At 40.4% G+C, this 57671-nt stretch carries 42 protein-coding genes (2 of these 42 cut by a window edge); 38 read left to right on the top strand and 4 right to left on the bottom strand.

All coding sequences use genetic code 11. The features are described from left to right. The 15 genes from EL165_RS05835 to EL165_RS05765 all read left to right on the top strand — a co-directional run. Positions 1 to 1019 carry the final stretch of a glycoside hydrolase family 31 protein gene (locus EL165_RS05835; RefSeq protein WP_002978720.1) on the top strand. It extends 1429 nt beyond the left edge of the window, so only the last 1019 of its 2448 coding nucleotides appear in the window; its start codon lies beyond the left edge, outside the window; it ends in the stop codon at positions 1017 to 1019. Positions 1020 to 1088: 69 nt separating this feature from the next. Beyond that, the gene (locus EL165_RS05830; RefSeq protein WP_002978722.1) at positions 1089 to 3113 is read left to right on the top strand and encodes an NPCBM/NEW2 domain-containing protein; all 2025 of its coding nucleotides are present in this window, start codon (positions 1089 to 1091) and stop codon (positions 3111 to 3113) included. 9 nt (positions 3114 to 3122) lie between these two features. After that, positions 3123 to 4529, top strand: a complete 1407-nt coding sequence (locus tag EL165_RS05825; RefSeq protein ID WP_002978724.1) for a glycoside hydrolase family 43 protein — start codon at positions 3123 to 3125, stop codon at positions 4527 to 4529. A 6-nt stretch (positions 4530 to 4535) separates the two neighbouring features. Next, the gene (locus tag EL165_RS05820) at positions 4536 to 5912 is read left to right on the top strand and encodes a glycoside hydrolase family 43 protein (RefSeq protein ID WP_002978726.1); all 1377 of its coding nucleotides are present in this window, start codon (positions 4536 to 4538) and stop codon (positions 5910 to 5912) included. A gap of 2 nt (positions 5913 to 5914) precedes the next feature. Continuing rightward, positions 5915 to 7852: a glycoside hydrolase family 97 protein gene (locus tag EL165_RS05815; RefSeq protein ID WP_002978727.1), complete on the top strand. Its 1938-nt coding sequence runs from the start codon at positions 5915 to 5917 to the stop codon at positions 7850 to 7852. 27 nt (positions 7853 to 7879) lie between these two features. Next, the gene (locus tag EL165_RS05810) at positions 7880 to 9100 is read left to right on the top strand and encodes an SGNH/GDSL hydrolase family protein (RefSeq protein WP_002978728.1); all 1221 of its coding nucleotides are present in this window, start codon (positions 7880 to 7882) and stop codon (positions 9098 to 9100) included. 16 nt (positions 9101 to 9116) lie between these two features. Then, positions 9117 to 11639, top strand: coding sequence for a glycosyl hydrolase 115 family protein (locus EL165_RS05805; protein WP_002978729.1), 2523 nt, complete (start codon positions 9117 to 9119; stop codon positions 11637 to 11639). 269 nt (positions 11640 to 11908) lie between these two features. Then, positions 11909 to 14647, top strand: a complete 2739-nt coding sequence (locus EL165_RS05800; RefSeq protein ID WP_002978730.1) for a T9SS type A sorting domain-containing protein — start codon at positions 11909 to 11911, stop codon at positions 14645 to 14647. A gap of 296 nt (positions 14648 to 14943) precedes the next feature. Further along, positions 14944 to 17577 (top strand): beta-glucosidase, encoded by a 2634-nt coding sequence (locus EL165_RS05795; RefSeq protein WP_041461729.1) that lies wholly within the window; start codon positions 14944 to 14946, stop codon positions 17575 to 17577. A gap of 54 nt (positions 17578 to 17631) precedes the next feature. Beyond that, the gene (locus EL165_RS05790; protein WP_002978732.1) at positions 17632 to 19620 is read left to right on the top strand and encodes an alpha-L-arabinofuranosidase C-terminal domain-containing protein; all 1989 of its coding nucleotides are present in this window, start codon (positions 17632 to 17634) and stop codon (positions 19618 to 19620) included. A gap of 128 nt (positions 19621 to 19748) precedes the next feature. Continuing rightward, entirely contained in the window at positions 19749 to 21449 is a 1701-nt protein-coding gene (locus EL165_RS05785; protein WP_002978733.1) for a ribulokinase, read from the top strand. A gap of 27 nt (positions 21450 to 21476) precedes the next feature. Beyond that, positions 21477 to 22187, top strand: a complete 711-nt coding sequence (locus EL165_RS05780) for an L-ribulose-5-phosphate 4-epimerase (protein WP_002978734.1) — start codon at positions 21477 to 21479, stop codon at positions 22185 to 22187. Positions 22188 to 22226: 39 nt separating this feature from the next. After that, positions 22227 to 23723, top strand: a complete 1497-nt coding sequence (gene araA / locus EL165_RS05775; RefSeq protein ID WP_002978735.1) for an L-arabinose isomerase — start codon at positions 22227 to 22229, stop codon at positions 23721 to 23723. 27 nt (positions 23724 to 23750) lie between these two features. Then, the gene (locus EL165_RS05770; protein ID WP_002978736.1) at positions 23751 to 24908 is read left to right on the top strand and encodes an aldose epimerase family protein; all 1158 of its coding nucleotides are present in this window, start codon (positions 23751 to 23753) and stop codon (positions 24906 to 24908) included. A gap of 3 nt (positions 24909 to 24911) precedes the next feature. Then, positions 24912 to 26639 (top strand): sodium:solute symporter family transporter, encoded by a 1728-nt coding sequence (locus EL165_RS05765; RefSeq protein ID WP_002978737.1) that lies wholly within the window; start codon positions 24912 to 24914, stop codon positions 26637 to 26639. A gap of 234 nt (positions 26640 to 26873) precedes the next feature. Here the strand turns inward: EL165_RS05765 and EL165_RS05760 are convergent, their stop codons facing one another. Continuing rightward, positions 26874 to 27560, bottom strand: coding sequence for an NUDIX hydrolase (locus EL165_RS05760; protein ID WP_002978738.1), 687 nt, complete (start codon positions 27558 to 27560; stop codon positions 26874 to 26876). Positions 27561 to 28073: 513 nt separating this feature from the next. Here EL165_RS05760 and EL165_RS05755 point away from each other — a divergent pair. Genes EL165_RS05755 through EL165_RS05730 form a run of 6 tightly spaced genes read left to right on the top strand, consistent with a single transcriptional unit; the run spans position 28074 to position 38033 of the window. After that, entirely contained in the window at positions 28074 to 30449 is a 2376-nt protein-coding gene (locus tag EL165_RS05755) for a glycoside hydrolase family 127 protein (protein WP_002978740.1), read from the top strand. 27 nt (positions 30450 to 30476) lie between these two features. Then, a complete protein-coding gene (locus EL165_RS05750; protein ID WP_002978741.1) occupies positions 30477 to 32381 on the top strand; it encodes a sialate O-acetylesterase in 1905 nt (634 codons plus the stop codon). Positions 32382 to 32410: 29 nt separating this feature from the next. Continuing rightward, on the top strand, positions 32411 to 33856 hold the full coding sequence (locus EL165_RS05745) for an MFS transporter (protein ID WP_002978742.1): 1446 nt from the start codon (positions 32411 to 32413) through the stop codon (positions 33854 to 33856). A gap of 10 nt (positions 33857 to 33866) precedes the next feature. Continuing rightward, complete coding sequence (locus EL165_RS05740) at positions 33867 to 34976, top strand: endo-1,4-beta-xylanase (RefSeq protein ID WP_041461731.1); 1110 nt, start codon at positions 33867 to 33869, stop codon at positions 34974 to 34976. A gap of 21 nt (positions 34977 to 34997) precedes the next feature. After that, positions 34998 to 35972, top strand: coding sequence for a glycoside hydrolase family 43 protein (locus EL165_RS05735; RefSeq protein ID WP_002978744.1), 975 nt, complete (start codon positions 34998 to 35000; stop codon positions 35970 to 35972). 27 nt (positions 35973 to 35999) lie between these two features. Next, positions 36000 to 38033 (top strand): alpha-glucuronidase, encoded by a 2034-nt coding sequence (locus EL165_RS05730; RefSeq protein ID WP_002978745.1) that lies wholly within the window; start codon positions 36000 to 36002, stop codon positions 38031 to 38033. Between the two features lie 124 nt (positions 38034 to 38157). Here the strand turns inward: EL165_RS05730 and EL165_RS05725 are convergent, their stop codons facing one another. Beyond that, the gene (locus EL165_RS05725; protein WP_002978746.1) at positions 38158 to 38754 is read right to left on the bottom strand and encodes a hypothetical protein; all 597 of its coding nucleotides are present in this window, start codon (positions 38752 to 38754) and stop codon (positions 38158 to 38160) included. Positions 38755 to 38910: 156 nt separating this feature from the next. Between EL165_RS05725 and EL165_RS05720 the strand changes: the two genes are divergently transcribed. From EL165_RS05720 to EL165_RS05640, 17 genes are all read left to right on the top strand, one after another. Next, the gene (locus EL165_RS05720; protein ID WP_041461453.1) at positions 38911 to 39783 is read left to right on the top strand and encodes an AraC family transcriptional regulator; all 873 of its coding nucleotides are present in this window, start codon (positions 38911 to 38913) and stop codon (positions 39781 to 39783) included. Positions 39784 to 39951: 168 nt separating this feature from the next. Continuing rightward, on the top strand, positions 39952 to 41136 hold the full coding sequence (gene galK, locus EL165_RS05715) for a galactokinase (RefSeq protein WP_002978748.1): 1185 nt from the start codon (positions 39952 to 39954) through the stop codon (positions 41134 to 41136). Beyond that, entirely contained in the window at positions 41120 to 42169 is a 1050-nt protein-coding gene (locus EL165_RS05710) for a UDP-glucose--hexose-1-phosphate uridylyltransferase (protein ID WP_002978749.1), read from the top strand. Before galK ends, EL165_RS05710 begins: the two co-directional genes overlap by 17 nt. 76 nt (positions 42170 to 42245) lie before the next feature. Next, on the top strand, positions 42246 to 43046 hold the full coding sequence (locus EL165_RS05705; protein WP_002978750.1) for a Cof-type HAD-IIB family hydrolase: 801 nt from the start codon (positions 42246 to 42248) through the stop codon (positions 43044 to 43046). Between the two features lie 31 nt (positions 43047 to 43077). After that, positions 43078 to 43284, top strand: coding sequence for a hypothetical protein (locus tag EL165_RS05700; protein ID WP_002978751.1), 207 nt, complete (start codon positions 43078 to 43080; stop codon positions 43282 to 43284). A 299-nt stretch (positions 43285 to 43583) separates the two neighbouring features. Further along, entirely contained in the window at positions 43584 to 44405 is an 822-nt protein-coding gene (locus tag EL165_RS05695) for an alpha/beta fold hydrolase (protein WP_041461454.1), read from the top strand. A gap of 16 nt (positions 44406 to 44421) precedes the next feature. Then, positions 44422 to 44733: a hypothetical protein gene (locus EL165_RS05690; protein WP_002978753.1), complete on the top strand. Its 312-nt coding sequence runs from the start codon at positions 44422 to 44424 to the stop codon at positions 44731 to 44733. 32 nt (positions 44734 to 44765) lie between these two features. Next, complete coding sequence (locus tag EL165_RS05685) at positions 44766 to 45398, top strand: hydrolase (protein ID WP_002978754.1); 633 nt, start codon at positions 44766 to 44768, stop codon at positions 45396 to 45398. Positions 45399 to 45417: 19 nt separating this feature from the next. After that, positions 45418 to 46806: an alginate export family protein gene (locus EL165_RS05680; protein WP_002978755.1), complete on the top strand. Its 1389-nt coding sequence runs from the start codon at positions 45418 to 45420 to the stop codon at positions 46804 to 46806. A gap of 20 nt (positions 46807 to 46826) precedes the next feature. Beyond that, the gene (locus tag EL165_RS05675; protein ID WP_002978756.1) at positions 46827 to 47570 is read left to right on the top strand and encodes a M17 family peptidase N-terminal domain-containing protein; all 744 of its coding nucleotides are present in this window, start codon (positions 46827 to 46829) and stop codon (positions 47568 to 47570) included. Positions 47571 to 47576: 6 nt separating this feature from the next. Next, a complete protein-coding gene (locus EL165_RS05670; protein ID WP_002978757.1) occupies positions 47577 to 49466 on the top strand; it encodes an amidohydrolase in 1890 nt (629 codons plus the stop codon). A 12-nt stretch (positions 49467 to 49478) separates the two neighbouring features. Continuing rightward, positions 49479 to 49904, top strand: coding sequence for a DoxX family protein (locus tag EL165_RS05665; RefSeq protein ID WP_002978758.1), 426 nt, complete (start codon positions 49479 to 49481; stop codon positions 49902 to 49904). 1 nt (position 49905) lies between these two features. Beyond that, a complete protein-coding gene (locus EL165_RS05660; protein WP_002978759.1) occupies positions 49906 to 50379 on the top strand; it encodes a Dps family protein in 474 nt (157 codons plus the stop codon). Positions 50380 to 50383: 4 nt separating this feature from the next. Next, positions 50384 to 51049 (top strand): YoaK family protein, encoded by a 666-nt coding sequence (locus tag EL165_RS05655; RefSeq protein WP_002978760.1) that lies wholly within the window; start codon positions 50384 to 50386, stop codon positions 51047 to 51049. A 45-nt stretch (positions 51050 to 51094) separates the two neighbouring features. Then, entirely contained in the window at positions 51095 to 53362 is a 2268-nt protein-coding gene (locus EL165_RS05650) for a tetratricopeptide repeat-containing sensor histidine kinase (protein WP_081457761.1), read from the top strand. Between the two features lie 12 nt (positions 53363 to 53374). Then, the gene (locus EL165_RS05645) at positions 53375 to 54727 is read left to right on the top strand and encodes a sigma-54-dependent transcriptional regulator (protein WP_002978762.1); all 1353 of its coding nucleotides are present in this window, start codon (positions 53375 to 53377) and stop codon (positions 54725 to 54727) included. Between the two features lie 116 nt (positions 54728 to 54843). Further along, complete coding sequence (locus EL165_RS05640; RefSeq protein WP_002978763.1) at positions 54844 to 55485, top strand: TMEM175 family protein; 642 nt, start codon at positions 54844 to 54846, stop codon at positions 55483 to 55485. On the opposite strand, the gene EL165_RS05635 is transcribed toward EL165_RS05640, so the two are convergent. Then, the gene (locus EL165_RS05635) at positions 55464 to 57023 is read right to left on the bottom strand and encodes a sigma-54 interaction domain-containing protein (RefSeq protein WP_002978764.1); all 1560 of its coding nucleotides are present in this window, start codon (positions 57021 to 57023) and stop codon (positions 55464 to 55466) included. The two genes, EL165_RS05640 and EL165_RS05635, sit on opposite strands and share 22 nt — an antisense overlap. A gap of 132 nt (positions 57024 to 57155) precedes the next feature. After that, positions 57156 to 57671, bottom strand: partial view of an alpha/beta fold hydrolase gene (locus EL165_RS05630; RefSeq protein WP_002978765.1) — the 3' portion only. It continues 159 nt past the right edge of the window; only the last 516 of its 675 coding nucleotides appear in the window; its start codon lies beyond the right edge, outside the window — the gene reads right to left on this strand; it ends in the stop codon at positions 57156 to 57158.

Raw genomic sequence — 57671 nt, 5'->3', positions numbered from 1 at the left:
ATGTCAATTCTTCCTGGGAAACATTGCGCAAACAGGTACCGGCAGGATTGAATTTCAGTCTTACAGGAAATCCGAATTTCAACTCTGACATCGGAGGTTTCTTTGCCGGTGTTTATAAAAGAAATGGAGGTTCAAAAAATCCAATGTTCCAGGAACTGTATGTCCGATGGCTGCAGTATGGAACCTTTACACCAATGATGCGCTCGCATGGAACCGATGTTGCGAGGGAAATTTATCAGTTTGGGAATAAAGGAGACATTGTGTATGATGCGATAGAAAAATTCATCAGGCTGCGTTACAGTATGTTACCTTATATCTATTCTGTTTCCCATGATGTTTCAAAAAACGGATCCAGCTTTATGAGGGCCCTTTCCATGGATTTTCCTTCAGACAAAAAAACATGGGATATGAATAATGAATATCTTTTTGGAAAATCATTGCTGGTGGCGCCGGTTCTCAATGCTCAATATACTCCTGAAAAAGTAGTTAAAACCGATGAAAATGAAGGCTGGAATAAAACTGATGGCAACAAGGAAAATTCAGTTTCCAACATAGATTTTACCCAAAATAAAACCGTTAAAGTTTATCTCCCGGAAGGAACAGATTGGTTCGACTTCTGGACCAATGAAAAACACAAAGGAGGAAAGGAAATTCAGAAATCTGTTAATCTTCAGACTATTCCTTTGTATGTAAAAGCAGGAAGCATCATTCCGTTGGGTCCCGATATTCAATATGCAACGGAGAAAAAATGGGATCATCTTACCATAAAAGTTTATCCGGGAAGCGATACCGATTTCATTGTATATGAAGATGAATTCGATAACTATAATTACGAAAAAGGATTCTATACAGAAATACCTTTTCACTGGAACGAAAAATCAAAAACACTAACGATAGGTGACCGGAAAGGCAAATACAAAGGAATGATTGAGACAAGGAGTTTTAACCTGATTCTTCCTGATGGCCAACAGAAAACAGTGGATTATTCCGGAAAAAAAACAGATGTTCATTTTAAATAAACTTAAAGTATTGACTATAATTTATGTTTGTCTTTTGATGAATGAAGCTTAATAAATCGGTTTAAAATCATGTTGAAGAATACATTTTTAATTACAGGAATTATCTTGCTTTCCTTTACTGCTTCCAAAGCTCAGTCAGTAGTCTGGCTGGATAAGCTTGATTTGAACGTGGCCACTCAAGGACATGGAAAGCCGGGAGTTAATACTTCTGTGGATGGCAAAAAACTGACGATTGCCGGAGAAACATTTGACAGAGGCTTTGGAACTCACGCTGAAAGTTCTTTGTTGATTAAATTAAATGGCAAAGCAAAAAGCTTTTCAGCAATGGTGGGAATGGATGATGAAATCAAAGGTCAAAATCCCGCTGCCGAATTTGAAATTTACGGCGACAACAAAAAACTTTGGTCAAGCGGGGTCATGAAATTAGGCGATAAAGCAAAGCCTGTTTCCGTTTTGCTGGAAGGTGTAAAACAATTAGAATTAGTCGTAACAGACGGCGGAAACGGACCTTATTATGATCACGCCGATTGGGCAGATGCTAAGTTTGAAACAGCAAACGGTGCAAAACTGACAACATTTAACCCGATTTCGTCAGTACCTTATATTTTGACGCCAAAACCTGCAGCAACTCCAAAAATTAATTCAGCAGGCGTTTATGGAGTTCGTCCTGGCTCACCTTTTTTGTTCAGGGTTGCAGCAACGGGCGACAGACCAATGACTTTTACGGCGAAAAACCTTCCGAAAGGTTTAACAATAGATTCACAGACCGGAATCATCACTGGAAAAATAGATTCTAAAGGAAGTTATGAAGTGACTTTGAATGCTAAAAATGCGAAAGGTTCAGCTTCAAAAAAATTGAAAATAGAATGTGGAGACAGAATCGCTCTCACACCTACAATGGGCTGGAATAGCTGGAACTGCTTCGGACATGAAGTTTCTGCTGATAAAGTGAAACGTGCAGCAGATGCCCTTATAAAGTCGGGACTGATCAATCACGGCTGGAATTATATCAATATTGATGATTCCTGGCAGTATAACAGAGATGGAAAAGACCCTTCATTCCAGGGAAAAATGCGCGATGAAAACGGTTATATCCTGACCAATTCCAAATTTCCTGATATGAAAGGTCTTGCAGACTACATGCATAACAATGGCTTGAAAATGGGAATTTATTCTTCTCCCGGTCCATGGACCTGTGGCGGATGTGCCGGAAGCTACGGTTACGAAAAACAGGATGCTGAAAGCTATACCAAATGGGGCGTTGATTACCTGAAATATGACTGGTGCAGCTATGGCGGTGTAATTGACGGGCTGCCGGATAATGATCCCAATAAAGTTCCTTCTCTTGCCTTTCAGGGCGGCGGAGATCCGGATAAAGGTGTAAAACCGTTCAAACTGATGGGAAGCCTTTTGAAGCAGCAGCCAAGAGATATCGTTTACAATCTCTGCCAATATGGAATGGGCGATGTATGGAAGTGGGGTGATGAGGTCAATGCACAATCCTGGCGTACCACCAACGATATTACAGATACTTGGTCAAGCGTAAAGAATATTGCCCTTGCTCAGGATAGAGCCGCGCCTTTTGCGAAACCCGGAAACCGGAACGATCCGGATATGCTGGTTGTTGGCGTTGTTGGCTGGGGAAATCCACATCAGAGCCGGTTGAAGCCTGATGAACAGTATCTTCATATGAGTCTGTGGAGTATTTTTTCAGCCCCGTTGCTCATTGGCTGTGACCTTGAGAAACTGGATGATTTCACCTTAAACCTTCTGACGAATGACGAGGTTATCGCCGTCAATCAGGATGCTTTGGGAAGACAGGGTGTTTGTTTGCAGACCATTGGTGAGCTCAGAATTTATGTCAAAGATTTGGAGGACGGAAGCAAAGCTGTGGCTTTTGCCAATTTCGGAAGAGAAAAAGTGACGCTACCCTATAAAGATTTCAAAAAATTAGGAATTTCCGGTGTTCAGACGGTTCGTGACCTTTGGAGACAGAAGGATATTGCAGAAATCAATACGGACAAAAAAGGTCTTTCATTGGACATTCCGGCACATGGCGTTGCCTATTATAAATTCATTTCACTCAATAATTAAGATTAAGATATGAATCAACGAAACTTAAAATATATCACACTTTCTTTTCTGTTGGCAGGGATTGGTATTGCTGCACAGAATCCGGTTATTCAGACCCATTTTACACCAGATCCGGCTCCCATGGTCTATCAAGGGAAAATGTATGTTTATACAGGGGATGATCAGCCGGGATTTGATTTTTATACGATGACCAAATGGCGGGTGTATTCCACGGAAGATATGGTCAATTATACAGACCATGGTTCGCCTATTTCTTTAGAGTCTTTCAGCTGGGCGCGGGACAGGGCCTGGGCAGCACAGTGTATTGAAAGAAACGGTAAATTCTACTGGTATATCTGTGTACAGACCGTTGACAACAATATGGCTATTGGGGTGGCGGTGTCTGACAGTCCTACAGGGCCTTTCAGAGATGCTTTGGGAAAACCTCTGATTTCAACCGGAACCTGGGATAATATTGACCCGACGGTTTTTATAGATGATGACGGACAGGCTTATCTGTATTGGGGAAACAGTAAATTATTTTATGTGAAGCTCAATAAAGATATGACTTCCTATCAGGGGAAAATCACAGAAATTCCACAATCGGTGGAAGCTTTCGGCGGGCTGAGACGTCCCGGGAAAAGTGATGAGGTTCTGCAAAAGCAGGAAAAATTTGATGATGTATATGTAGAAGGACCATGGCTTTACAAGCGAAACAATCAATATTATATGATGTACGCTGGAATGACCGGAAGAACAGAATGTTTATCCTATTCAACCAGCCCATCGCCAACCGGGCCGTGGAAATATCAGGGGAAAATAATGACCGACCAGCCTACTAACAGCTTTACCAACCATGGCGGAATTATCGATTTCAAAGGAAAGTCCTACCTGTTTTACCATACCGGACTATTGCCGGCCGGAGGAAGCTACGGACGCTCAACTGCTGTAGAAGAATTCAGATATCATGCTGACGGGACTATTCCGAAGATTATAATGACCAAAGAAGGTGTAGCTCCGGCTGGAACCTTAAATCCATATCAGAGAACCGAAGCCGAAACTATGGCATGGTCGGAAAAATGCAGCACTTCCGAAAACAGGAAAACCGGAGTGTATGTCTCCGATGCCAGAGCAGGAGGGTATATCAGGGTCCGTTCGGTAGATTTTGAAAAAGGGGCTTCTGCATTTTCAGCTTCCGTTGCCGCAGGAATCGATGGCGGTATCCTGGAAGTTCATCTGGATGATGTTAAAGGACCAAAAATAGCCGAGATTGAAATTCCGAGAACCGGTGGCTGGGAAGAATTTAAAACGCTGACAACAAAAATTTCAGCATCCGTTTTCGGTGTCCACGATCTGTATTTTGTGTTCCAGGGAAAAAATATTACGGCAGGGAGAAAGCTGTTTAATTTCGATTACTGGAGTTTTCAGAAAAAATAACTGATTATGAAAAATACAATACAATATATACTGGGACTTTGTCTGATAGGCTTTTCCGAAGGCTTATCAGCGCAGAACCCTATTATTCAGACCAACTACACTGCAGATCCGGCACCAATGGTCTACAATGACAGGCTGTATGTCTACACCACACACGATGAGGATGATTCCACCTGGTTTACCATGAACGACTGGAAAGTGTATTCCACCAACGACATGGTCAACTGGACAGATCACGGAACAATTCTCTCGTATAAAGATTTCGACTGGGCAAAACGTGATGCCTGGGCCGCACAATGTGTAGAAAGAAACGGAAAGTTTTTTTTATACGTTCCGATGTGGTCCAAAACCAATAACAAAGGCGCTATAGGGGTTGCCGTTGGCGACAGTCCGTTTGGGCCTTTTCATGATCCGCTGGGAAAGCCTCTTGTTCAGAGCGAATGGGGAGATATTGATCCTACCGTTTTTGTAGATGATGACGGACAGGCTCATATGTACTGGGGAAATCCTAAATTAAAATACGTAAAGCTGAATGAAGATATGATTTCCTATTCCGGAAATATTACAGAAGTTCCGATGACCGAAGAATCATTTGGAAAAAGGGACGGAAAGCCTAACCTGGAAAGACCCACAAAATACGAGGAAGGTCCTTGGCTGTACAAAAGGAAAAACCTGTATTATCTTTTCTGGCCGGGCGGTCCGCTTCCTGAATTCATAGGATATTCTACAGGTAAAACAGCACAGGGACCCTGGAAATATGGAGGAATTGTAATGCCTACTGAAGGGAAATCATTCACCAATCATCCCGGTGTTATTGATTTCCGGGGGAAAACCTATTTCTTTTATCATAATGGTGCATTGCCGGGCGGAAGCGGTTTTACAAGATCGGTAAGTCTGGAAGAGCTTACATTCAATAAAGACGGTTCCATCTCACCATTTAAAATGACCAACGGAATTACAAAAGCTATCGCAACAGTTAATCCTTATTCATTCAATCAGGCAGAAATGATTGCCTGGTCGGAAAATGTAAAATCCTATCAGAATAAAGAGGCTGGTGTTTTCATCAAAGCAAAAAAAAATGGGGCTTATAGCAGTGTAAAGAATGTAGATTTCCGGAAAAAAGGAGCTGCTGCCTTCTCTGCAAGAGTAGGAACTACCCATAACAGTGACGTCACAATGACCGTTCATCTGAATGCTGTGAACGGCCCGGTTGCTGCAACGGTAAAGGTTCCGCTGACGGGTGGAGATGACCGCTGGGAAACCGTGAAAGTTCAGCTTACTGAAAAGATTACCGGCATTCATGATCTGTACTTTGTATTCAATGGAAAAGCCTCAACAGATATTATGTATTTCGATTACTGGACCTTTCTTGAAAATAATTAATTATGAGAAAAAAAGTTTTATATATCGTATTCAGTCTGTTTCTGATCAGCAAAAGCTTTGCACAGGTTGCAGAAATTTCAAGCCCTGACGGACATCTGAAACTTCATGTTTTTTCAGAAGAGGGAAAAGCATCGTATAATGTTATCCTTCAGGGAAAAGCAATGCTTGAAAAATCCCCGTTGGGTTTGGTAACCAACGAGTCCGATTTTTCAAAGGATCTGAAATTTGTGGACAGCAAAAAAGATATCATTTCTAAGAAATATACAAACGAAAAAATCAAAAAATCTGAGATTGATTATAAGGCCAATACTTTATTGGTTAACTTCAGTAATGCAGACCAGCATCAAATAGGCATTGAATTTCAGGTGAGCAACAACAATATTGCTTTCCGTTATATTATTCCACCGATGAAAGAACGGCTGAGTGTTGTGGTACAGTCAGAAACCACAGGGTACAGGTTCCCGTCACAGACCACTACTTTTCTTTCACCTATGATGAAGCCGATGACAGGATTTGCCCGCACAGCGCCAAGTTATGAAAGCGGTTATAAAGCTGATGCTGAGCTGGGAATACCATCCGATTACGGATACGTTTTTCCTGGCCTGTTCCATATCGGAAATGAAGGCTGGGTATTACTTTCTGAGACAGGAGTGAACAGTTCGTATTGTGCTTCACACCTTGAAACCACAGCAGAAAAAAGCCTTTACAAAGTCGCTTATCCGAACATTGCTGAAAATAACGGTTTCGGAAGTACCGGAGCAGCTGTTTCTCTTCCCGGAAAGACGCCATGGAGAACAATTACAGTAGGCAGCTCCCTGAAACCCATCATAGAAACTACCATTCCTTTTGATGTGGTAGATCCGATGTATGAGCCTTCACAGGAATATCAGTTCGGAAAATCTACCTGGAGCTGGATTCTGTGGCAGGATAACAGTATGAATTATGATGATCAGGTGAAATTCATAGACCTTGCTGCTGCACTGAAATATCAGTTTATTCTTATGGATGCGCTTTGGGATAAAAATATTGGAAAAGAACGAATGAAAAACCTTATTCAATATGCAAAATCGAAAAACGTGGGAGTATTACTTTGGTACAATTCCAATGGGGCAGCCAATGACGCACCGATGGGACCTAGAAATAAAATGAGCTCATCCATTGAACGGAAAAAAGAAATGAAATGGCTGAAAGAAGCGGGTGTAAAAGGACTGAAAGTGGATTTCTTCGGAGGAGACAAACAGGAAACCATGCGTCTTTACGAAGATATTCTGTCAGATGCCAATGATTTTGGACTAACCATTATTTTCCATGGAGCTACTTTACCGAGAGGCTGGGAAGTAATGTACCCGAATTATGCGGGAAGTGAAGCCGTTCTTGCTTCGGAAATGCTTTATTTCTCAGAAGATGTACGGAAACAGGAAGCTTTTTTTGCCACACTTCATCCTTTCATCAGAAACACAGTGGGAAGCATGGAGTTTGGCGGGACTTTCCTCAACAAATATTTAACAAAATCCAACAGAGCCAAAAATAAAAGGCATACCACAGATGGCTTTCAGCTGGCTACAGCAATCCTGTTTCAGAATCCCGTTCAGATGTTTGGCATCATGCCGAATAATCTGACCGATGCTCCGGAATTTCAGCTCAGCTTTATGAAAGAAGTTCCGACACTTTGGGATGAAACAGTTTTCATAGACGGCTATCCCGGGAAGTATGCCGTGGTTGCGAGAAGACATGCGGATCAATGGTATGTGGCTGGCGTAAATGCTGAGAAGAAATCCCAAAAACTGAAAATAAAGCTTCCGATGTTTGCAGGGAAAACAGTTAGATTCATTAATGATGATGCAAAGGGAAATTCATCAGAAAAAGAAGTGAAAGTAAATGCAAAAGGCGACTTTATGATTGAAATTCAGCCGAACGGAGGATTTGTAGTAAGAAATTAAAGATTGATAAACAAAAAACAGGGAAAAATGCGCTTCAAAAATTTATACATCTTCATCATTTCGGGATTTTTGATTTCCTGCTCTTCCTCCCGGAGTCTGGAAAAGCAGTCATCCAAAGACCAGTGGCTCACTACCTGGGCAACGGCTCCCCAATTGGTGGAACCCAAAAATCTTCCGCCGGAACCGGGGCTTTCAGGAAATACCTTGCGTCAGATTGTGCGTGTATCTGTGGGTGGAAAAAAATTGCGGTTACGTTTTTCCAACAAATATTCCATGGATAGTCTGGCGGTAAAAGCGGTTTCCATTGCTGTGCCGTCCGATAGCCGCAATGTGGATGCAACTACCATCAGATCATTAACGTTTGAGAAGAAAAACAGTTTTAAAATTGCTCCCGGATCTGATATTTATTCTGATGAAGTGAACTTTAACCTGAAGTCTAATTCGCTGCTGGCCATTACCATTTCCTATGGAAAAGTAACCCAATCTGTCACCGGGCATCCGGGTTCAAGAACAACCTCTTTTATTGTTAAAGGTGTGCAAGCGAGTGCTGCTATATTTAAAAATCCTGTAAAAACAGATCATTGGTATTCGCTTTTTAACATCGATGTAAAGACAGGTGAACCCTCGTGTGCGGTGGCTATTATGGGAAATTCCATTACCGACGGAAGAGGATCGGGAGCCAATAGACAGAATCGCTGGCCGGATATTTTTTCGCAGCGGTTACTGGCGAATCCTTCAACCAGGAATGTAAGTGTCCTTAATTTCGGGATTGGTGGGAATTGTGTGGTGCGTGGCGGTTTGGGTCCTACAGCATTAGACCGTTTCGATTATAACATCCTCAATCAGCAGGGCGTAAAATGGCTGATCATTCTGGAAGGAGTGAATGATCTTGGAGGAACAAGAGATGCTGATGATGCTTCCAAAAGAACAGAAGAACTGATTGCCGCTTACCAGGTGATGATCGATAAGGCACATGCTAACGGAATCAAAGTGTACGGAGCAACGATTCTTCCTTTCGGAAAGTCATTCTACGACAAACCTTTCCGTATCGAGGCCTGGAAAAAAGTAAATGACTGGATAAGAAACAGCGGGAAGTTTGATGCCGTCATCGATTTTGCAAAACAAATGCAGAGTGAAAATCCGGAAGTCATCTTAAACGATATGCACGACCATGATTTTCTTCATCCCAATGAATCCGGCTACAGAAGAATGGGAGAATTTGTGGATCTGAACTTATTTAAAAATTAAATCAAAAAGATATAGTATGAATTTTACAAAAAACATTTCGTTGTTTCTTACGTTGTTGTTTATATTTTTTGTAAAAGCAACCGAACCATTTATTTCTTTTGCCAAGACAGAAAATTCGATGGTATTGAAAGAGCGCAATTCAGGTTTGATGCTTTTTTCAGACAGTGATTCGGATAAAGGAATTCTGCGTGCCGTTGCGAATCTTCAATCTGATTTTCAAAAAGTAACCGGTGTTCAGCCTCATCTGGTTTCCCAAAACCCTGGAGTGAACAGAATGATCATCATTATTGGTGAAGCAGTTAAAAGCAAGACCATTGATAATTTAATTCGTCAAAAAAAGCTAGATGGAAAAGCATTAACAGGGAAAAGAGAAAAATATATCATTCAGAATGTCAGTAATCCATTTCCGGGCGTTTCTGAAGCCATTGTGATTGCGGGAAGTGATAAAAGGGGAACGATTTACGGGATTTATGAAATGTCTAAGCAGATAGGTGTTTCACCATGGTATTATTGGGCAGATGTTCCGGTTGAGAAAAAAGATAATGTATACTTTAAAAAAGGAATACATACTGATGGTGAGCCTGCTGTAGAGTATCGCGGTATTTTCCTTAATGATGAAGAACCTTCATTGGGAGGCTGGGCAAGAGCAACTTTTGGCGGAGTTAATTCTAAATTTTACGAAAAAGTTTTTGAACTGATCCTGCGTCTTAAAGGAAACTATATATGGCCGGCAATGTGGGGGAAAGCATTCTATGATGATGACCCTTTGAGCGGCCCTTTAGCAAATGAAATGGGTATTGTCATGGGAACTTCCCACCATGAGCCTATGGCTTTGGCACAAACCGACTGGCACAGGTATATCAAAAAAAATAACCTCCCGAATATCTGGGATTATGCTAAAAATGCAGAAGTTTTAAAGAAGTTCTGGAAATCCGGACTCGAAAGAAGCAAGAGCTGGGAAAAGCTTGTTACAGTCGGAATGCGTGGTGATGGTGATGAAGCGATGGGAGAGGGAACCAATATTGCCTTGCTCGAGAAAATTGTAAAAGATCAGCGTAAAATTATTGCAGATGTTACAGGTAAAAAAGCGGAGAAAACACCTCAGGTCTGGGCATTGTATAAAGAAGTTCAGGACTATTATGATAAAGGAATGAGGGTTCCGGATGATGTGATCCTGCTGTTCTGTGATGATAACTGGGGAAATGTAAGAAAGCTTCCTGACCTTTCAAAACCTTTGCATAAAGGAGGCTATGGAATCTATTACCATTTTGATTATGTAGGCGGCCCGAGAAACTCCAAATGGATCAACATCAGTCCCATCCAGAGAGTCTGGGAACAGATGAATCTTTCTTACGAACATAAAGTAGATAAGCTTTGGGTAGTGAATGTAGGAGATTTAAAACCTATGGAGTTTCCGATCAGTTTTTTCCTGGAAATGGCCTGGAATCCGAAGCAGTTTAATGCTAAAAACCTTTTGGAATATATTGAGAAATGGGCTGCTCAGCAGTTTGGAGAAAAACACACCAAAGAAATTGCCAGGATGATTAATCTGTATTCCAAATACAACAGAAGAGTAACTCCTGAAACCCTTGACAGTAAAACGTACAGCCTTGAGAATTACCATGAATTTGAAACGGTTTTAAATGATTACAGAGCATTGGCCGTAGAAGCTTTACGTTTAAAAGAGCAGATTCCAGCAGAATATCAGGATGCGTATTATCAGTTGGTTTTATACCCGATTGATGCCTGCGGTAATTTATACGAAATGTACTACGCGGTGGCAAAAAACAGGGAACTGGCAAGGAAAAAAGATCCGGAAGCCAATTTCTACGCAGATAAAGTGAAGGCATGTTTTGAAAGAAACGCTTACTTGGACAATCAATACAATAATGTGATTGCCAATGGAAAATGGAAGCATATGATGGATCAAATGAGAATAGGATATAAAAGCTGGGCAGATGGAAAAGAAAATATAATGCCTGAAGTGACCTATATTTCTGACGCTGAGGTTCCCAAAGAAAAGATATTTCAGGAGAAAAATGGTTATGTTTCCATTGAAGCAGAAAATTTTGCAAGAATGAGTAATTCTGACCGAATCCATTGGGAAGTGATTCCTGATTTTGGAAAAACAAAGTCGGGAGTGACAACCTTTCCGCAGAATGCCTATCCCAAAGCTAATGAAAATATCTGGCTGGAATATGATATCAATTTTGAATCAAAAGGGGAGTTTGAAGTCCAATTATTATTAGCACCGACTTTAAATTTTAATCATAATAAAGGATTGCGTTACGAAATTTCTTTTGACAACGAAACTCCGCAAATTGTCAACTTCAACGGCCATTATAAAGGAGAATTGGGAAGATGGCAGTCCGAACATATCATTAAATCCATTACAAAGCATTCGGTTCAGCAGGCTGGAAAGCACACGTTACGTTTCAGAGTGTTGGAACCCGGCATTGTCCTTGAAAAGATACTGATCAACACCGGAGGATTAAAACCCTCTTACCTGGGCGCTCCCGAAAGCGAAATGCTTCACTGAATGACCCAATACTCATCACAAACAACACTTTAATTATGAAACATTAATCTTAGTTCACATTCCAATCTGAAATACAGTTCCCTCACAGAGAATGAAGAGAAAGAACAGCGAATGATTTTGTAAGCAACTTTATTTAACAGATCGCTGCCTGATATCATTCAGGGTATTTTCCTGACGGTTTTTGAAAATCAACCGTCTTGATGGGGAATCTATTGCCCTTACTTTAATTGTTTACGATCAAAATCACGACTATCTAAAACTAAACCATTATGAAAAAAATTTTAAGTCTTGTAACCATTCAGTCTATAGCTCTGTTTTGCAGCCTGATGCTGCATGGACAGCTTACAACCGTAAAAATTGATAAGAATATTCCTTATCAGAAAATAAAAGGATTCGGAGGATTTGTCTGCAGCCCCCAGTTTGCGTATAACCATATGTCTACCTCAGAAATTCAGACGCTTTGGGGAGCTTCCAGTGAAGGTGGATATAATATTATGAGATTATATATTCCCGAAAACAGCAGCAACTGGAGTTCCGTACTGGCTACAGCACAGCTCGCCAAATCTATGGGGCTTACCATTTTTGCTTCGCCTTGGACCATGCCCGCAGCCTGGAAAACCAATAACCATGTCAATGCAGTGTATACTGACGCCAATGGAGTACAGCAGATCGGATATTTAAAGCCGGAAAATTACCAGGATTATGCGCTTTATCTTAACAGCTTTGTTACCTATCTCCAGAACAACGGAGTAGATCTTGATTATATCTCCATTCAAAATGAACCGGATGAAATGGCCCAGTATCAGGGATGCATCTGGACTCCTGCGCAAATTACTACCTTCATCAAGAATTACGGACAGCTTATCAATTGTAAAGTAATTGCCCCGGAAAGTGTGGGATTTACGGATAATTTCGCCAGTGCTTTACTTGATCCTTCGGCAATGGCCAATTTTGAAGTGTATGGCGGGCATCAATACGGGCTTATGCAGTCTACCTACAAACAATTCCAGAATTACAATAAAGAAATCTGGCAGACAGAATATCTGATCAACTGGAACTCTTCGTCCACCCAGCCGGCAAGAGATTTCAGCTGGAATACAGATGCATTTACCTTTGCCAGCAGTGTCAACAATGCATTATTAGGTAATGTCAATGCCTGGATTCATTACTCTGCCAAACGTTATTATGGCTTAATGGGGGACGGAACCTACGGAACTCCCGCAGGTGTAATGACCAAAAGAGGCTATATCCTTTCACATTATGCCAAGTACACAACAGGAAAAACGAGAATAGAAGCCAAATGGGATGATAAAACCGGAGCTTTACAAGGCTCTTCCTATATTTCCCAGGATGGAAATCAGGTCGTTCTTATGGTCATCAATCCTTCCCAGAATACGTATAGTTTGAAAGTTGACCTTCCTTTTTATACGACTTCAGGAACAAAAGTACTGACCAACACACAATCCAATATGGTGAGTACTCCTCTTTCTTTGAGTACAGCAACGTTCCGGCCAACGGCTGATATCAGCCCTTCCAGTGTCATGACTTTCGTTTTTAATAAAAGTGGTGACAGACCTGCTTCTCTCATGACAGGCGGTGATATTCATTATAATAAAATTGAAACACAAACGGCTACCAGTACAGCTTTTGGGACAGGATTCAATATCAGCAATACAACAGTGACGTTCTCCAATCCAAGTCCTCTTATCAGTAATAATATGACTGTGGCTAACGGATATCTTCAGCTTAATGACCGGTACAATAAACTGATTCTGCATGTAAACAGCTATACAACGGCGGGACAAAGCTATTCGGACAATACAACTTTATACTATATCAACAGCCAGGGGGTAACAAAATCGTATAATTACGGGAAGATTAATTTTCCGCAGGGAGGAAACTTCGATATTACGTTAGATATTTCAAGACAGGTGCTTACAGACGGATGCAAAGGAATTTTAGGACTGAGAAATTCTAACTACAGCTCTGTACTGACGCTTAATCTGGGAGATGTTTATTTCAATGTAGGGAATGAAATTGCTTCTAAATTCGGAGGTACCTATTCCGCAAGCGACAGCTATCTGATGGATGCCCTGGAAAACGGCTACTACACTTCTGTAGACTTCAGAAATGCAGCGGGAGTCACTTCCTCCAATAACTGGCAGCCTATGAGTGCCAACTCTAACAGCATTTATTATGTGAATTCAAACGTAAGTTCATCTGCCAATAATGTGATCTCTGGTACTACATGCTCAAATCTCGTCCTTTCCGGTCAGGGTATGGATTTTCAGGTGCCGTTTAACTTCACAGCCAATACAGCTTCTTACAGCCGTACATTTAATGGTTACGATGTGCTGATCTTGCCATTCCAGGCTAATATACCTTCCGGAGTTACTGCTTATCTGATGTCTCCGAATGCCAATAATATCAGCTGTACTGCAATTTCAAACGGGATCATTCCTGCAAATACTCCGGTAATCATCAATGCTACAGGAAATATTACTTTCAACGGTACAGGAAATGTTTCCACACCCAAAGCAATCACGGTCAATCAGATGAACGGAGTTTACCAGAGCATTAAAGTTCCGGCCAATGCCTATGTGCTGAAAACAGAAAACGGAGTAACAGGCTTCTATAAAGTAACTGCAGGAAGTGAGCCTGCAATAGGATCTTTCAAAGCATATCTTACAGAAGAAAATACTTATTCTGCCAACGTTCTTCCTTTAAACTTCGGATCGTTAAGCACCAGAGATATTTCTGCTGAAACGAAAAAAGAGGTTGTAAAAATATATCCTAATCCGGTAAAAGCTGACCTTTTCATTGATTCTGATCTGTCAGAAGCTGCCGCCATCATTTTTGACGGAAGGGGAAGTGTCATCAGATCCGGGTTGAAAATAAATCCAGGAAAAAACAATATTAACGTGGGAGATTTCCCAGCTGGTATTTATTTTATTGAGGTTACTCAAAAAAATAATACAGTCGTAAAACAAAAATTTATCAAAGAGTAAACTGAATCCGAAGCCATCATGAGCACTGCTTATGGTGGCTTTATTTCTACAATTTGGTAGATGAAAACCAAAAGTAAGTAGGATTTACTATTAATTTAAGTGTATTATTTACATTTATTTAAAATAGAACGTTATATTTGTTTTTCATTGCATTGTTGGTGAATAATACTGGCAATTTGTATAAAATAATAATGAAAATATAATTATCCATAAAAATCTGTGAAATCAGTGGGTTGAAAATGATTAATCACAAAATCAACTGTCATTTTTCGGACTTTATTGAAACCATATTACCTATGAAAAGAATTGTATTAATCCTATGTGCAACACTGGCAGCACCGTTATTTTTTGCTCAGAAACATTATAAATACCCATTCAGAAACCCGGATCTTCCGGTTAATGAAAGAATAGAGAACCTTCTTACTTTGCTGACTACAGAAGAAAAGATTGGAATGATGATGGATAATTCCCAGGCAGTTCCCCGTCTGGAAATTCCTGCCTACGGATGGTGGAATGAGGCACTTCACGGGGTGGCGAGAGCAGGAATAGCCACTGTTTTTCCTCAGGCAATCGGGATGGCTGCCACATGGGATGTTCCGGAGCATTTTAAAACCTTTGAAATGATTTCTGATGAAGCACGGGCAAAATACAACAGATCTTTTGATGAGGCTCTAAAAACAGGACGGTACGAAGGACTGACCTTCTGGACACCCAATATCAATATTTTTCGTGACCCAAGATGGGGAAGAGGCCAGGAAACCTATGGTGAAGACCCTTATCTTACCTCCGTTCTGGGCGTTGCAGCAGTAAAAGGTCTGCAGGGAAACGATCCGAAATTTTTTAAAACCCACGCCTGTGCCAAACATTTTGCAGTACACAGCGGACCGGAATGGAACCGTCACTCTTATAACGCAGAAATATCAAAAAGAGATCTGTATGAGACGTACCTTCCCGCTTTCAAAGCATTGGTTCAGGAAGGAAATGTAAGAGAAGTGATGTGCGCTTACAATGCTTTTGACGGGCAGCCATGTTGTGCAAACAATACTTTACTTACTGAAATTCTCCGTGGAAAATGGAAGTATGACGGAATGGTGGTCTCAGACTGCTGGGCACTGGCTGATTTCTTTCAGAAAAAATACCACGGCACCCATCCTGACGAAAAAACAACCGCAGCAGATGCCCTGAAACATTCTACGGATCTGGAATGCGGAGATACCTATAACAACCTGAATAAATCTCTGGCAAGCGGACTGATTACCGAAAAAGATATTGATGAGTCGATGCGCAGAATCCTGAAAGGCTGGTTTGAGCTGGGAATGCTTGATCCGAAATCTTCCGTTCATTGGAATACCATTCCGTATTCTGTAGTCGATTCTGAAGAACATAAAAAGCAGGCACTGAAAATGGCACAAAAATCAATTGTGCTGATGAAAAACGAAAAGAATATTCTACCTCTCAATAGAAACATTAAAAAAATTGCCGTTGTAGGACCAAATGCCGATGACGGATTGATGCAGTTAGGAAATTATAACGGAACGCCTTCTTCCATTGTAACGATTTTAGACGGAATCAAAACCAAATTTCCAAATGCTGAAATTATTTACGAAAAAGGAAGCGAAGTAACAGATCCTTCGTCCAGAACGTCACTCTATCAGAATTTCATCAGTCAGAAAAACGGCTCGAAAGGAATGAAAGTAACGTTTTTTAATAACAATGAATTCAAAGGCCAGCCGGCAAATACTTCCGTAAATTCCACTGCCATCAGCTACAACAGCTTTGGAGGAACCCAGCTTGCACCCAATGTAGGAAGAGAAAATACCTCAGCCATCATTTCAGGAATTTTCAAAAGTACCTACACAGGAGAGGTCGTGTTTTCTGCTTCCACTTCCGATATCTATACTCTTTTCGTGGACGGAAAAGAAATCGCAACAAGAAAAGGACCTGATGCAAGACATCCTTCAGAGTTTCCTGTAAAAATGGAAAAAGGAAAAGAATACCAGATAGAACTGCGTCATACACAAAAAGGAAAATATGTAAGCATCACCTTTGAAGTCTACAGAAAAGACCCTGTTAATTTTGCTTCTGTAAGGGAAAAGGTGAAAAATGCAGACGTCATTGTCTTTGCAGGCGGGCTTTCCCCAAGTCTGGAAGGTGAAGAGATGATGGTGAATGCAGAAGGCTTCAAAGGCGGTGACAAAACTTCGATTGCCCTTCCTAAAGTCCAGAGGGACCTGTTGGCGGAGCTTAGAAAAACCGGCAAACCTGTTGTTTTTGTTCTTTGTACCGGAAGTGCTCTGGGATTGGAACAGGATGAAAAAAATTATGATGCCCTGTTAAACGCCTGGTATGGCGGACAATCAGGAGGAACTGCTGTGGCAGATGTTTTGGCAGGGGATTATAACCCTTCCGGAAAATTACCCATTACCTTTTACAAAAACCTTGAACAGCTGGACAACGCCCTTTCAAAAACAAGCAAGCACGAAGGATTTGAAAATTATGATATGCAGGGAAGAACCTACCGTTATATGACGGAAAAGCCACTTTATCCATTCGGGCACGGTCTGAGCTATTCAAAATTTGTTTATGGAGATTCAAAACTGAGCAAGAATAGTATAAGTGTTAATGAAAATGTGACGATCACAATTCCGGTAACCAATATTTCAGAAAGGGAGGGTGAAGAAGTCGTTCAGGTCTATATCAAAAGAAATAATGATGCCCAGGCACCGGTAAAAACGTTAAGAGCTTTTGAAAGAACTCCGATTAAATCCAAAGAAACAAAAAATATTCAGCTGATCCTCTCCAAAGACTCATTTGCCTTCTATGATGAAAAAGCAGATGATCTGGTTTCAAAACCCGGCGACTATACCATTTTTTATGGCGGAACTTCTGATGATGCAGGATTGAAAAATGTTTTGTTAAAAGTAAAATAAAAATTGATTTAGGACAAATTGAGACATGCTTTAGCTTTCAAAATATAACGATCTATGACAACCAAAAATAAAATATTTTCCATCGCGATTTCCCTCAGTGCTGCTTTTTTTTCGGCTCAGAGTAATACGATCCGTACCTATAATCTGGATCTGAAAGAAACCTCTGCACCTATTAAAATACAACCCACCATGTACGGGATTTTCTTTGAAGACATCAATTTTGCAGCTGATGGCGGATTGTATGCGGAACTGATTAAAAACCGCAGCTTTGAATTTGACGAACCATTTACAGGCTGGAAACAGCCCAACACAAAGACACTTTCTCCTAACCTTGATTCTGGATTTCTGACCATTTATTCCGACCCTGCCAAAACCAATAAAAATTACGCACGAATTACCGTTCTGAATGATAAAAATTATATTCTGGAGAATGAAGGATTCAGAGGAATAGGCCTTCATCAGGGAGAATATTATGATTTCAGTTTTGATCTGGAGAATGTTTCAGGAAATATTGCTGCAGTAAATGCAAGTCTTGTTGATGAAAACGGTAAGGAAATTTCTTCAGTTTCCACGCTCATCAAAGGAAAGGGGTGGCAGGAGTATACAGCCGTTTTCAAAGCAATTCAAACCGTTGAAAAAGCAAAACTGCGGATCACATTTACAGGAAACGGTATTGTGAACATGGATATGATCTCCCTTTTCCCTCAGGATACCTGGAAAGGGAGAAAAGGAGGTTTACGAAAAGATCTTGTTCAGAAACTATATGATTTGCAACCCGGGTTTTTGAGATTTCCTGGAGGCTGTATCGTAGAAGGAAGAACGTTGGCAGAACGCTATCAGTGGAAAAAAACAATAGGAAATATAGCAGACCGTGAATATCTTATCAATAAATGGAGTACAGGATTTCCACATCGTCTTACACCGGATTACGGACAGTCTTTCGGGCTGGGATTTTATGAATATTTCCAGCTTTCCGAAGATCTGGGTGCAGAACCTGTTCCTATTCTGAGCTGCGGAATGGCATGCCAGTTCAATACCGCAGAACTGGTGAAAATGGAAGACCTTGATCCCTACGTTCAGGATGCCCTGGACCTTATTGAATTTGCTAACGGAGATTCCGGAACAAAATGGGGAAGAATCCGAACTGAAATGGGACATCCGAAACCTTTTAATCTGAAATTTATCGGAGTAGGAAATGAGCAGTGGGGAGCAGATTACATCGAACGCTATAAAGTATTTGAAAAAGCCATTCATGCAAAATATCCTGACATTAAGATCATTTCCGGAAGCGGACCATCACCTGACGGCGAATTCTTCGAATATGGCTGGAAAGAGTTGAAACAGCTTAATGCACAGATTGTTGATGAACACTATTACAACTCTCCCGAATGGTTTATGAAAAATGCAGGCAGATACGATCAGTATGACCGCTCCGGGCCAAAAGTTTTTGCCGGGGAATATGCAGCCCAATCTGTAGGTGTGGTAAAGCCTGATAATAAGAATAACTGGTTAACAGCCCTTTCAGAAGCAGCTTTCATGACCGGTCTTGAAAGAAATGCAGATGTGGTTTATATGACTTCCTACGCACCGCTTTTTGCCCATGCTGATGGCTGGCAGTGGACGCCCGATCTCATCTGGTTCAATAATCTGAAATCCTACGCGACCCCGAATTATTATGTTCAGAAATTATTTTCCAATAATAAAGGAACGGATGTACTGAAAATAGAAAATAACGGGAAAACTGTATCCGGACAGGAGAACTTATATGCTACAGCAGTAAAAGATGCAAAAACTCATGAGATTATTATAAAAATGGTCAATACTGATACTCAGGCTAAAACAGTAAATATCAAACCAGGAACTCTGAAAACCGGTAAAAAAGTAACCAAAATTCTTCTGTCTGCCCCGCAGCTTTCCAGTGAAAATAATTTCGATGCTGAACCCATAAAACCTAAAGAAGAGATTTCTGAAGCCAAAAATGGGGAAATTTCAACAGAAATTCCGGCCAATTCTTTGGTTGTTTTAAAGGTAAAAACAATTTAATAAACTGTTTTATAGCGTGTTATAAAAAATAAGTGTGTTTTTTACATTTATTTAAAATAGAATCTTATATTTGTTTTTATCTCATCACGAGAATTTAAAATCTCAATAATCAAAAACGTTTCACCACCATGAAAAAATATGTTATCGGGCTGGACTACGGTACAGATTCCGTACGGGCTGTCCTTATTGATACTGAAAACGGTTCCGAAATAACTTCTTCAGTCAGCTACTACCAGAGATGGAAGGAAGGTAAATTTTGTAATCCCTCAGCCAACAGTTTCAGACAGCATCCTTCAGACCATATTGAAGGACTGGAAAAGACTATTTCCGAAGTAGTAAGAGAAAGCGGGATACCGGCAGAGCAGATTGTCAGTATTTGTATTGATACTACAGGCTCTTCGCCGCTTCCTGTAACCAGTGACGGAACAGCTCTGGCATTGGTTCCGGGATTTGAAGAGAATCCCAATGCCATGATGGTTTTATGGAAAGACCATACCGCTATCCGTGAAGCCGAAGAAATCAATACCCTTGCCAGAACCTGGGGTGGTGAAGATTATACAAAATATGAAGGCGGTATTTATTCTTCAGAATGGTTCTGGGCTAAAATACTGCACATCAGCAGAGCAGATGCAGAAGTAAAAAATGCAGCTTATAGCTGGATGGAGCACTGTGATTATCTGACTTTCCTTTTATCAGATCATAAAGACCTGGCTACCTTTAAAAGAAGCCGTTGTGCAGCTGGCCATAAAGCCATGTGGCATGAGTCATGGGGCGGTTTGCCTTCCGAAGAATTTCTCAACAGGCTTGATCCATCTCTGGGAGCACTCAGAGGAAGATTATACACGGAAACCTATACTTCAGATGAAATTGCCGGCTACCTGAATGAAGAATGGGCCGCAAAAACCGGTCTTACCACCAAAACCATTATTACCGTAGGAACTTTTGATGCCCATTCAGGCGCTGTGGGAGCAAAGGTGGAAGAAAATACACTGATCAGGATCATGGGAACTTCTACCTGTGACATTATGGTGGCCTCACAAGAAGCTATCGGGAGTACAACCGTTAAAGGAATCTGCGGACAGGTTGACGGTTCCGTAATTCCCGGATTGATAGGGCTTGAAGCAGGACAGTCCGCCTTTGGAGATGTTCTGGCATGGTATAAAGATATCCTGATGTGGCCGGTTCACCAGGTGATGATGCATACCGAAAGTATTTCAGAGGAGCAGAAAACAAAGCTCGCTGAAGAAATGGAGGCTGGACTTATCAGAAAATTGACCCTTGAAGCAGAAAAAATTCCTCTTTCAGATAGTGTTCCGGTTGCCTTGGACTGGGTAAACGGAAGAAGAACACCGGACGCAGACCAGGAACTTAAAGCAGCGATCAGTCAGCTTTCTCTGGGAATAAAAGCACCCCATATTTTCAAAGCTTTGGTGAATGCTATTTGCTTCGGAGCTAAGAAGATCGTTGACCGTTTTGAAGAGGAAGGGGTGAAAATCAATAAAGTGATCGGAATCGGAGGAGTAGCAAGGAAATCACCGTTTATCATGCAGACACTTGCTAATGTTCTTGATATGCCGATTGTTGTTGCCGCTTCAGACCAGACTCCCGCTTTGGGAGCTGCTGTTTATGCGGCCGTGTCAGCAGGAATTTATCCGACCGTTCAGGAAGCAAGCATGAAAATGGGCTCCGCATTTGAAGCGGAATACCAGCCGAAAGCCGAAGAAGTACAGCACTACAGAGAATTAATGCAGCAATACCAGAAGCTCGCTGATTTTGTAGAATACAATACCAAACTGAAAAACAACAGGAAAGAACTTCAGAACTCCTGAATATTAACCTTTTGAATTACGCTCAAAATGAATACCTATAAAGAACTCCAAAGAGAATGTTATGAAGCGAATATGCAGCTGGATGCCCTGAAGCTGGTTGTCTATACTTTCGGGAATGTAAGCGCTGTAGACCGTGATAAAGGCATTTTTGCCATTAAGCCAAGCGGTGTCCCTTACGATATTTTAAAGCCGGAAGATATGGTGATTTTAGACTTTGATGCCAATGTCATTGAAGGGAGACTCAGACCTTCTTCCGATACCAAGACCCATGCTTACCTGTACAAAAACTGGGAAAACATCGGTGGAATTTCCCATACTCATGCGATCTATTCCGTGGCGTGGGCACAGGCACAAATGGATATTCCTGTTTTCGGGACCACCCATGCAGACCATTTAACAACAGATATTCCCTGCGCTCCACCTATGCGGGATGAGCTGATTGAAGGAAACTACGAATACAATACGGGAATACAGATTCTGGAATGTTTTAAAGAAAAACAGCTCTCTCCGGAAGAGGTAGAAATGGTCCTGATCGGCAATCACGGTCCGTTTACCTGGGGTAAAAATGCTGAGAAAGCGGTCTACAATAGCAAAGTACTGGAAACTATTGCCGAAATGGCGTATCTCACCAGACAGATCAATCCTGATGCGGAACGTCTGAAAGACTCACTCATCAAAAAACATTATGAGCGTAAGCACGGCAAGAATGCCTACTACGGACAGGAATTTAAACACTAAACACTTCAACATAAACAACTATTAACGATCAACAAAATTATGTTAACACCTCTCAATACCAAAGAAGTCTGGTTCATCACAGGAAGTCAGCATTTATACGGACCTGAAACACTTGCCCAGGTGGCAGACCACTCACAGAAAATTGTGGCAGAACTTGAAAAATCTTCTTTCATCCCGGTAAAAATCATTGTAAAACCAACGGTAAAAACTACCGAAGAGATATTTGAAACCATTGCAGCTGCCAATCATGCAGAAAACTGTATAGGGGTGATTACCTGGATGCATACCTTTTCACCCGCTAAAATGTGGATCAGAGGACTAAAAATTTTACAGAAGCCTCTTCTGCATCTGCATACCCAGTTCAACAGAGATATTCCGTGGTCTACCATGGATATGGATTTTATGAATCTTAACCAGGCAGCTCACGGAGACCGTGAATTTGGTTTTATGGTAAGCCGACTCCGAAAAAACAGAAAAGTCGTGGTAGGGCACTGGTCAGAAGAAAGAGTTCAGAAGCAGATCGGTGACTGGAGTCGCGTTGCTGCAGGCTGGGACGACTGGCAGGGCGCTAAATTCGCTCGTTTCGGAGATAATATGAGATTTGTAGCGGTTACAGATGGAGACAAAGTGGAAGCTGAAACCCAGTTCGGTTTTTCAGTCAATACCTGGGGAATCGGTGATCTTGTCGGAGTTATCAATTCAGTAAGTGAAGGGGAAATAAAAAGCCTTATGGAAGAATATGAATCTTCTTATCATATGGCAGCTTCCCTTTTGGAAGGAGGAGCCAACAGAAGCTCACTTCACACCGCCGCAAAAATTGAATTAGGACTTGAAAAATTTTTAAAAGACGGAGGATTTAAAGGATTTTCAGATACCTTTGAAGACCTTCACGGGCTGGAGCAGCTGCCGGGAATTGCCGTACAGCGACTGATGCAGAAAGGATACGGATTTGCCGGCGAAGGAGACTGGAAAACAGCAGCGCTCGTACGTGCCATGAAAACAATGGGGCAGGGCCTTGAAGGTGGAAATGCCTTTATGGAAGATTATACCTATCATTTAGACCCTTCCAATCCTTCTATTTTAGGTTCCCATATGTTGGAAGTTGACCCTGTGCTGGCCGCCGGAAAACCTTCGTGTGAGATCCATCCGCTGGGAATCGGAGGAAAAGCGGATCCGGTTCGTCTTGTTTTTAACTCCAAAGGAAATATTGATTCTCTGAACGCTGCCCTGATGGACTTTGGAAACCATTTCAGGCTGCTGATCAACAAAACCAGAGCATTGGAAATTACAGAAGAGCTGCCAAAGCTTCCGGTAGCAAGGGTTTTATGGAAACCTCTTCCTGATTTATATACCGCCGCAGAAGCCTGGATACTGGCAGGAGGGGCACACCATACATGTTACAGTGAAAATATTTCAGCAGAGCAGCTGGAGGATTTTGCTGAGATAGCAGGAATTGAATCATTAGTCATTGATGAAGATACCAGAATGCGTGATTTTAAAAATACACTTCGTTGGAATGAAATGTATTATTGTTAATTAATTTTAAAAAATATGTAAATAATTATGAAAAAAGCAACACATAATGGCATTTTTATTTTATTATTTTTAATTATTTTCGGCTGCAGAAAAGAAAATAACAAACAGGATATTTCAGGAAAAATGGAGAATGTGCATACTTCAGACTATGGAGTGACGCCAAAAGGCGATTCTATTAAAAAATACACGCTGACCAATAAAAACGGGATGAAAGTTGAGGTCATCAACTTCGGGGGAATTATCACTTCTTTAACCGCCCCAGACAGGAACGGGAAATATGAGGATGTAGTCCTTGGTTTTACAAAACCTGAAGGGTATTTCGATGGCAATCCTTATTATTTCGGAGCTTTGATCGGAAGATATGGCAACAGAATTGCCAACGCAAAATTCTCACTGGAAGGTAAAACCTATGAAATCAACAAAAATGATGGCCCCAACAGCCTTCACGGAGGAAAAGAAGGATTTCATACCAGATTCTGGAATATTGAAGTCGTAAAGGATGCAAAATTTCCAACATTGAAGTTATCCTATACCAGCGCAGACGGTGAAGAAGGATATCCGGGAAAATTAACAACAACTGTTTTTTACACGCTTACAGACGACAATGCATTGGAAATTTCTTACGAGGCTGAAGCCGACAAACCTACAGTGGTGAATCTTACCCAGCATTCCTATTTTAACCTGTCAGGAAATTTCACTAAAACGATTACTGATCATGAACTACAGATTAATGCAGATCAATTCCTTCCGGTTAATGAAACTTTGATTCCTACAGGGGAGCAGAAAGCCGTAAAAGGGACTCCTTTTGATTTCACGGTATCAAAACCGATTGGAAAAGATATCAATGCAGACGATGATCAGTTGAAAAAAGGAAAAGGATATGACCATAACTGGATTCTGAATGGAAAAGGATTAAGAAACATCGCCAAAGTTTATCATCAGGGAACAGGAAGACTGATGGAAGTCTTTACGGATGAACCCGGTGTTCAGTTTTATTCCGGAAATTTTCTTGACGGAAAGTTTGATACCAAAACTGGCGGTAAAAATGAATTCAGAACAGGATTCTGCCTGGAGACACAGCATTTCCCCGATTCACCGAACCAGCCTTCTTTCCCTTCTACAGAACTGAAGCCTGGGCAGAAATACCACTCGAAAACCATCTATAAATTCTCCGTTAAAAACTAAGCTATGGGAAAATTAGCAACTATTGATATCATCATATTCCTGATCTATTTCGTAGTGGTAGCTTCCTACGGACTATGGATCTATAAAAAGAAAAAATCTGAATCCACGGGAAGTAAGGATTATTTCCTGGCGGAAGGATCTTTGACCTGGTGGGCTATCGGAGCCAGCTTAATTGCTTCCAATATTTCCGCTGAACAGTTTATTGGAATGAGTGGTGAAGGTTTCTTTGTAGGAATCGCTGTTGCCGCTTACGAATGGATCGCTGCCGTTGCGCTGATCATCATCGCAGTCTGGTTTATTCCGATCTATCTTAAAAATAAAATCTATACCATGCCCCAGTTTCTGGAAAGAAGGTATAACAAATCTGTTTCGCTGATTATGGCCGTTTTCTGGCTGTTTCTGTATGTTATTGTGAATCTTACTTCCATTCTTTACCTTGGAGCTCTTGCCATCGATACTTTACTGGGAGGAGAACATCTTCACGGGATTATGATCGCTCTTCTGCTTATGGCCCTTCTGATCGGTCTTGGAGGAATGAAAGTGATAGGATATACAGACGTTATACAGGTGGCTGTCCTAATTATCGGAGGTTTTGCAACAGTGTATATGGCTTTGCAGATTGTAGACCAGAGAATCAACGGAGCGGCTGTAGGAAATGCTTTAGCAGGATTTAATACCCTGATCAATGAGGCTCCGCAGCACTTTAAGCTGATTCTTCAAAAACCTACAACTACGACAACTACGTTGGCAATGCCTCAGAATCTGGATGTACAGAAGTATGTCGTATTACCTGGTTTGGCGATGTATTTTGCTGGTCAGTGGATTGTTAACCTGAACTATTGGGGCTGTAATCAATACATCACCCAGAGAGCTTTAGGTGCAGATCTGAAAACGGCAAGAACGGGAATTCTGTTTGCAGGTTTTCTGAAATTATTCATGCCTGTGATCGTAATGCTTCCGGGAATTGCCGCTTATGTTTTATATTCAAAAGGACACCTTCCGGGATTTAACGGAGTGAAAGACGGTGCCTACTCTGCAATATTAGGATTTTTACCTGTTGGACTTAAAGGATTGGCCATTGCAGCATTGACCGCAGCAATTGTAGCCTCACTGGCTGGAAAAGTAAACAGTATCTCAACCATTTTTACGTTGGATATCTATAAAAAATACCTTAAAACAGACGCTACCGAAATCCAGATGGTAAGAACAGGCCGCTGGGTTATAATTATCGCAATGATGGCAGCATTGGCCTTTACCTGGACGGACGTTTTAGGAATTGGCGGAGAAGGAGGCTTTACATTTATCCAGAAATACACAGGATTTATCAGTCCGGGAGTTTTTGCCATGTTCCTTCTGGGAATGTTCTGGAAAAGGACAACAGGTACAGCGGCTTTGGTAGGAGTAATTTTAGGTTTTGTTCTTGCCATTTTCTTCAACAGCTTTGCTGTGGGAATTTTCGGGAAAGAAACCTGGATGTATACCGCATTCACTTATGAAAAGCTTGAAAACGGAGTAGTACATACCATTACCGAAATTCCTTTCCTCATTAATATGGGATGGTCATTCTTTATCACCATAATCGCCATGATTCTGATCAGTCTTGCAGGTCCGAAGGTAAACCCTAAAGCCTTTGCCATTGATGTGACCATGTTTAAAGTGGACAACAGAACTTTAGTTTTGATCGTGATGACACTGCTTTTACTGACAGCCTTGTATGTAAGGTTCTGGTAAAAATGAATAGTCAATAGTGAATTCGTTTCACTTGTCAATTTTAAAAATTCATCATTGACTTGCGAAGCAAATTGACTTTTCACGTAAGAAATAAATTTAGTATATGACAAAAATGAATAGTCAATAGTGAATTCGTTTCACTTGTCAATTTTAAAAATTCATCATTGACTTGCGAAGCAAAATTGACTTTTCACATATAAGAAAACAGGATGCCGAATGCATCCTGTTTTTTTATTATATTTTAAACATAAATCCCCTAGAGATTTTCTTGTTGTATTTTTTTTCGTCAAACCGGTAAAGAAAAGAGCCTTTTCTGGAGGAAGTCATATCCTTTTTGTTGGTGTTAACCAGAATATCCATACTGTTGATCTTGCTGGTAAAGTTCCGTTTGTCAAACTTTTCATCAAAAATAGCTTCATATAGATTCTGAAGATCCTTCATGGTAAATTTTTCAGGAAGAAGCTCAAACCCTATTGGCCCAGTGGAAGCTCTTCTCCTCAGCCTGGCCACAGCATCTTTTACCATCTTATTATGATCAAAAATAAGGTCAGGTGCTTTCTGAAGTTCCACCCATTTTGCACTGTATTGCTCATTGATTTGAATATCTTTTTCAATATTGATCAGTGCATAATAGGAAATAGACATAATTCTGGCTGTTGGTTCACGCTTGATTTCCGTATAACACTTCAGCTGTTCAAGATAAATATTTTCAAGACCGGTCAGCGTATACAAAACCCTGTTGGCTGCCTCATCAGAAGTTTCGTCACTGCCAATGAAGCCACCCATGAGTGACCATTCGCCCATTTGCGGTTCAAAATTTCTTTTTACCAAAAGGATTTTAAGATTTTCGCCATCAAAACCGAAAATGATACAGTCAACGGCAACAAGGTGTTTGGGATATTGGGAGTAATCCTCAGTCATCTTTTATATTTTACTGCAAAGGTAAAGCTTTTATAAATACGATATTATATAAATGTGATTCATACACTTTTTAATCTGAATGATTTATTTCATTAAAACTATTCCTTAAGGATATTTTGGGAGGTAAAACTGTCATCAAAACTGAAAAATATCACTGAAATCAGGTTAATCATAGATGAATTCAATGTTAAAATTGTGTTAAAATTAAAAATAAGATTGATAATAATCAAGAAAAGGGACTTAACGTTAAAAATACGATAAGGTATTTGCTGTATGGTTGAAATTTTTGCCAAAACAGATCCTGAATTCATTTTCATAGGGAATCATATGATTTTAAGGTTTTGTTTTTCTGCAAATTAATTATCTTATTTTTTATGATAAGGTAGGACGTTTTTTGTTGTTTTTAGGGATTTATAGAAAGTTTTAAATGAAAAAATAAGTCAAATAGGCGCAGAAAATGTTTCGTATATTGAATCTTTCCATTATTTTAGAAATGTTGAATTAACATTTATAATGGCCCCGAAACTTTCTGCTTTTTTATTGTGTTTTGCTTCATTTGCCTCGGCTCAGGTGAAGGAAAAAATCCATTATTTTCCTTTGGAAACTGTCAGGTTATCAGAGAGTGTTTTCAGCAAAGCGATGAAGGCAGATCATAAGTACCTGATGGCCCTGGAACCGGACAGACTATTGGCTCCTTATCTTAAAGAAGCTGGATTAAAGCCAAAAGCAAATAATTACCCCAATTGGGAAAACACAGGGTTGGACGGGCATATAGGAGGACACTATATTTCCGCATTATCCCTGATGTATGCTTCTACAGGAGATAAAGCAATACAAGAGAGAATCAATTATATGATCAGTGAGCTGGAACGCTGTCAGAAAGCCTCTCCGGACGGATATATTTCAGGAATTCCCAACGGAAAAAAGATCTGGAAAGAAATAAAACAGGGAAATATACGTGCTTCAGGCTTCGGTTTGAACGACCGCTGGGTACCTTTATATAATATTCACAAACTGTACTCAGGGCTGCGCGATGCGTATTGGTATGCCAAAAATGAAAAAGCAAAAGCAATGCTTATAAAGCTTACAGATTGGATGGCAAATGAAGTTTCAAACCTTTCTGATGAACAGATACAGGATATGTTGCGCAGTGAACATGGAGGACTCAACGAAGTTTTTGCAGATGTTTATGAGATCACTCACGATCAGAAATATCTGAAACTAGCCCACCGCTTTTCCCATCAGGCTATCCTTAGCCCTCTTTTGACAGGAGAAGATAAGCTTACAGGCCTTCATGCCAATACACAGATTCCAAAAGTAATCGGCTACAAGCGTATTGCCGATCTTGAAAACAATACGTCCTGGAGTAATGCCGCTGATTTTTTCTGGCATAACGTTACAGAGAAAAGATCCTCAGTTATTGGAGGTAACAGTGTCAGTGAGCATTTTAACCCTGTCAATGATTTCAGCAGCATGATAAAAAGTATTGAAGGCCCCGAAACCTGCAATACCTATAATATGCTTAAGCTGACCAAGGAGCTTTATGCAACACTACCCGAATCTTATTATATAGATTATTACGAAAAAGCATTATACAATCATATCCTTTCCACAGAAAATCATGATCATGGAGGTTTTGTCTACTTTACGCCAATGCGTCCCGGACATTACCGTGTATATTCACAGCCTCAGACCAGCTTCTGGTGCTGTGTAGGATCCGGAATAGAAAACCATGCCAAATATGGGGAAATGATTTATGCCCGGTCGGATAAAGATTTATATGTGAACCTGTTTATCCCTTCCACACTGACATGGAAACAGCAAAATGTAGTGCTCCGTCAGGTCAATAACTTCCCGGAAGCTCCTGAAACAACATTGATTTTTGATGCTGCAGGAAAGTCAGAATTTGATTTAAAATTAAGATGCCCGGAATGGACGACGCCTTCGGAAGTAAAAATTCTGGTCAACGGAAAACAGGAAAGAGTACAGCGTGGCTCTGATGGCTATTTTACCCTGACTAAAAAATGGAAAAAAGGTGATGTTGTGAAAATGACCTTGCCGATGCAACTTTCTGCAGAACAACTTCCTGACCATTCCAATTATTATGCATTTAAATACGGTCCTGTAGTGCTTGCCGCAAAATACGGTACCGAAAACCAACAGGGACTTCTTGCGGACGATAGCAGAGGCGGCCATATTGCTCATGGTCCGCAGATTCCTTTAAACGAAATTCCCGTTATCCTTGGAAATCCTTTCGAGGTAGTCAGCCATGTTACGCCTTTGAACAATAAACCGCTCAACTTTGCCGTTACAGGGCTTTATCCGTCGGAAAAATTCGGGAAAGGTTTAGATCTTGTGCCGTTTTACAGTATTCAGGCAGAAAGATATATTCTGTACTGGCCCCAGGCTGACAAAAACGAAATAGAAAATACATTGAAGCAGAAGGCAAAAGAAGAAACGGAAACCAGAAAGCTGGATATGATCACCACAGATAAGATCCAGTTGGGAGAACAGCAGCCGGAATCAGATCATTTTATAGAAAGCAAAGACTCTGGCACAGGATATATGGAAGACCGACATTTCCGTGATGCCAAAGGCTGGTTCAGTTACCAGATGAAAAATAAAGGAAAAAATGCTTCATACCTTTACCTGCTTTATTTTGATGCGAATGCCAACCGCACGTTGAATATTGAGATCAACGGTAAAAAAGTCATTGCTCAAAACCTGGAAGGGAAGTCCGGAGCCTTACCTCAATATCTGGTCATTCCAATACCGGATTCAGAAAAGAATAAACAAAACCTTTCCGTAAAATTCCTGGCAGATGAAAAACTCATGACTGCTAAAGTCATTGAAGTCCGTTTACTGACAGAAAATTACGAAAAGAATTAAATACAGAATTAAATACAGATTTTTCTCATGAAAAACAGAACCTTATACTTATTATTTTTTCTTGCAGCCATTTGCGGTTTTGATGCAAAAGTAAAGCTGCCTGCTTTGGTTTCAGACGGAATGATCCTTCAGAGGAATCAGGATCTTAAAATCTGGGGATATGCAGATGCAGGAGAAAAAATTACTGTTAAGTTTATCAATAAAACATATAATGCCACTGCTGACCAAAGTGGAAACTGGGCTCTTATGCTTCCAAAGTTTAATGCCGGAGGCCCATATACCATGACAATTAATGAGATCACCCTTAAAGATATTCTTATTGGTGATGTGTGGGTAGCTTCAGGACAATCCAATATGGAACTTCCGATGCGCAGGCTGACACCTCTGTATGAAAATGAAATTAAAAAGGCGAATAATCAGAATATAAGATTCTTCACCGTTCCGCAGAAATACAATTTTAAAGCTCCGCAAAATGATCTTGACGGCGGGAAGTGGGAAAGTACAAATCCTCAGACTATTCTTGATTTTTCAGGAGTTGCCTATTTCTTTGCCAAAGAACTGAATGAAAAAAATAAAGTTCCGGTAGGAATTATTCATACCAGCTTAGGAGGGTCCCCGGTTCAGGCCTGGATGGATGAAAAATCACTGAAAAAATATCCGGAATATCTCGCTGAAGCAGAAAAATGGAAAAATGATGACTTGATACAATCTACAGAATCCCAGGAAAGATCATTAAGCAAAGCATGGTATGCAGAGCTGGATCAGAGTGATATTGGGTTCAATCAGCATTGGGAAAAAGATAACGGAAATGATGCCGGATGGAAAACCATGATGGTTCCGGGATCGTGGGAAGATCAGGAAGGCTCGTTTGACGGTTCGGTATGGTTCCGCAAAGAAATTATTCTTCCAAAAGGAGTGGATCAGAAAACAGCGTTTTTGAATCTGGGAAGAATAAAAGATGCCGATATTACTTACATCAACGGAATCAAAGTAGGAAATGTAACTTATGAATATCCGCCACGCTGGTATGACATTCCCAAAGGCGTTTTAAAAGAAGGAAAGAATATCGTCACGGTAAGAGTCATCAATGGTAGCGGAAAAGGACAGTTTATCGCTGATAAACCGTATTATCTGGAAATCGACGGACAAAAAACAGACCTTAAAGGCGAGTGGAAATATAAAATAGGAGCAAAAATGGAAAAAATGGCTCCCGGACAGACATTTATCCGCTGGAAACCGGTAGGGCTTTACAATGCTATGATTAATCCGCTGATCAATTATAAAATCAGAGGATTTATCTGGTACCAGGGTGAAAGCAATACAGGAAAGCCAAAAGAATACGGAGATTTATTGTCAACAATGATCTCAGACTGGCGTTCAAAATGGAAAAAGAATGATCTGCCGTTCTTCATTGTACAGCTGGCTAATTTTATGGAGAAAAAAGATGAGCCGCTTGAAAGCAACTGGGCGGAGCTGAGAGAACAGCAGAGACAGGTTTCTCTTCATATTCCTTACTCTGGCCTTGCAGTAATTATTGATGTAGGAGAATGGAATGATATTCATCCACTTAATAAAAAAACAGTGGGTGACAGGCTGGCTTTACAGGCCCTGAAAATCGGGGAAGGCAAAAAAATCATAGCTGACGGACCCGTTTATCAGTCGATGAAAACAGAAGGAAAAACCATTATTCTATCCTTTAAACCCGGAACAGACGATCTGGTACAGGGAGAACTGAAAGGTTTTGCCATACAGCAGAAAGATGGCCACTACCAATGGGCAAAAGCAGAAGCAAAAGGTAATAAAGTTATTGTCTGGAATGATCAAGTTACCAATCCTGTTAATGTACGTTATGATTGGGCAGACAACCCGGACGGCAATCTTAAAAATAAAAGCGGACTTCCGGCTTCACCTTTTACAACAGAAAAAAATTAATTTAACATAGAAAAATCTCATCAAAATCAATGGATCATCAGCCACAAAAAATATCGGTAATAGAAAAAGTAGGGTATAGCCTGGGAGATCTGGCAGCCAACCTTGTTTTTCAGACCTTAGTCACCTACCTGACCTATTTTTATACAGATATTTACGGACTCAAAGCAGAAGATGCTTCTGTTATCACCCTTACGGTAGGATTAATTGCCGGATTTGGTTTTAACCCGCTTATCGGAGCGCTGGCAGACCGTACAAGTTCACGATGGGGGAAATTCCGTCCATGGATTTTATTTACCGCTGTACCGCTTGGTATTGCAGCGCTATTAGCTTTCAGTACGCCTCACTTTTCCTATCAGGGTAAAATGATTTATGCTGCGGTTACCTATTCATTATTATTGTTATTATATGCTTCCAATAACCTGCCTTATGCTGCATTGAGTGGCGTTATCACGGGAGATATGGGAGAAAGGAACAGTATTTCTTCGTACCGTTTTGTAGCAGTAATGTTTGCACAATTCTTTGTACAGGTATTTATGCTGCCTATCATTTTATATGTAGGACACGGAGATAAAGCACAGGGAATTGAGACTGTTATGACTTGGCTGGCGGTGATCGGATCCGTAATGTTACTGATTACCTTTTTTACGACCAAAGAAAGAATTATTCCCAAGCCGGAGCAGAAGTCAAGTCTGAAAGAAGATTTAAAAGATTTATTCCAGAACAGACCCTGGATTATTATGCTTACCGTGACTGCATTTATATTCATCACGCTGGCTATGAAAGGAGGATCGTATGTATACTATTTTAACAATTATGTGGATGAAAATGCACTCAAAAGTTTTATCTCACCCATTACAGCATTTTTTAATTCTGCTGGGATGAATTTCTTCGGAGAAGACCCGAAATCTGCCGGGTTCGGATTGTTTAATGCAGGAGGAATTGTAATGATGATTGTAGGCATTACTTTTTCTAAAAAGTTGGCAGACAGATTTGGAAAAAGAGATACTTTTATCGCTTCATTATTCATTTCTACATTGTTTATCCTGTTCTTTATATTTTATCCTCCGAAAGCAGTGGGAATTATGTTCCTGTCACAGATTTTACACGGATTCTTTTATGGAATCAGCACACCGCTTTTGTGGGCAATGATTGCTGATGTTGCCGACTATTCGGAATGGAAGAACAATCGCAGGGCTACGGCTATTATTTTCTCTGCCATGATGGTAGGACTGAAAGTAGGACTCAGCATCGGAAGCTCTCTGGTAGCTTTGATCATTGGAAAATACGGATACATTTCAGTACACGGGAGCGAACAGGTGATTCAGCCAGAAACAGTGGCAGCAGGAGCGAAAATGCTCGTAAGCATATTCCCGTCCATTCCGTTTTTCATTGCCTGCGGACTGCTTTTATTTTACAAAATCAATAAAAAAATGGAAGTTCAGATTGAAAAAGATCTGGCTGAAAGAAGAAAATAAAACAATTACTATGAAACGTATTTTAATTGGTTTGGTAGCTCTTACCGCTTCCGGGCTGTCGGCGCAGAAATCTGGCGGTACTTTAAAAAAAGCATTTCAGGATAAATTCTATATCGGAACTGCCATGAGTCTTCCTCAGATTGACGGGACAGATCAGAAAGCAGCAGCGATTATCAAAAAACAATTCAGCTCTGTTGTTGCTGAAAACTGTATGAAATCTATGTTTTTGCAGCCTCAGGAAGGAAAGTTCTTCTTTGATGATGCCGATAAATTTGTTGATTTCGGGATGAAAAACAATATGTTCATCATCGGGCATACATTAATCTGGCATTCCCAGCTTCCAAAATGGTTTTTTACAGATAAAAATGGAAAAGATGTTTCTCCGGAAGTGTTGAAACAGCGCATGAAAAGCCACATTACAACCGTAGTTTCCCGTTACAAAGGAAAAGTAAAAGGATGGGATGTGGTGAACGAAGCCATTCTTGAAGACGGAACCTATAGAAAAAGTAAATTTTACGAAATCCTGGGTGAAGATTTTATTCCTTTGGCATTTCAGTATGCACAGGAGGCTGATCCCAATGCAGAATTATATTACAACGATTATAATGAATGGTATCCTGAAAAGGTAAAAACAGTCATTGCAATGGTTGAAAAACTTAAATCAAGAGGAATCCGTATTGATGGAGTAGGAATGCAGGCCCATGTTGGAATGGATAATCCTTCTATCGATGAATATGGAAAAGCAATTCTGGCCTATTCCAATGCGGGAGTTAAAGTTAATATTACGGAACTGGAAATTAGCGCACTGCCTTCTCCATGGGGCACTTCTGCCAATGTTTCAGATACCGTTGCCTATCAGAAAGAAGTGAATCCTTACACCAAAGGACTTCCCAAAGAAGTAGAAACAAAATGGGAAAAACGTTACCTTGATTTCTTTGGTTTGTTCTTACAACATAAAGATAAAATAAGAAGGGTAACCTTATGGGGAGTAACTGACAAACAATCCTGGAAAAACGATTTCCCGGTGAAAGGAAGAACAGATTATCCGTTATTGTTTGACAGGAAAGACCAGGAAAAACCTGTAGTACAAAAAATAATAAAGCTGGCAGAGAAAAATTAAAATCAATAGAATTTTTACTTAATGAAAAAATCAAAATATTTATTCCCGGAAGATTATATGGCAGACCCTTCCGTTCACGTTTTTGAAGATAAAATCTATATCTATCCTTCTCACGACCGCGAAAGCGGAATTGAAGAAAACGATAACGGAGATCACTTCGATATGAATGATTACCATGTCTTCTCAATGGATGATGTGGACAGCGGAGAAATTAAAGATCATGGCGTGGTACTTTCGGTAAAGGATATTCCATGGGCGGGAAGACAGCTTTGGGATTGCGATGTAGCCTTTAAAGACGGCAAATATTATATGTACTTTCCCCTGAAAGATCAGAATGATATCTTCAGAATCGGTGTTGCCGTGAGCGACAAACCTTACGGGCCTTTCATCCCTGAAAAACATCCGATGATGGGAAGTTACAGCATCGATCCCTGCATTTTTGAAGATAAAGGAAAATATTATATGTATTTCGGAGGAATCTGGGGCGGACAATTGCAGCGTTATAGAGACAATAAAGCACTTGAATCCGCTGTAATTCCAGAAAATGATGAACCCGCAATCCACTCAAAGGTAGCCTTGCTGAGCGATGATATGCTTCAATTTGCGGAAGCTCCTAAAGACGTTGTCATCATTGATGAAAATGGAAAACCACTACTTCATGGTGATAAACACCGCTTTTTTGAAGCGTCATGGATGCATCAGTACAATGGTAAGTACTATTTTTCATATTCTACAGGTGACACTCACCTGATTTGCTATGCGATCGGGGATAATCCTTATGGACCGTTTACTTTTCAGGGGGAAATTCTTACTCCGGTGGTAGGATGGACCACCCATCACAGCATCGTGGAGTTTAAAGGAAAGTGGTATCTGTTTTTCCATGATTCTGTTCCGAGTGGCGGTAAAACATGGCTGAGAAGTATGAAAGTTATTGAACTGGAATACGATCACGAAGGTAAAATCAAGACGATTAAAGGTCTGGAAGACCAGTCATAGTCATCTTTAATAATTTAAAATTTTTCAATGCGATATCTGAGACTCAATATTCTATTTTTTCTGATATTTCCGTTACTGGTTTTTGCGGAGGATGGAAGTCAGCTTTGGCTTCGGTTTCCTGCAAAAAACGGAATATCGGCAGATAAAATTATTTCCAAAGGGAACAGTCCCACGCTGAACATTGCTAGAAAAGAGCTGAGCGGCTACTGGCAGGGGCAGGCGGTGGAACTTCGTACAGAAAACAAAGAGAAAAACCTGAAAGACGGCTACAAAATTGTTTCCACCCCTGAAAAAATTGTTATTTCTGCAGGAAAAGAAATAGGACTGTTGTATGGAGTCTATCATATCTTACGATTGCAGCAGACAAAAGCCGATCTGTCCCATTTAAATACGATTGAAAAACCTTCATATGACGTAAGGATTCTGAATCATTGGGATAATCTGGACGGAAGCATTGAAAGAGGATACGCCGGACGATCACTTTGGAAATGGGAAGATTTACCCGGTAAAATTTCTCCGCGTTATGAAGAATACGCGAGAGCGAATGCCTCTGTAGGAATCAATTCCGTTGTTTTAAATAATGTGAATGCATCGCCCAATATGCTTAGGGAAGATTATCTTAAAAAAGTAAAGGTTCTGGCCGATATTTTCAGGCCTTATGGCATCAAGGTATATCTTTCCGTGAATTTTTCTTCACCTAAAGTGCTGGGCGGATTACAAAATTCAGATCCGTTGAATAAAGATGTACAGAAGTGGTGGAAAGATAAAGCAGCTGAAATTTACAAGTTAATTCCCGATTTCGGCGGGTTTTTGGTGAAAGCCAATTCCGAAGGACAGCCCGGTCCTCAGGATTACGGAAGAACCCATGCAGACGGAGCCAATATGATGGCCGATGCCTTGAAACCTTACAACGGGATCGTGATGTGGAGAGCCTTTGTCTACAGTCCGAGCAAAGACGACAGAGCCAAACAGGCTTATCTTGAATTTGTTCCTCTGGACGGTAAATTCAGGGATAACGTGATTATTCAGATTAAAAACGGACCTGTTGATTTCCAGCCTCGTGAAGCGTTTAATCCACTTTTCGGAGCTTTAAGAAAAACTTCCGAAATGGTAGAATTTCAGATCACTCAGGAATATCTGGGCTTTTCAAATCATCTTGTTTTTCTGGCTCCATTATTCAAGGAAACACTGGATAACGACACCTATTCTGACGGCCAGGGTTCTACGATTGCTAAAATAACAGACGGTACTTTAAGACCCTCAAAAATTTCAGCCATTTCAGCCGTTGCCAATATCGGGGAAGATACCAACTGGACCGGGCATCATTTTGCACAGGCCAACTGGTATGCATTTGGCAGATTAGCATGGAACCATCAGTTGAGCTCAGAACAGATTGCCGATGAATGGATTAAAATGACCTTCACATACGATCAGAACTTTCTGAATCCGGTAAAAGAGATCATGCTTTCTTCCAGAGAAACCGCTGTGGATTATATGATGCCTTTAGGATTGCACCATATCTTTGCAGGAGGACATCATTACGGGCCTGAACCGTGGGGCGATTATAAAGGCGGAAGACCGGATTGGTCACCTGTCTATTACCATCAGGCTGATGCTAAAGGAGTAGGTTTCAACAGGACAAAAACAGGAAGTAATGCTGTTTCACAGTATTTTCCACCACTGAATGAAAGGTATGGAAATATCTCAACCTGCCCGGAAAATCTTATTCTTTGGTTTCATCATGTTCCATGGGATTATACAATGAAAGACGGAAAATCTTTGTGGGATGAGCTGTGTTATACCTATGATTCCGGGGTGAAGAAGGTAAGGGATTATCAGAAAACCTGGGATAGAATGGAACCTTATATTGATAAGCAGAGATTTACCGATGTTCAGTCAAAGCTTAAAATTCAATCTAAGGATGCGGTATGGTGGAAAGATGCCTGCCTGCTGTATTTCCAGACTTTTTCCAAAAAGCCGATTCCTTACGACATAGAGCGTCCTGTTCATGAACTGGAAGATCTGAAGAAGATTAAACTGAACATGGGCCATCACAATTAAAAAATGAGGCAGCTCTTTTTCTGTTAGGAAATGGAGCTGCCTCAAAACAATAAACTGTAAGTAAAATTTTAATCCAAAATAATTGGAATGATCGATAGGTCAATCTATCTGTATATATTCCGTTTTATCGGAGAGAAATTATCTTATTAAAAACATTTCCGTTTTCTTCTACCTGGATGATATACTGATCTGCTGTTTTAGGATCAAGATCAAAAGTGATATCAACCTTGCCGTCAGCATATTTTTTATTCGAAGTATAATATGTTGTATTGGAAAGGTCATATACTGAAATGCTTACAGGTCCTTTTACATCAGACATGTGAAGCTTGGCCATATGGCCGGAAATCGTATATTCAGGTTTATGCACAGCGCTTACAGGTGTTTTTTCCACCTCCATTACATTATCAGCATTAATTTTGATTTTGTATTTCTCTATCTTCGCTTCTGATTCTGCTACCAGATAATACGTTCCGGGCGTAAAGCTTTGAAAATCATAAGTCTTCATCACATGATCTCCATCTGCAAGATTTTCGGAAAATAGCTCGTCATGTGCAGTGTTATAGACAAAAACAGAAACACTTTTAGCATTTAAAAGCTCAAAATTCAAGGTTTTGTCTTGTACGTTTCCAAAGGAAAGGGAAAAATCTCTATCCTTACTCATTACATTTGCTGAAAACAATAAGGCTCCTGCAAAAAATACGGCTTTTAATAATGTGCTCATGGGTTAAGGCTTTTAGGATTAATACTGCAAAGCTATTGCAGCAATACTTCTCAGGCTATAATTAAATTTTCATATTGATGTACTATATTAACCTTGTTTAATGATATTAATGTATTATTTGTTAATTTTGCATATGAAATTATTTGTATTTGGCCTATGAAACATGTAAATCCTTCTTTTGAGGCCGTAAGACCTACTATAGGAAGCAGTTTTACCAGTCTTAAATTTCTGACTAATGAGAATATAAAATCTCATGTCTGGCATTACCATCCCGAGGTTGAGCTTATTTTTGTATGCAAAGGCTCCGGGAAGAGACAGATCGGAAGCAGTATCACTTATTTTTCAGAAGGAGATCTTGTATTGATAGGAAGCAATCTTCCGCATTGCGGGCTGACCAATGAAAGTACGCATAATGAGTACGAAATGGTAATCCAGTTTAAGCCTGATTTTTTAGGAGAACCTATCTGGGATATACCGGAGATGCAAAGGATTTCAGCTTTGCTGGAAAAGTCAAAGGCAGGAATCGTATTCGGGGAAGAGGTGAAGAAAAGAATCGGGAAAGAGATTACGGAGATGCATGAAACTTCCTCACTGGACAAGCTGTGCAGATTTCTGAAAATATTGGATGAACTGTCTGTGACTCAGGATTACAGGATTTTAAATGCAGGAAAATATTACCTTCAGACACAGGTTGAAGACAATGAAAGGATCAATCTTATATTCAATTATGTTAAAGATCACTTCAAAGAAGCCATAACCCTTGAAGAAGTGGCTGATCTTGCCAATATGAAAGTACCGTCTTTCTGCCGTTACTTTAAAAAAATCACCAATAAAACCTTTACGCAGTTTGTTAATGAATACAGAATTACCCATGCCCTCAAACTTTTGGCAGAACAGCCTTTAAGCATCACGGAAGTCTGCTTTGAATCGGGATTTAATAACTTCAGCTATTTTAACAGGACTTTTAAAGAATATATCCAAAAAAGCCCCTCACAATACCGTAAAGAATTTAATTATTTCATGGAGTAGTTGATAAGCTGATCTAAAATTTCTGTAAAGCATTATGATGTATTGAAATATAAGTGTATATTTAACACTTATATTTCAATATTTTTAAAAAGTATAAATTTCTCTGTTATAAATTCAGTAGTTTTATACTTGAGATCCCCAGGATCTGTTTGATCAGATAAGATTGATATGCATGAACAGTTAATCAACCCAACCCTAGAAAAGTTTAGAGCCGAATTCAAAGAAGAGCCTGAACATATTTTCCTTTCTCCCGGCAGAATTAATATTATCGGCGAGCATGTAGACTATAGCGATGGCTTCGTATTGCCTGCTGCCATAGATAAATACATCTGTTTTGCTGTCCGTAAACTCCCTCAGACAAACCTTTGTACCATCATAGCCAAGGATCTCGGAGAAGAATATGCATTTGATGTTACAGCGGAGATAAAACCGGTACGGCAAATGTGGGCAAACTATATTCTGGGCGTTTTCAGTCAGCTGCAGAAACCCGAAAATCAATTTTGCGGAATGGAAATTGTTTTCAGCAGTACCATCCCGATGGGATCCGGGCTTTCCTCTTCGGCAGCTCTTGAATGCGGTTTTGCCTATATCCTTAATGAACTTTTTGATCTGCGGCTGTCAAAAAAAGAAATCGCGGTGATCGGGCAAAAATCCGAACATACTTTTGCAGGAGTTCAGTGCGGAATTATGGATCAGTTTGCCTCCGTTTTCGGAAAGGAAAATAAGGTCATTATGCTTGATTGCAATTCCCTGGAACATCAATATTTTGATGCTGACCTTAAAGGATACAGCTTATTGCTTTTTGACAGCTGTGTAAAACATAGTCATCTGACATCCGGCTATAATGAAAGGCGTAAAGATGTTGAGCATGGAAAAAAAGTTTTATGGGAAAAATTCCCCGAAGTAGAGAAGTTCCGGGATTTTACCACAACTATGCTTGACAGTGCTAAAGAGAAAATGGGAAGTGTTTCACATAAAAGATGTCTCTACTTACTGAAAGAAATAAAGAGGGTAGAAATGGCAGCAAAAGCTATTTCAGAAGGAAATGTTGAACATCTGGGAAGACTTCTCACGGAAACCCACGCCGGGCTGTCCACTGAATTTGAAGTCAGCTGTAATGAGCTTGATTTTTTGGTTGAAAACACATTGCAGCAGGAAGGTGTGCTGGGAGCAAGAATGATGGGAGGCGGTTTCGGAGGCTGCAGTATCAACCTGATTCAGGAAGATAAAGTTGAGGAAGTAATTCAGGCTATCAGTGAAAAATATCTTGAACACTTTAATATTGAGATGAAAGTTTACCAGGTTAAAATTTCAGACGGGATAAAAGAATACACCAATGAATACATTATTTGATCCTAAAAAACATCCTCACAGAAGATACAATCCTCTTTTGGACGAATGGATACTGGTTTCTCCACAGCGGGCAAACCGTCCATGGCAGGGACAGAGAGAAGAAACAGCAGAAGAAAACCGTCCTGAATATGACCCGGACTGCTATCTCTGCTCAGGAAATATTCGTGCTAACGGAGACCGTAACCCTGAATATAAAGGAACCTATGTCTTTAACAATGACTTTGGAGCATTGCTGAATGAAGAAGTTGATTTTTCTGAGCAACAGTCAGGATTTTTTACTCTCCTTCCGGAACGAGGAATCAACAGGGTGGTTTGTTTTTCTGAAAACCACAGCCTTACTTTGCCGGAAATGTCTTTGGAACACATCAAAAATGTGGTGGATGTATGGCAGGAGCAGTTCAATGAGCTTGCCGCTCTGGACCATATCAACTATGTTCAGATTTTTGAAAATAAAGGAAGCATCATGGGCTGCAGTAACCCGCATCCGCATGGTCAGATATGGGCCCAGTTGTCCATTCCGGCAATGGTTCAGAAAACCCAGGATCAGCTGAAATCGTATTTTGAAAAAAATAAAAGAACATTACTGGAAGACTATCTGGAACAGGAAATCACGGCTGGTGAGCGCATTGTCACAGAAAATGAACACTTTGCCGCATTGGTTCCGTTTTGGGCTTCGTGGCCTTACGAAACAATGATTGTCAGCAAACAGAAAAGAGAAAATATTGCGGAATTTTCTGAAGCGGAAAAAGAATCCTTTGCGGCTGTACTCAAGGATCTGACTACAATATATGATAACCTTTTTGAAACGTCATTTCCATATTCTGCAGGAATTCACCAATCTCCAACAGACGGAAAAGAGCATCCTGAATGGCATTTTCATATGCACTTTTATCCGCCGTTGCTCAGAAGTGCGGAAGTAAAAAAATTTATGGTAGGATATGAAATGCTTGCAGAACCTCAGCGGGACATTACCCCCGAACAAAGTGCCGCAATATTAAGAAACCTTTCCACCATTCATTACAAGAAAAAATAATAAATCAATATCTTTGAAAAGAATAAGCAAATTATGATGCTGCCACGTACAGAATTTCGCTTTTCCCAATAAAATTATGGAACAGATTAAATTAATTGTGACGGACATGGATGGGACGTTTCTCAACTCCAGCCATGAAATGAGCCCTGAATTTTCAGAAGTTTATAAAGAACTGAAAAAAAGAAATATTGTATTTGTACCCGCAAGCGGAAGACAGATGCCGGGTATTACCCATTATTTCGGAGAAATAGAAAGTGAGATCGGTTTTATTGCTGAAAACGGAGGGTACGTGATCTATAAAGACCAGGAGCTTTTCGCTGATACCCTTGAATACAAATATATTGTTGACATCATTAAAGCGGTCCGTGAAATACCCGGTGCCAAAGCTGTATTGTCAGCTAAAAAGATGGCGTATTACGAAACCGAAGATCAGCAGTTTGTAGACTTTTTCTCCAAATACTATACTGAAAACATGAAGAAGGATGACCTGACGGAGAAAATTGATGATACCGCTTTTAAAATAGCAGTCTATCACCCGGAAGGTTCTGAAAAACATCTGTATCCGGCCCTTAAAAAATTTGAGGAATTCGGTCTGGAAATAGTGGTTTCAGGGGCCCATTGGCTGGATGTTATGAATAAAGATATCAATAAAGGAAACGCTTTGAAAATCCTTCAGAAATCGCTGGGCATTTCTCCTGAAAATACGATGGCTTTCGGGGACTATATGAACGATATTGAAATGCTGAAGAATGCCAAATATTCTTACGCCATGCAAAATGCCCATCCGAACGTAAAGCAGGTGGCTAATTTTGAAGCATGTACCAACGACAGTTTCGGAGTTCTGAAAACCATTAAAGATTATCTGCATCTGAATTAAACATCCATATAACACCAATTAAACTAATAATATGAATACATCAGCCGGAAGAAAACCCGCTAAGGTTTGCTATGAGCACATCGGCGGAAAATTAGGACAGCTTCTCTTGGAACAGTTCGTTGAGAAAGGCTGGATTGCCAAGGAAAATCCTGCAGACCGTAACTATTATATTACGGATAAAGGACAGGAAGAATTTACAAAACTGGGTCTTGATCTGTCACAAATAAAGGCGGAATAACGGCTGTCATAGCAACTTTCAGCAGATTAAGATATTAATATTATTTATTAAAAAATAAAATCAGACTCAGGTCTGATTTTTTTGTTATTCATCGTGGCAAGCTTCAATTTGACAGTTTCTATTGTTAAATTTTATATGTTTTTTATATAAAAGGTAAAGGGTAGATCATAAAACTACGATATTTCGTAGTGTAATTTACAAACTGTTTTTAATAATATATTGAAAACCAATTATTTTATTGTTTTGGGTTATTTTTTGGCATTATGCTCATAAGTTTAATTCAAAAAAATACTACAACAATGAGCACATTAACATTAAAAGACGGAACAGAAATTTTTTACAAAGATCAGGGAGAAGGACCTGTATTAATGTTTCACCACGGATGGCCTTTATCATCTGATGACTGGGATGCACAGGTGATCTTCTTTCTGCAGAAAGGCTACAGAGTGGTTACCCACGACAGAAGAGGCCACGGACGTTCAAGCCAGAATATCTACAACCACACTATTGAACAATACGCTTCTGATGCCGCAGAACTGGTTGAATTTTTAGATCTGAAAGATGTTGTCCACATCGGACATTCAACAGGCGGTGGTGAAGTAATCCGTTATGTTAACAAATATGCAAACGGAAGAGCTAAGAAAGCGGTTTTGATCAGTGCCATTCCACCGGTAATGGTGAAAAGTGAAAACAATCCTGACGGTGTTCCTATGGAAGTTTTCGACAATATCAGGGAACAGACGATGAACAACAGAAATCAGTTTTACTATGACCTTACTTTCCCCTTCTACGGCTACAACAGAGAAGGTGCTGATGTAAAAGACGGTGTACAGAGAAACTGGTGGAGACAGGGACTGATGGGTGGAATTGTTGCTCATTATGATGGGATCAAAGCCTTTTCAGAAACCGATTTAACCGAAGATTTAAAAGCTGTTGATATTCCGGTATTGGTTCTTCACGGTGAAGATGACCAGATTGTACCGATTGAAAATTCAGCGATAAAATCAGCCAAATTACTAAAGAACGGAAAACTGATCACATATCCGGGATTCCCTCACGGAATGCCGACTACAGAGCATCCAACCATCAACAAAGATATTTTAGCTTTTATCACAGAATAACCAGCATTCTTTACCAATGAATACGATACAGCCAGCTTTTGATACGTTGACTGAGGCCGTTCAGTGGCTTAATCAAAACGGATATACAGAAGATTTTAACCTTAAAAATGATTGCATCAGGCTCAATAATTTTCTTGATGTCTCTCCGGAAGACTTTAAAATACGATATACATTCCGCTTTGAAGGAGATACCGATCAGGGAGATGAAGAAGTAGTCTACGGCATCGCTTCCGACAAGTATTCTGTAAAAGGCATCCTGACGAGCGCTTACGGAATCTATGCGGATACTGTAAGTACAGAACTCATCAGAAAACTATCATCCAATTAACGTAACCCCAATTATTTAATAAAATAAACTTTATGAAACCATCATCAAAACTCCTTTCCCCTGAAAATCATGCACTGGTACTGATTGATTTTGAAGGACAAATGGCATTTGCCACCAAAAGTATCTCCATGAATGAGCTGCGTAATAACGTTGCGGTACTGTGTGGTGCTTCTAAAATATTTAATGTTCCGACCATCGTTACCACAGTTGCCGAACAAAGTTTTTCAGGTCCTGTTTTCCCTGAAATTGAGGAAGCATTTCCTATGGCAACCTCAGGATATATCGACAGAACTACTATGAATACATGGGAAGATGAAGCCGCTTATAAAGCAATTGTGGGAACACAGAAACAGAAGCTGGTTTTCGCAGGATTATGGACAGGCGTTTGTATTGTGGGGCCTGCATTATCTGCGCTTGAGGAAGGCTATGATGTGTATGTCATTACCGATGCCTGCGGAGATGTAAGTGATGAGGCGCACGAAAGAGCAGTACAGAGAATGATCCATTCCGGAGTAAAGCCTATGACTTCCATTCAGTATATCCTTGAACTTCAGAGAGACTGGGCACGTCAGGAAACATACGGTCCTGTAACTGACCTTATGAAAAAATATGGTGCGTCTTACGGATTAGGAATCCATTATGCTCACCATATGCTGAATCATTAAAATCCATATACCATTTTCAATGTTGAAATCTGCACCTTCAATACTGTTCTTAAAAGCTTTTATCATTACAGTTCTTTTATGTTCTGAAACATTCTCCTCCCAGAGCTTTAAACTTCTGCGGTATGACGAAAATTATGAATATCTGAAAGATTCCACAAAGAGCTTTTATGACAAAATTAAATATCTCCCTCTCAATGAAAAGAAAGATGTCTATCTCTCATTGGGTGGCGAGGCAAGGTATGAATATGTGGATTTCAACAATGAAGATTGGGGAAGGCTTAACATAGGACACAACGACTTTTTTCTCCAACGCTATGACCTTCATGCAGACTGGCATTTCGGGAAAAACTTCAGAATATTTTCACAGATCAGAAGTGCTTTGCAAAACGGAAGAAAAAACGGTTCAAGAGGCATTGATGAAGACCAGCTGAGTATTCAGAATCTCTTTCTGGATGCAGGTTTGGTGAATAAGGAAGATCAGAAGCTGATAGTGAGACTGGGAAGACAGGAGCTGGACTACGGTTCCGGAAGATTAATTTCTGTAAGGGAAGGACCGAATGCAAGGCTGTCTTTTACAGGAGCTAAAATCATGTATTCCTATAAAAATGTTTCCGTAGATGCTTTTGCAATGATGGCAGACTCTGTCAAGACCGGAGTTTTTGATAATACCCTTTCAAAGCAGCTTAATCTTTGGGGGCTTTATTCCAAAATCATTATTCCAGAAGCCGGAAATCTGGATCTGTATTATCTCGGAATCCGTAGAGACGAATCTGTTTTTGAAGCCGGAACAGCAAGAGAAAAGCGTCACACAGTTGGTGGAAGACTGTGGAAATATGGCGGCGGATTTATCTATAACCTGGAAGCGGCCTATCAGTTCGGACGCTTTGGAAACGAAAAGATCAGTGCCTGGACGGGTTCTGTGGATATCGGCTATCTCTTTGAAAACCTTACATTCAGCCCAAGCATCAATCTGAGAAACGATTATATATCAGGAGATCATTCTAAAAATGACGGCAAGCTCAATACATTTAATCCTTTATATCCGAAAGGAGGCTATTTCGGCTTCAGTCCGCAGGTGGGACCCGTCAATTTAATTGATATACATCCGTATATGACCCTTGATCTGACTTCCAGACTCAAAATGCAGATGGATGTTGTCTTCAACTGGCGATATTCCCTTAACGACGGCGTTTACCGGCCAAGCGGCGCATTGAACCGTCCCGGAAGCAGTTCAGATAAAAGGTATATCGGAACGGCTTATTTAACCAGCTTTACCTATAATTTCAACAAACATTTCTCTTTGGTGAGCGGACTTCAGTATTTCCACAAAGGACCTTTTATCGAAGATATCATTCAGGATGCCAAAAGCGGTGTTTTCTGGAATATCAGGCTGGGATTCAAATTTTAATCATTACTAAATCATTTATTATGCAAAATTCAATTTCAAAATACATCAATTGGTCAAAAACACTCTTTACAGCATTGATTTTGGCAACTGCGGGAACCCACTTCGTTTCAGCACAGGCTGCTACAGAAAAAACAGCAGTCGGAACCTCAAAAACATGGGGAACTGTTGACGGAATTTCTGTTGTAGGACTGGTTCAGGGACCTTCTGCTGCTAAAGCAGATCTACAGATCGCCTGTGTTTTCGAATATACTGAAGGAGATATTGTCAATCCGCCGGCGCTTCCCAAAGAACTGAACGGAATGGTTCATCTGGATGAAGCATTAAAAGGAATTATTACAGAAGTCCGTAAAAAAGGACAGTTCAAAGGACACGCTTTGGAAACCTTATTAATTAACCCTCCAAAAGGAAGCCTTGCCTCCGGAAAACTGCTGTTGATCGGCCTGGGGAACAGAAACTCTTTCGATGCTGAATTGATGAAAGAAGTAGGAAGTGTTGCGATGAGAGAAGCTTTGAAACTGCAGGTACATACCGTATCATTTGCCAGCGATATCAAAGATGCAGGAATTGATTCTCCAACCGCTTTAGTGGCAGAAAATGTGGTTTTGGGTGCCTTTGACGCCTATCGTGCCCAATCATATTTAAATGCTCAGCATTTATCCGATAAAATGAAACTGAAAAAACTGATTCTGCTGGCCGGGCCATCATTTTTCACCATTGCCGGAGGAGGAATTCAGGATGCTATTTCGAAGTTGAACACCAAATAATTACAAATGAAAGCAGATCTTATCCTATACAACGGAAAAATACACACTTTCAATAAAGAAACTCCGGAAGTTTCTGCCGTGGCCATTAAAGACGGGAAAATTATCGCGGTTGGAAATGACGGACTGGCAGACCAGTTTGCAGATGAGGCCACAAAACTTATTGATCTCAGAAAGAAAAGAGTAGTACCGGGAATCAATGATTCTCATATCCATCTGATCCGTGGCGGATTGAATTACAACCTGGAATTAAGATGGGACGGAGTTCCCTCACTGGCCGATGCGCTCAGAATGTTAAAAGACCAGGTAGACCGTACGCCTTCCCCGCAATGGGTTCGTGTTGTGGGAGGATGGTCCGAATTCCAGTTTGCAGAAAGAAGGATGCCAACCCTGGAGGAAATTAATGCCATTGCTCCGGAAACACCTGTTTTTATCCTGCATTTATACGACAGGGCCTTAATGAACAGGGCAGCATTGAAAGCGGTTGGATTTACCAAAGACACCCCAGCTCCGGCTGGCGGACATATTGAAAGAGATGCTAACGGTGAACCCACAGGGTTGATTATTGCCACACCCAATGCCATGATCTTATATTCAACATTAGCAAAAGGTCCGAAGCTTTCTTACGAACACCAGCTGAATTCCACAAGGCATTTTATGACAGAACTGAACCGCTTCGGAATTACCAGCGTTATTGATGCCGGCGGAGGATTCCAGAATTTTCCGGATGATTATCAGGTGGTAAACGAACTGAATGAGAAAAAGCAGCTTACGGTAAGGATCGCGTATAATCTTTTTACCCAGAAACCTAAGCATGAATTTGAAGATTTCAGCGATTGGATCGACACGGTAAAATTATATCAGGGGGATGATATGTACCGCCACAACGGGGCGGGAGAGATGCTCGTATTTTCGGCAGCCGATTTTGAAGACTTTCTTCAGCCAAGACCCGATCTGCCTGAAAACATGGAAGCAGATCTCGAAAAAGTAGTCCGTTTACTGGTAGAAAACCGCTGGCCATTCAGGCTTCACGCCACCTATAATGAAAGCATCACCCGGTTTTTAAATGTCTTTGAAAAAGTAAACCGCGATATTCCCTTCAATGGTCTTCCATGGATTTTTGATCATGCAGAAACCATTGATGAAAAAAATATCGAAAGGGTAAAAATGCTTGGCGGAGGAATCGCCATCCAGAGCAGAATGGCTTACCAGGGAGAATATTTTGCAGACCGTTATGGTTCCCCGGCCGCAGAAAGTACACCACCCGTCAAAAAAATGCTGGAAATGGGAGTTCCTGTAGGCGGAGGTTCGGATGCCACAAGAGTAAGCAGCTATAATCCATGGGTTTCCATGTATTGGCTGACCGCAGGAAAAACCGTTGGCGGACTTCAATTGTATCACGAAACAAAGCTGGACAGAGCAACCGCATTGGAGCTGTACACGAAAGGTAGTGCATGGTTCTCTCAGGAACAGCAGAAAAAAGGTGATATCAGAGTAGGAATGTTTGCCGATCTGGCAGTTCTTGATCAGGATTATTTCACGGTTGATGATGAAGAGATCAAAAATATTGAAGCGGAAATGACCATTGTTGACGGGAAAATAGTCTATGCCAAAGGAACATTCTCATCCTACGCACCACCATCCATTCCTGTGCTTCCGGATTGGTCTCCAACGAATCTTTATAACGGATATTACCCTGCAGGCGGACATTTTCAGAAAGAAATTGAGAAAAATGCAAAACAGGATTTAAAAGCTCCTTTAGCTTCGCAAATTCATAGCTGTGCCGGAAGCTGCGATATTCATCATCATAACCATAACCAGGCAAGGATGAGCAATGTGCCCGTTAATAATTACCACACATTCTGGGGAGCTTTAGGCTGTTCGTGCTTTGCTTTTTAACGATCAATACATATGGAAATTTTAAAACAGATCCTTTCATCAGATTTAGGTTCACCATTCAATGATGCTTCATTCCTGGTTTTCCGGGTACTCCTTGCGATTCAATTGTTCAGAGTGCATGGTTTAAAGAAATTCAGGCTGGAAAACGGACAAAGGGAAGTGATTCCCAATCCTCTGGGATTGCCTGATCAACTCAATGCCATAGTCGCTTCATTTGCTGATCTTGTGGTTCCGTTTCTGATTATTTTAGGACTGGGAACCAGGCTTGCCGTTTTACCAACCATTGGGGTAACGGCTATCGGATATTTTGTGGTTCACAGAAAAGATTCACTGGAAGTACGGGACGTTCCTTTCATGTACACCCTTTCCCTGTTACTGATTCTTGCCTTGGGAGCAGGAAGATATTCACTTGATTATTACTTATTAAATATTTTATAAAATGAAAACTTCAATCGGAATTAAAAACGAAAATTTAGCAAAAGTTGCTGAAGTACTGGTTACCACCTTAGCAGACGAATTTGTATTGTATACCAAAACAAGAAAAGCACATTGGAATGTGGAAGGACCGGATTTTTACAATAAACACCTGTTTTTCGAGGCACAATACGGGCAGCTGGACGACATCATCGACGATCTGGCAGAAAGAATCAGAACGCTTGGGCATTACGCTCCGGCTACTTTAAGGGAATATCTTGCATTAACCCATTTGTCTGAGCATCATCTGGAATCGAACGACAGCCTGACTTACATCAGAGCACTTCTTTCCGACCATGAAAGCATCATCATTCATCTTCGTGAAAATATTGAAAACTTTGCTGTTGAATTCCGTGATCCAGGAACAAGCGACTATATCACAGGATTACTGGAAACTCATGAGAAAATGGCCTGGATGCTGCGTTCACATTTAAAATAGAAACATGGAAGTAAAACATAATATCGGTTTTGTCACCTTATTGTTAACCATGATTGCCGGATATTGCGATACCGTGACTTTTGTAGCTGCAGATGCCCTTTTTTCGGCGCATGTTACGGGGAACTTTATTGTATTTGCCTATCAGTTTGTGAAAGGATCGGATATTCATGCCTGGGTAAAGCTGCTTACGTTTCCGGTATTTATTCTTGCGGTTATGGCAGGAGGGAGGATTGCCGGGAAAGTCATCAATCATTATACGCTGTTATTCTGGGAAGGAGCACTGCTCTTGTCGGCCGGGATGATTGTTGCCGTTTTCAGTTATTACGGAACATTTTCAGAAGTTGTGATGTATACTGTGGCTATGATTACCGTTTTTGCAATGGGACTTCAGAATGCTTTCGGAAAACTTTATGCAAAAGAAACCCATGGCCCGACGACCATGATGACAGGAAATGTAACCCAGGCTTCCCTGGATTTCGGAACGCTGTTATCAAACGGGTTTCACCACCCTGAAGCATGGGCAAGTCTGAAGAAGCAGCTGGTTACCATACTCGGATTTCTGGTAGGCTGTTTTTTAGGGGCTTATGCAGGAAAACAATATGGGCTGGTAACATTGGTTTTACCCGGACTGGCAATGATCATCTGTTATTTTTACCACCGTAAAAACTAGCACAGGACTATGGCAGATTACAGGATAATAGATTACCTTTAAAAAATGAATTTCGGCCTTTATTTTTTATCTAAAAATCTACTAAGGATAGTATTTTTTTCGTTGGTTTTGATGTTTTCATGCAATACAAAAGCACAGATCCAGGAAAATCCTGCACTGTTGAGAAAACAGATTTCCTCTTCCACCAATACTACTCAGAAAATCGCTTTATTGCTGCGTCTGAGTAACTATTACATTACTAAAAAAGGAGAGTTGAAAGCTGATCTCGACAGTGCCGCTATTCTTAACAGACAGGCAAAAGCACTCAATATGAAATCCGAGGATCCGTTGTCTGCCGGAAAACTCATCTTTCTGGATGCCAAAATAGATAAAGAAAGAGGCCGTAAAACGATTGCTTTTTCCAACATGAAACAGGCGCTTTCTTATTTTGAAAAAAATCATTTTAAAGAGCAGGCCGGAGAAGCATACAATGAATTATCATATATGTATGACAATAAACCCGAATATTTTGATACTAAAATCAAACTGAAAGAAAAAGCATTGGAACTGTTTAAGAATTCAGGATCAAAACTGAATCAGGCAGGCGTTTTAAAAGATCTGGGTGAACTTTACTACATCAAAGAAAATGCTGATAAGGCTCTGGGCTTACTTAAACAATCCCTGTCTGTTTATCAGTCTGTGAAATTCAGAGAATTACAGAGTGTCTATAACCTTATCTCCCAGGTTGAAATTCAGAAGGCGGATTATGAGGAAGCGCTCCGTTATGGTCTTCTTGCTGAAAAAACAGCTGAAAGTGTGAATGATTATTCTTTACAGATGTGCTCTATTTACAGCAATATCGGAATGGTGTATTACTATCTCCGTAAGAATGATGATGCCATGAAGTATTGGGAAAAATCACTTGCCACAGCAAAGAAAAACAAAGATAATACTTACATCAGAACGGTGGCCAATAATATTTCTACGATGCTGATCAGGCAGAAAAAATTTAAGCAGGCCATTACCATGATTCAGGAATACAGAGAAAAGTATCCTATTGTAGATCAGAATTTTGAAATGTCGGAAAACTATATCCTGTTCAGCACCTACACTATTCTAAAGCAGTTTAACGAAGCGGAAGCCTACTACAAAAAACTGGTGGCCTATTATGGTGAAAATGCTGAAAAAAATAACCAACAGGCCTCATTGCTGCGGAGCTTTGTTTTCTATCATTACCAGACCCGGAACTTTAATAAAATGTACCGTGAAGCCAGACTTTTTGATTCAATAGCTAAAAATAACGGAAATGATATGCTTCGTTCGGAGAATCATTTAATGTGGTTTAAGGCAGATTCCATACAGGGAAAATACCTTGATGCCATACAACATTATCAGCTGTACAAAAAACTTTCTGATTCTGTTTTTAACGGCGAAAAAAGCAAGCAGATCAACAGCCTTAAAATTCAGTTTGAGACAGAACAGAAAGATAAAAATATTCAGCTGCTGACCCAGAAAGCAAAACTGCAGGATATTAAAATTGCCAATGATACCTTTATCAGATATGTTTTCATTGGAAGTATTCTGGCGCTGATCCTTTTTGCTGCTTTGCTGTATAACCGTTCAAGATTAAAAAGCAATGCCAATAAAAACCTGGAACTGAAACGTAAGCAGATTGATGAGCAGAATGAGCAACTGAAGAAATTACTTTCTGAGAAAGAATGGCTTTTAAAGGAAATCCATCACAGGGTTAAAAATAACCTGCAGATTGTGATCAGTTTACTTAATACACAGTCGGCTTATCTGGACAATGAAGATGCCCTGATGGCCATCCAGAACAGCCAGCACAGAATGCACGCGATGTCCCTGATCCACCAGAAGCTTTATCAGTCTGACAATCTTTCAATGATTGACATGTCGTGGTATATTTATGAGCTGATTACCTATATCAAAGAATGTTATTCATCCGAAAGGAAAATCAACTTTACGGTGGATACTGATAAAGTGTTTCTTGACGTGGCACAGGCCGTTCCTATGGGACTGATCGTCAATGAAGCGGTCAATAATACCGTAAAATATGCATTTCCGGATGACCGCAAAGGGGAAGTTTTTGTTTCATTTAAAAATACCGACGAAGATCTTTGTGAACTAATGATTTCAGATAATGGAGTAGGGCTTCCTGAAGATTTTAATATCGAAGAAACAGATTCTTTGGGAATGAATCTGATGCGCGGGCTTACCGACCAGTTGGACGGAACCTTCCATCTCGAAAACAAAGGGGGCTTAAAAGTGACGATTACCTTCAGAAAAAATACAGAAATAACTCCTTCAAATTAAAGGCTGATTATTATGAAAGAAAAAATATTAATTGTAGAAGATGAATTTATTGTAGCCAATGATCTGAAACTGATGCTGATGAAAGCCGGTTATCAGGTCACGGGTATTGCATCTTCAGTGGTTCAGGCCAGAAAACTGATTGCAGATAATAAGCCGGATTGGGTGCTTCTTGATATCATCTTAAAAGGTGACCTCACAGGAATCGATCTTGCCTGGGAACTGCGTGAAATGAATCTTCCTTTTCTTTATATTTCAGCCAATACCAACCAGTCTACTCTGGAAGCAGTGAAAGAAACACAGCCTTACGGATTTATGGTAAAACCCTTCCGGGAACGTGACATGATTGTTATGCTTGACATTGCCAGATACCGCTATGACATGGAAAGAGGCTGTGAATTGTGTACTGATACCGGAAATAACGAAGTCATTGAAGGAATTATCGGGAAAAGCAAGGTACTTCAGGATGTTGTTGAAAAAATAAGGGTGGTAGCTCCTACAGATACGTCTGTTCTGGTGGTCGGGGAAAGCGGAACAGGAAAGGAAAAAGTAGCCCATTCCGTTCATGAGCTTTCAGAACGTAAAGCCCATCCTATTGTTGTGGTCAACTGTGCCGCCCTGCCGCATGCGCTTATCGAATCTGAGCTTTTCGGACACGAAAAAGGAAGTTTCACCGGAGCCAATACATTGAGGATCGGAAAATTTGAACAAGCCAACGGTGGAACCGTCTTCCTGGATGAAATAGGGGAGCTGCCACTGGATTCACAGGTTAAATTACTGAGAGTTTTACAGGAAAAAGAAATTGAACGGCTGGGAGGAAATAATACGGTTAAAGTAAACGTAAGAATTGTAGCTGCTACCAACCGTTCCCTGGAAAAAGAAGTGGCAGAAGGAAGATTCAGGCTGGATCTGTATTACCGTTTGAATGTTTTCCCTATTGAGCTGCCTCCGCTGAGAGAAAGAAAGGAAGATATCGTCTTGCTGGCCCATTTTTTCCTGAATAAATATGCCGCTGCTTCGAGAAGAAATATCACATCCATCAGTGAAAAAGCATTAGAACAGCTGTTAAATTATCAATGGCCTGGCAATATCCGTGAGCTGGAGCATCTTATTGAAAGAAGTGTTCTTCTGGCCAAGACCACAGAAATAGAAAGCTTCGATCTGCCCAAAATCATTGAAAAGCCTACAGAAATACAAGGGCCACTGAAATCATTGGAAGATATGGAAAGAGATCATATCATGAGTGCGCTTCAGACTTCCAACGGAAAAGTTTCCGGGCCGGGTGGCGCTGCAGAGCTGCTGAAGATACAAGCTCAGACTTTATATTCCAAAATGAAAAAACTGGGAATTGACAAAGGCTATAAATAATTCCGGGGAAAGCTAACCGGAAACCCTATTTTCTTACAATTTTTTAATTATAATTCTTCAAATAATTGGAGGACAAAATTATTATGTCTTTAGAATCATAAATCAATCAGGTAATTATGGAAAAAGAAACGCTCAGAATAGAAGGGTTCAGCGATGGTGTTTTTGCAATAGCCGTTACGCTTTTGGTGCTGGATCTTCATTTTCCTGAAGAACATTCAATACAGAACGGGAATGATCTGCTGGTCTTTCTGAAGAATCAATGGCCGGCATTTCTGGCATTTATCCTTTCATTTTTCAGTATTTTTATCATGTGGGTAAACCATCATAAGATTTTCAAACAGATCTACATCAGGAATTCTGCAATTATGTTTGCCAATGGACTGATCCTTTTTCTGGTTTCGGCAGTTTCTTATCCGACCGCTTTGCTGGCAAGGTATTTTGATGGTGAAGCTTCCTCTGTTGTTGTAGCGCTTTATACCGGTATTTTTGTCCTGATCAATCTTGCTTACAATTTATTATGGTTTCTGGCCACACGGAATAAAAAACTTTTGCGTCCCGGTATTACCGATGCGGCTATAAAAAAGATCCATAATAATTATTTATATGGGCTTCCCATCTATGTTATTGCTTTAATCCTGTCGTTCTGGATACCGGCGGTTTCTTTGATGATCATTTTAGGACTCTGGATTTTCTGGGCTTTGTCTTCCGGGAAAATAGAAATGGGGCTTTACAAAGATTATTCAGACTCCCTGAAATAATGTTTTTTCTCTATTCCAAGTTTCTGCATTTTGGAAATAAGCGTTGTCGGAGGCAATCCCAGTAATTTGGCAGCGCCTATTTCCCCGAAAATACGGCCGTTACATTTTTTGATTATTTTTAGAATATATTCCTTTTCAAATTCCTGAAGCGTTTTAACCTGAACCTCCTGATCTGTATTTTGGTAATTGATAACTTTCGGAAAATCCATTTCCCTGATGATATCCCCTTTTGCCGTCAGCATACTTCTTTCAACCATATTTTCCAGTTCACGGATATTACCCAACCATGGATTAGCCATCATCATTTTGACTACGTTCTGAGAAAAACCATTAATCTTTTTGCCTGTCTTAGGATAGAGTTTTTCAAGGAAATAGTCTGCCAGCAAAGGAATATCCTCTTTTCTTTCTCTCAGCGGAGGCAGTTCAATAGGAAATACATTCAAACGGTAATACAGATCCAGCCTGAATCTTCCTTCCGCCACTTCTTTTTCAAGATTCCTGTTGGTGGCCGTAATGATCCGCGCATTCACCTTAATCCTTTTGTTTCCCCCGATTCTTTCAATTTCTTTTTCCTGAAGAACCCTCAGAAGCCTCGCTTGTAATTCCAGAGGAAGTTCACCAATTTCATCCAGGAAAATAGTGCTGTTATGGGCCTGTTCAAACTTTCCTTTCCGCTGCTCTGTTGCTCCAGTAAAGCTTCCTTTTTCATGCCCGAAAAGTTCAGATTCTATTAAATTGGCAGGAATAGCCGCACAGTTTATCCTGATCATTTTCTTTCCCGAAAATTCCGAAAGTTCATGAACCGCCTGTGCTATAAGTTCTTTTCCTGTACCCGTCTCTCCAAAGATAATCACGTTGGATTGTGAAGGAGCTACCTGTGTAATCTGTTCAAAAATGAACTGCATGGCTTCACTTTGTCCCACAATTCCATGAAAGCCGTGTTCGCTTTTCTTTTCTTCTTTAACTTCTTTCGGAAAGTCCCGGATATTTCCCTGAAATGTTTTCAACTGTTCCTGAACATCTATATTATGGAAGGTAATGGAAAGCTGGGTAGAAATACCGTTTAAAATTCTTTCCGGAATTGTATCTCTTGAAATAAAGCTTTTGTAGAAAAGAAAGAGTACATTTTTACTTTCACTGACAGCCGGCAGTCCCAATCCGACAGCCATCCGCATCCCCGAATTTTTAGCTTTGGTAAAACAGGAAGGAAGGGGTGACAGTTCTTTAAGATCAAAAAGAAGAAGCTCCGCAGAATCAAGACAGTTTTTTACATACCTGTCAAGCTGTTGGTCTGTGGTATGATTCTGATTTTCAGTCCCGATGCCTAATATTTCAATATTTCCTTTTATATCCCTGATCATCATACAATCATTGAATCCCAGTTCAGTTTTGAAAGATGTATTGATAACAAGCTGAAGCTGTTTCTTATCTAAAATGGTAGACAACTCTTTGGTTAAACGGGAAATCATAAGCTGTTCTTTCTGCATTTCCTGCAGGCGTTTCATCATTTCTGCATTGGGATCAGAAGGCTTACTCATAGAAAATTCTTACTTGAAAGTTTAAAGATAGGAAAAATTGAAAAAGATCTGCATGTGAGTGGTTACAATACCTGAAATAAAAAAGATGAACCAGTAAAGTTCATCTTAAATATATTGAAAAAGAGATTGTTTTTAAGATCTGATAAATTCAAGAAGGTCTTTGTTGATGGTTGGATGCTCTGTAGTCGGCATACCATGAGGGAATCCCGGATACGTGATCAGCTTTCCGTTCTTTAATAATTTAATTGATTTTAATGCCGCATTGGCAATAGGAACGATCTGGTCATCTTCGCCATGCATTACCAAAACAGGAATGTCAACAGCTTTTAAGTCTTCGGTTAAATCGGTTTCTGAAAAGGCTTTGATCCCATCATAATGTGCCACGATTCCTCCCATTAGCCCTTGTCTCCACCAGTTTCTCTGAATTCCATCTTTTACGTTCGCTCCTTCTCTGTTGTAGCCGTAGAAAGGGAAAGTCAGATCATAGTAAAACTGATTTCTGTTGTTCATCGTCTGTTCCCTTATATTGTCGAAAACCTCCATAGGAACGCCGTCAGGATTATTCTCACTTTTCACCATTACCGGTGGAATGGCGCTGATCAGAACCGCTTTCTTAGCTCTTCCATTGGAATATTTATTCACATAACG

It is taken from the genome of Chryseobacterium gleum (assembly GCF_900636535.1).
Taxonomy (GTDB): Bacteria; Bacteroidota; Bacteroidia; order Flavobacteriales; family Weeksellaceae; genus Chryseobacterium; species Chryseobacterium gleum.
This window is presented reverse-complemented; position numbering and strand designations above follow the sequence as displayed.

Excerpts from the sequence above, each read along its gene's own strand:
- EL165_RS05685 (WP_002978754.1), top strand. The coding sequence starts at position 44,766 with ATGAAACCATCATCAAAACTCCTTTCCCCTGAAAATCATGCACTGGTA.
- EL165_RS05825 (WP_002978724.1), top strand. The coding sequence starts at position 3,123 with ATGAATCAACGAAACTTAAAATATATCACACTTTCTTTTCTGTTGGCA.
- EL165_RS05680 (WP_002978755.1), top strand. The coding sequence starts at position 45,418 with ATGTTGAAATCTGCACCTTCAATACTGTTCTTAAAAGCTTTTATCATT.
- EL165_RS05740 (WP_041461731.1), top strand. The coding sequence starts at position 33,867 with ATGAAACGTATTTTAATTGGTTTGGTAGCTCTTACCGCTTCCGGGCTG.
- EL165_RS05830 (WP_002978722.1), top strand. The coding sequence starts at position 1,089 with ATGTTGAAGAATACATTTTTAATTACAGGAATTATCTTGCTTTCCTTT.
- EL165_RS05730 (WP_002978745.1), top strand. The coding sequence starts at position 36,000 with ATGCGATATCTGAGACTCAATATTCTATTTTTTCTGATATTTCCGTTA.
- EL165_RS05705 (WP_002978750.1), top strand. The coding sequence starts at position 42,246 with ATGGAACAGATTAAATTAATTGTGACGGACATGGATGGGACGTTTCTC.
- EL165_RS05640 (WP_002978763.1), top strand. The coding sequence starts at position 54,844 with ATGGAAAAAGAAACGCTCAGAATAGAAGGGTTCAGCGATGGTGTTTTT.
- EL165_RS05665 (WP_002978758.1), top strand. The coding sequence starts at position 49,479 with ATGGAAATTTTAAAACAGATCCTTTCATCAGATTTAGGTTCACCATTC.
- EL165_RS05780 (WP_002978734.1), top strand. The coding sequence starts at position 21,477 with ATGAATACCTATAAAGAACTCCAAAGAGAATGTTATGAAGCGAATATG.
- galK (WP_002978748.1), top strand. The coding sequence starts at position 39,952 with ATGCATGAACAGTTAATCAACCCAACCCTAGAAAAGTTTAGAGCCGAA.
- EL165_RS05725 (WP_002978746.1), bottom strand. The coding sequence starts at position 38,754 with ATGAGCACATTATTAAAAGCCGTATTTTTTGCAGGAGCCTTATTGTTT.
- EL165_RS05750 (WP_002978741.1), top strand. The coding sequence starts at position 30,477 with ATGAAAAACAGAACCTTATACTTATTATTTTTTCTTGCAGCCATTTGC.
- EL165_RS05815 (WP_002978727.1), top strand. The coding sequence starts at position 5,915 with ATGAGAAAAAAAGTTTTATATATCGTATTCAGTCTGTTTCTGATCAGC.
- EL165_RS05745 (WP_002978742.1), top strand. The coding sequence starts at position 32,411 with ATGGATCATCAGCCACAAAAAATATCGGTAATAGAAAAAGTAGGGTAT.
- EL165_RS05655 (WP_002978760.1), top strand. The coding sequence starts at position 50,384 with ATGGAAGTAAAACATAATATCGGTTTTGTCACCTTATTGTTAACCATG.
- EL165_RS05735 (WP_002978744.1), top strand. The coding sequence starts at position 34,998 with ATGAAAAAATCAAAATATTTATTCCCGGAAGATTATATGGCAGACCCT.
- EL165_RS05690 (WP_002978753.1), top strand. The coding sequence starts at position 44,422 with ATGAATACGATACAGCCAGCTTTTGATACGTTGACTGAGGCCGTTCAG.
- EL165_RS05805 (WP_002978729.1), top strand. The coding sequence starts at position 9,117 with ATGAATTTTACAAAAAACATTTCGTTGTTTCTTACGTTGTTGTTTATA.
- EL165_RS05760 (WP_002978738.1), bottom strand. The coding sequence starts at position 27,560 with ATGACTGAGGATTACTCCCAATATCCCAAACACCTTGTTGCCGTTGAC.
- EL165_RS05770 (WP_002978736.1), top strand. The coding sequence starts at position 23,751 with ATGAAAAAAGCAACACATAATGGCATTTTTATTTTATTATTTTTAATT.
- EL165_RS05800 (WP_002978730.1), top strand. The coding sequence starts at position 11,909 with ATGAAAAAAATTTTAAGTCTTGTAACCATTCAGTCTATAGCTCTGTTT.
- EL165_RS05645 (WP_002978762.1), top strand. The coding sequence starts at position 53,375 with ATGAAAGAAAAAATATTAATTGTAGAAGATGAATTTATTGTAGCCAAT.
- EL165_RS05695 (WP_041461454.1), top strand. The coding sequence starts at position 43,584 with ATGAGCACATTAACATTAAAAGACGGAACAGAAATTTTTTACAAAGAT.
- EL165_RS05785 (WP_002978733.1), top strand. The coding sequence starts at position 19,749 with ATGAAAAAATATGTTATCGGGCTGGACTACGGTACAGATTCCGTACGG.
- EL165_RS05710 (WP_002978749.1), top strand. The coding sequence starts at position 41,120 with ATGAATACATTATTTGATCCTAAAAAACATCCTCACAGAAGATACAAT.
- EL165_RS05700 (WP_002978751.1), top strand. The coding sequence starts at position 43,078 with ATGAATACATCAGCCGGAAGAAAACCCGCTAAGGTTTGCTATGAGCAC.
- araA (WP_002978735.1), top strand. The coding sequence starts at position 22,227 with ATGTTAACACCTCTCAATACCAAAGAAGTCTGGTTCATCACAGGAAGT.
- EL165_RS05675 (WP_002978756.1), top strand. The coding sequence starts at position 46,827 with ATGCAAAATTCAATTTCAAAATACATCAATTGGTCAAAAACACTCTTT.
- EL165_RS05765 (WP_002978737.1), top strand. The coding sequence starts at position 24,912 with ATGGGAAAATTAGCAACTATTGATATCATCATATTCCTGATCTATTTC.
- EL165_RS05755 (WP_002978740.1), top strand. The coding sequence starts at position 28,074 with ATGGCCCCGAAACTTTCTGCTTTTTTATTGTGTTTTGCTTCATTTGCC.
- EL165_RS05790 (WP_002978732.1), top strand. The coding sequence starts at position 17,632 with ATGACAACCAAAAATAAAATATTTTCCATCGCGATTTCCCTCAGTGCT.
- EL165_RS05670 (WP_002978757.1), top strand. The coding sequence starts at position 47,577 with ATGAAAGCAGATCTTATCCTATACAACGGAAAAATACACACTTTCAAT.
- EL165_RS05795 (WP_041461729.1), top strand. The coding sequence starts at position 14,944 with ATGAAAAGAATTGTATTAATCCTATGTGCAACACTGGCAGCACCGTTA.
- EL165_RS05650 (WP_081457761.1), top strand. The coding sequence starts at position 51,095 with ATGAATTTCGGCCTTTATTTTTTATCTAAAAATCTACTAAGGATAGTA.
- EL165_RS05810 (WP_002978728.1), top strand. The coding sequence starts at position 7,880 with ATGCGCTTCAAAAATTTATACATCTTCATCATTTCGGGATTTTTGATT.
- EL165_RS05820 (WP_002978726.1), top strand. The coding sequence starts at position 4,536 with ATGAAAAATACAATACAATATATACTGGGACTTTGTCTGATAGGCTTT.
- EL165_RS05720 (WP_041461453.1), top strand. The coding sequence starts at position 38,911 with ATGAAACATGTAAATCCTTCTTTTGAGGCCGTAAGACCTACTATAGGA.
- EL165_RS05635 (WP_002978764.1), bottom strand. The coding sequence starts at position 57,023 with ATGAGTAAGCCTTCTGATCCCAATGCAGAAATGATGAAACGCCTGCAG.
- EL165_RS05660 (WP_002978759.1), top strand. The coding sequence starts at position 49,906 with ATGAAAACTTCAATCGGAATTAAAAACGAAAATTTAGCAAAAGTTGCT.